The sequence below is a fragment of the Lacibacter cauensis genome, from assembly GCF_007830055.1.
GTDB classification, from domain to species: Bacteria; Bacteroidota; Bacteroidia; order Chitinophagales; family Chitinophagaceae; genus Lacibacter; species Lacibacter cauensis.
In genome coordinates, this window is sequence record NZ_VLLE01000004.1 from 692,055 (window position 1) to 749,725 (window position 57,671).

General features: G+C 41.7%; 54 protein-coding genes (1 of these 54 only partly in view). 33 read left to right on the forward strand and 21 right to left on the reverse strand.

Annotated features, from left to right (window positions below; translation table 11 throughout):
* The first annotated feature begins 24 nt into the window (after nt 1-24).
* Both IQ13_RS13195 and IQ13_RS13200 read left to right on the forward strand, forming a co-directional pair.
* Nucleotides 25-234 (forward strand): hypothetical protein, encoded by a 210-nt coding sequence (locus IQ13_RS13195; RefSeq protein ID WP_158637392.1) that lies wholly within the window; start codon nt 25-27, stop codon nt 232-234.
* A gap of 15 nt (nt 235-249) precedes the next feature.
* On the forward strand, nt 250-582 hold the full coding sequence (locus IQ13_RS13200; RefSeq protein WP_144886847.1) for a hypothetical protein: 333 nt from the start codon (nt 250-252) through the stop codon (nt 580-582).
* A gap of 101 nt (nt 583-683) precedes the next feature.
* Here the strand turns inward: IQ13_RS13200 and IQ13_RS13205 are convergent, their stop codons facing one another.
* Nucleotides 684-1,247, reverse strand: coding sequence for a hypothetical protein (locus IQ13_RS13205; protein ID WP_199758254.1), 564 nt, complete (start codon nt 1,245-1,247; stop codon nt 684-686).
* 171 nt (nt 1,248-1,418) lie between these two features.
* On the opposite strand from IQ13_RS13205, the gene IQ13_RS13210 reads away from it, so the two are divergent.
* Nucleotides 1,419-2,996 (forward strand): Na+/H+ antiporter, encoded by a 1,578-nt coding sequence (locus IQ13_RS13210; RefSeq protein ID WP_144886848.1) that lies wholly within the window; start codon nt 1,419-1,421, stop codon nt 2,994-2,996.
* Between the two features lie 22 nt (nt 2,997-3,018).
* Here the strand turns inward: IQ13_RS13210 and IQ13_RS13215 are convergent, their stop codons facing one another.
* The 6 genes from IQ13_RS13215 to IQ13_RS13240 all read right to left on the reverse strand — a co-directional run bounded on the left by IQ13_RS13215 (nt 3,019) and on the right by IQ13_RS13240 (nt 5,983).
* Nucleotides 3,019-3,588: a uracil-DNA glycosylase family protein gene (locus tag IQ13_RS13215; RefSeq protein WP_144886849.1), complete on the reverse strand. Its 570-nt coding sequence runs from the start codon at nt 3,586-3,588 to the stop codon at nt 3,019-3,021.
* Between the two features lie 138 nt (nt 3,589-3,726).
* On the reverse strand, nt 3,727-4,227 hold the full coding sequence (locus IQ13_RS13220) for an SRPBCC family protein (protein ID WP_144886850.1): 501 nt from the start codon (nt 4,225-4,227) through the stop codon (nt 3,727-3,729).
* 11 nt (nt 4,228-4,238) lie between these two features.
* A complete protein-coding gene (locus IQ13_RS13225; protein WP_144886851.1) occupies nt 4,239-4,679 on the reverse strand; it encodes an SRPBCC family protein in 441 nt (146 codons plus the stop codon).
* A 17-nt stretch (nt 4,680-4,696) separates the two neighbouring features.
* The gene (locus IQ13_RS13230; protein ID WP_144886852.1) at nt 4,697-5,167 is read right to left on the reverse strand and encodes an SRPBCC family protein; all 471 of its coding nucleotides are present in this window, start codon (nt 5,165-5,167) and stop codon (nt 4,697-4,699) included.
* A 20-nt stretch (nt 5,168-5,187) separates the two neighbouring features.
* Nucleotides 5,188-5,643 carry an SRPBCC family protein gene (locus IQ13_RS13235; RefSeq protein WP_144886853.1) on the reverse strand — a complete coding sequence of 152 codons (456 nt, stop codon included), beginning with the start codon at nt 5,641-5,643 and terminating at the stop codon, nt 5,188-5,190.
* Nucleotides 5,627-5,983 carry an ArsR/SmtB family transcription factor gene (locus tag IQ13_RS13240; protein ID WP_144886854.1) on the reverse strand — a complete coding sequence of 119 codons (357 nt, stop codon included), beginning with the start codon at nt 5,981-5,983 and terminating at the stop codon, nt 5,627-5,629. The genes IQ13_RS13235 and IQ13_RS13240 overlap by 17 nt, the downstream gene beginning before the upstream one ends.
* A 115-nt stretch (nt 5,984-6,098) precedes the next feature.
* On the opposite strand from IQ13_RS13240, the gene IQ13_RS13245 reads away from it, so the two are divergent.
* The 6 genes from IQ13_RS13245 (at nt 6,099) to IQ13_RS13270 (ending at nt 11,798) form a co-directional block, all read left to right on the forward strand.
* The gene (locus IQ13_RS13245; protein ID WP_199758256.1) at nt 6,099-7,784 is read left to right on the forward strand and encodes a B12-binding domain-containing radical SAM protein; all 1,686 of its coding nucleotides are present in this window, start codon (nt 6,099-6,101) and stop codon (nt 7,782-7,784) included.
* A gap of 92 nt (nt 7,785-7,876) precedes the next feature.
* Nucleotides 7,877-8,632 carry a hypothetical protein gene (locus IQ13_RS13250; RefSeq protein ID WP_144886855.1) on the forward strand — a complete coding sequence of 252 codons (756 nt, stop codon included), beginning with the start codon at nt 7,877-7,879 and terminating at the stop codon, nt 8,630-8,632.
* Nucleotides 8,619-9,566: a helix-turn-helix domain-containing protein gene (locus IQ13_RS13255; protein ID WP_242009541.1), complete on the forward strand. Its 948-nt coding sequence runs from the start codon at nt 8,619-8,621 to the stop codon at nt 9,564-9,566. The genes IQ13_RS13250 and IQ13_RS13255 overlap by 14 nt, the downstream gene beginning before the upstream one ends.
* A 95-nt stretch (nt 9,567-9,661) precedes the next feature.
* Nucleotides 9,662-10,402 (forward strand): c-type cytochrome, encoded by a 741-nt coding sequence (locus tag IQ13_RS13260; protein WP_144886856.1) that lies wholly within the window; start codon nt 9,662-9,664, stop codon nt 10,400-10,402.
* Nucleotides 10,403-10,539: 137 nt separating this feature from the next.
* On the forward strand, nt 10,540-11,022 hold the full coding sequence (locus tag IQ13_RS13265) for a response regulator transcription factor (RefSeq protein ID WP_144886857.1): 483 nt from the start codon (nt 10,540-10,542) through the stop codon (nt 11,020-11,022).
* Between the two features lie 242 nt (nt 11,023-11,264).
* Entirely contained in the window at nt 11,265-11,798 is a 534-nt protein-coding gene (locus IQ13_RS13270; protein ID WP_144886858.1) for a DUF4199 domain-containing protein, read from the forward strand.
* A gap of 110 nt (nt 11,799-11,908) precedes the next feature.
* Here the strand turns inward: IQ13_RS13270 and IQ13_RS13275 are convergent, their stop codons facing one another.
* The 3 genes from IQ13_RS13275 to IQ13_RS13285 all read right to left on the reverse strand — a co-directional run bounded on the left by IQ13_RS13275 (nt 11,909) and on the right by IQ13_RS13285 (nt 16,012).
* Nucleotides 11,909-15,043, reverse strand: coding sequence for a VPS10 domain-containing protein (locus IQ13_RS13275; protein ID WP_199758257.1), 3,135 nt, complete (start codon nt 15,041-15,043; stop codon nt 11,909-11,911).
* Between the two features lie 77 nt (nt 15,044-15,120).
* Entirely contained in the window at nt 15,121-15,786 is a 666-nt protein-coding gene (locus IQ13_RS13280) for a CPBP family intramembrane glutamic endopeptidase (RefSeq protein ID WP_144886859.1), read from the reverse strand.
* A gap of 25 nt (nt 15,787-15,811) precedes the next feature.
* Entirely contained in the window at nt 15,812-16,012 is a 201-nt protein-coding gene (locus tag IQ13_RS13285) for a hypothetical protein (RefSeq protein WP_144886860.1), read from the reverse strand.
* 226 nt (nt 16,013-16,238) lie between these two features.
* Here IQ13_RS13285 and IQ13_RS13290 point away from each other — a divergent pair, with 226 nt between their 5' ends.
* The 13 genes from IQ13_RS13290 (at nt 16,239) to IQ13_RS13350 (ending at nt 31,829) form a co-directional block, all read left to right on the forward strand.
* Nucleotides 16,239-17,183, forward strand: coding sequence for a cytochrome c (locus IQ13_RS13290; protein ID WP_144886861.1), 945 nt, complete (start codon nt 16,239-16,241; stop codon nt 17,181-17,183).
* 21 nt (nt 17,184-17,204) lie between these two features.
* Nucleotides 17,205-17,669, forward strand: a complete 465-nt coding sequence (locus IQ13_RS13295; RefSeq protein ID WP_144886862.1) for a hypothetical protein — start codon at nt 17,205-17,207, stop codon at nt 17,667-17,669.
* A 126-nt stretch (nt 17,670-17,795) separates the two neighbouring features.
* Complete coding sequence (locus tag IQ13_RS13300; protein ID WP_144886863.1) at nt 17,796-18,383, forward strand: c-type cytochrome; 588 nt, start codon at nt 17,796-17,798, stop codon at nt 18,381-18,383.
* A 110-nt stretch (nt 18,384-18,493) separates the two neighbouring features.
* On the forward strand, nt 18,494-19,762 hold the full coding sequence (locus IQ13_RS13305; protein ID WP_144886864.1) for an OmpA family protein: 1,269 nt from the start codon (nt 18,494-18,496) through the stop codon (nt 19,760-19,762).
* Nucleotides 19,763-19,764: 2 nt separating this feature from the next.
* The gene (locus IQ13_RS13310) at nt 19,765-21,789 is read left to right on the forward strand and encodes a tetratricopeptide repeat protein (RefSeq protein WP_144886865.1); all 2,025 of its coding nucleotides are present in this window, start codon (nt 19,765-19,767) and stop codon (nt 21,787-21,789) included.
* A 205-nt stretch (nt 21,790-21,994) separates the two neighbouring features.
* Nucleotides 21,995-25,063, forward strand: coding sequence for a ligand-binding sensor domain-containing protein (locus IQ13_RS13315; RefSeq protein WP_144886866.1), 3,069 nt, complete (start codon nt 21,995-21,997; stop codon nt 25,061-25,063).
* A 229-nt stretch (nt 25,064-25,292) separates the two neighbouring features.
* Nucleotides 25,293-26,348 carry a sensor histidine kinase gene (locus IQ13_RS13320; protein ID WP_144886867.1) on the forward strand — a complete coding sequence of 352 codons (1,056 nt, stop codon included), beginning with the start codon at nt 25,293-25,295 and terminating at the stop codon, nt 26,346-26,348.
* Nucleotides 26,345-27,439, forward strand: a complete 1,095-nt coding sequence (locus tag IQ13_RS13325; RefSeq protein WP_144886868.1) for a sensor histidine kinase — start codon at nt 26,345-26,347, stop codon at nt 27,437-27,439. Before IQ13_RS13320 ends, IQ13_RS13325 begins: the two co-directional genes overlap by 4 nt.
* 10 nt (nt 27,440-27,449) lie before the next feature.
* Nucleotides 27,450-28,214: a LytR/AlgR family response regulator transcription factor gene (locus IQ13_RS13330; protein WP_144886869.1), complete on the forward strand. Its 765-nt coding sequence runs from the start codon at nt 27,450-27,452 to the stop codon at nt 28,212-28,214.
* Nucleotides 28,215-28,365: 151 nt separating this feature from the next.
* Nucleotides 28,366-29,211, forward strand: coding sequence for a hypothetical protein (locus IQ13_RS13335; RefSeq protein WP_144886870.1), 846 nt, complete (start codon nt 28,366-28,368; stop codon nt 29,209-29,211).
* Nucleotides 29,212-29,419: 208 nt separating this feature from the next.
* Complete coding sequence (locus IQ13_RS13340; protein ID WP_144886871.1) at nt 29,420-30,184, forward strand: DUF5602 domain-containing protein; 765 nt, start codon at nt 29,420-29,422, stop codon at nt 30,182-30,184.
* 83 nt (nt 30,185-30,267) lie between these two features.
* A complete protein-coding gene (locus tag IQ13_RS13345) occupies nt 30,268-30,951 on the forward strand; it encodes a hemerythrin domain-containing protein (RefSeq protein ID WP_144886872.1) in 684 nt (227 codons plus the stop codon).
* A 245-nt stretch (nt 30,952-31,196) separates the two neighbouring features.
* The gene (locus IQ13_RS13350; protein ID WP_144886873.1) at nt 31,197-31,829 is read left to right on the forward strand and encodes a YceI family protein; all 633 of its coding nucleotides are present in this window, start codon (nt 31,197-31,199) and stop codon (nt 31,827-31,829) included.
* A 147-nt stretch (nt 31,830-31,976) separates the two neighbouring features.
* Here the strand turns inward: IQ13_RS13350 and IQ13_RS13355 are convergent, their stop codons facing one another.
* The gene (locus IQ13_RS13355) at nt 31,977-32,447 is read right to left on the reverse strand and encodes a DUF4920 domain-containing protein (RefSeq protein ID WP_199758258.1); all 471 of its coding nucleotides are present in this window, start codon (nt 32,445-32,447) and stop codon (nt 31,977-31,979) included.
* A 277-nt stretch (nt 32,448-32,724) separates the two neighbouring features.
* Between IQ13_RS13355 and IQ13_RS13360 the strand changes: the two genes are divergently transcribed.
* On the forward strand, nt 32,725-33,531 hold the full coding sequence (locus tag IQ13_RS13360) for a CE1 family esterase (RefSeq protein ID WP_158637393.1): 807 nt from the start codon (nt 32,725-32,727) through the stop codon (nt 33,529-33,531).
* Nucleotides 33,532-34,116: 585 nt separating this feature from the next.
* Here the strand turns inward: IQ13_RS13360 and IQ13_RS13365 are convergent.
* From IQ13_RS13365 to IQ13_RS13385, 5 genes are all read right to left on the reverse strand, one after another.
* Nucleotides 34,117-35,355 carry a T9SS type A sorting domain-containing protein gene (locus tag IQ13_RS13365; RefSeq protein WP_144886875.1) on the reverse strand — a complete coding sequence of 413 codons (1,239 nt, stop codon included), beginning with the start codon at nt 35,353-35,355 and terminating at the stop codon, nt 34,117-34,119.
* Nucleotides 35,356-36,100: 745 nt separating this feature from the next.
* Nucleotides 36,101-36,676, reverse strand: coding sequence for a hypothetical protein (locus IQ13_RS13370; protein WP_144886876.1), 576 nt, complete (start codon nt 36,674-36,676; stop codon nt 36,101-36,103).
* Nucleotides 36,677-37,667: 991 nt separating this feature from the next.
* A complete protein-coding gene (locus IQ13_RS13375; RefSeq protein ID WP_144886877.1) occupies nt 37,668-39,794 on the reverse strand; it encodes a DEAD/DEAH box helicase in 2,127 nt (708 codons plus the stop codon).
* On the reverse strand, nt 39,779-40,624 hold the full coding sequence (locus IQ13_RS13380; protein ID WP_144886878.1) for a HamA C-terminal domain-containing protein: 846 nt from the start codon (nt 40,622-40,624) through the stop codon (nt 39,779-39,781). Before IQ13_RS13380 ends, IQ13_RS13375 begins: the two co-directional genes overlap by 16 nt.
* 230 nt (nt 40,625-40,854) lie before the next feature.
* On the reverse strand, nt 40,855-41,718 hold the full coding sequence (locus IQ13_RS13385; RefSeq protein WP_144886879.1) for a hypothetical protein: 864 nt from the start codon (nt 41,716-41,718) through the stop codon (nt 40,855-40,857).
* A gap of 701 nt (nt 41,719-42,419) precedes the next feature.
* Here IQ13_RS13385 and recA point away from each other — a divergent pair.
* Both recA and IQ13_RS13395 read left to right on the forward strand, forming a co-directional pair.
* The gene (recA, locus tag IQ13_RS13390; protein ID WP_445352034.1) at nt 42,420-43,490 is read left to right on the forward strand and encodes a recombinase RecA; all 1,071 of its coding nucleotides are present in this window, start codon (nt 42,420-42,422) and stop codon (nt 43,488-43,490) included.
* 239 nt (nt 43,491-43,729) lie between these two features.
* Nucleotides 43,730-45,388 carry an amidase gene (locus IQ13_RS13395; RefSeq protein ID WP_144886880.1) on the forward strand — a complete coding sequence of 553 codons (1,659 nt, stop codon included), beginning with the start codon at nt 43,730-43,732 and terminating at the stop codon, nt 45,386-45,388.
* Between the two features lie 94 nt (nt 45,389-45,482).
* Here the strand turns inward: IQ13_RS13395 and IQ13_RS13400 are convergent, their stop codons facing one another.
* Nucleotides 45,483-45,791 (reverse strand): DUF3817 domain-containing protein, encoded by a 309-nt coding sequence (locus IQ13_RS13400; RefSeq protein ID WP_144886881.1) that lies wholly within the window; start codon nt 45,789-45,791, stop codon nt 45,483-45,485.
* A gap of 21 nt (nt 45,792-45,812) precedes the next feature.
* Complete coding sequence (locus IQ13_RS13405; protein WP_144886882.1) at nt 45,813-46,211, reverse strand: MerC domain-containing protein; 399 nt, start codon at nt 46,209-46,211, stop codon at nt 45,813-45,815.
* Nucleotides 46,212-46,312: 101 nt separating this feature from the next.
* Between IQ13_RS13405 and IQ13_RS13410 the strand changes: the two genes are divergently transcribed.
* Together IQ13_RS13410 and IQ13_RS13415 are read left to right on the forward strand one after the other, a co-directional pair.
* Complete coding sequence (locus IQ13_RS13410; protein ID WP_144886883.1) at nt 46,313-46,969, forward strand: SCO family protein; 657 nt, start codon at nt 46,313-46,315, stop codon at nt 46,967-46,969.
* Between the two features lie 13 nt (nt 46,970-46,982).
* A complete protein-coding gene (locus IQ13_RS13415; protein WP_144886884.1) occupies nt 46,983-47,402 on the forward strand; it encodes a Fur family transcriptional regulator in 420 nt (139 codons plus the stop codon).
* Between the two features lie 274 nt (nt 47,403-47,676).
* On the opposite strand, the gene IQ13_RS13420 is transcribed toward IQ13_RS13415, so the two are convergent.
* Nucleotides 47,677-49,395, reverse strand: coding sequence for a M3 family oligoendopeptidase (locus IQ13_RS13420; RefSeq protein WP_144886885.1), 1,719 nt, complete (start codon nt 49,393-49,395; stop codon nt 47,677-47,679).
* Nucleotides 49,396-49,531: 136 nt separating this feature from the next.
* Nucleotides 49,532-50,080: a DUF5606 family protein gene (locus IQ13_RS13425; RefSeq protein ID WP_144886886.1), complete on the reverse strand. Its 549-nt coding sequence runs from the start codon at nt 50,078-50,080 to the stop codon at nt 49,532-49,534.
* 239 nt (nt 50,081-50,319) lie between these two features.
* On the opposite strand from IQ13_RS13425, the gene IQ13_RS13430 reads away from it, so the two are divergent.
* From IQ13_RS13430 to tatC, 6 genes are all read left to right on the forward strand, one after another.
* On the forward strand, nt 50,320-50,949 hold the full coding sequence (locus tag IQ13_RS13430; protein WP_144886887.1) for a hypothetical protein: 630 nt from the start codon (nt 50,320-50,322) through the stop codon (nt 50,947-50,949).
* 62 nt (nt 50,950-51,011) lie between these two features.
* Nucleotides 51,012-51,758, forward strand: coding sequence for an SDR family NAD(P)-dependent oxidoreductase (locus IQ13_RS13435; RefSeq protein WP_144886888.1), 747 nt, complete (start codon nt 51,012-51,014; stop codon nt 51,756-51,758).
* A 56-nt stretch (nt 51,759-51,814) separates the two neighbouring features.
* A complete protein-coding gene (gmk, locus tag IQ13_RS13440; protein ID WP_144886889.1) occupies nt 51,815-52,393 on the forward strand; it encodes a guanylate kinase in 579 nt (192 codons plus the stop codon).
* Between the two features lie 42 nt (nt 52,394-52,435).
* Nucleotides 52,436-53,698, forward strand: a complete 1,263-nt coding sequence (locus tag IQ13_RS13445; RefSeq protein ID WP_144886890.1) for a hemolysin family protein — start codon at nt 52,436-52,438, stop codon at nt 53,696-53,698.
* 113 nt (nt 53,699-53,811) lie between these two features.
* A complete protein-coding gene (locus IQ13_RS13450) occupies nt 53,812-56,409 on the forward strand; it encodes a zinc-dependent metalloprotease (RefSeq protein ID WP_144886891.1) in 2,598 nt (865 codons plus the stop codon).
* Between the two features lie 10 nt (nt 56,410-56,419).
* On the forward strand, nt 56,420-57,397 hold the full coding sequence (tatC, locus tag IQ13_RS13455) for a twin-arginine translocase subunit TatC (RefSeq protein ID WP_242009542.1): 978 nt from the start codon (nt 56,420-56,422) through the stop codon (nt 57,395-57,397).
* Nucleotides 57,398-57,439: 42 nt separating this feature from the next.
* On the opposite strand, the gene IQ13_RS13460 is transcribed toward tatC, so the two are convergent.
* A protein-coding gene (locus tag IQ13_RS13460) for a four helix bundle protein (RefSeq protein WP_199758259.1) crosses the window boundary here: on the reverse strand, nt 57,440-57,671 show its 3' portion. Its footprint extends 191 nt past the window's final position; the window shows 232 of its 423 coding nt (coding positions 192-423); the start codon falls outside the window, past its right edge; its stop codon occupies nt 57,440-57,442.

Consider the following 57,671-nt stretch of genomic DNA (forward strand, 5'->3'; position numbering starts at 1 on the left):
TCGTTGTTTGCTTTTTCTGATAACTTGATTTATGATGTAAAACAGGAAAGCAACAGCGATCCTAAATTCATCATCCATGGCTTATTCTTTTTAGCATGGTTTGTTTTATTGGTTATCCAAACAGGTTATATCCGAAAAGGAAATTACAAGGCCCATCGAAAGCTGGGTATTACAGGTATGCTTGTAGGGCTGGGCGTGGTGCTCAGTACATTTTATGTGTTTGTAGCAGTTTAGAAAGGCTGGTCGCAAATGCCCGATTATGTAAAAGCCAACCGCTTCTTCACGGTGAGCTTTTCAGCATTACTGTTATTTGCTTATCTCCATCGAAAAAACGGTACCCGGCATAAACGGCTTTTATTCGTTGGAACATTTTATGTACTGGGGCCTGTTGTTGACAGAGTCGCTACCAAGCTGGGCATTAACACCGATACCAGCTTTATGCTTTTTGAAGCGGCCATCTGGAATACACTTTTTCTTTCGCTGTTTATTTACGATTGGCTTGTGCTGAAGAAAATTCACCCCATCAGCTGGATAGGTTTTATCTGGTTTTATGCAGTGTGGGTATTGGCTGCATTACTGTAATACATCTTATTGGTGCTGCCTTTTTTAGCCACATACTTTCACTATAATACAAACGCCTCCTTTCGGAGGCGTTTGTATTATAGTAACTATTTTTTATTGAATTAAAATACACCTGAAATAGTAAGTCCGATTGCATTGGCTCTGTACGATGCATTGTTGGCATCTTTATACGTCATGGCTGTATACGATAATGCAAACACACCATAGCCTGCTTCAAACTGCAAACCGGGTACCGATGTAAACTTTGCATCCTGTCCTACTCCATCAAATTTTAAGTTGATTGCCTGGTGAGTGACAATACCTGTTGCTAATCGCAACTTTTTCACCGGCAGGTAATTCACCGATAGTGCCAAAGGAATACGTGTAAGACGGATGTGAGCATTATCTGCCTTTGTAGTAAGATATTTAATACCGATGCTTCCTCTTAAAAACAGTTTTTCGTTTTTTGTTAAACGGAACTGTCCGCCTGCAAACAATGTACCGCCTTGCCCGGCATTCATTGTTTGTGTACTTCCGTCGGTAAAATAGATTTCGGCCAGGTTGTCGCCGCCAAATTCCAACGCTGCACCCAATAGAAAACGAACGGGCTTCTGGCTGTTTGATTTTGTTTGTGCATGCAGTAATACTGCAGGACTCAGCAGCATGATAAGGATAAAACGTTTCATTTCTTAGATTTTGGTTGGCTGCGAAATTAACGGATAGACTTGTTTCCTTTTCTTTCAGCATGCTGTTTTTCTGTGGCTGTCTCGTTTTGCTTTACAACAAGTGTCGTTGTTTAGTAGCCTGTGTAATAAATCAACCTAAAGGTTTGTATATTGATTGAACAAACTTTACAGATGACCGAGTATTTCCTTTTTCTTCTTGCATTAATCATGTCCATTGTGATGTTGATTATGCTGGCCAATAAACTCAAAGTTGCCTATCCGGTTTTACTGGTTGTTGCAGGTTTGCTGGCGAGTTTTATACCGGGCATGCCTGTACTGCGTATCGATCCCGAACTCATCTTTATCATTTTCTTACCTCCGCTTTTATACGAAGCTGCATGGGCTATTTCGTGGAAAGAACTGTGGCGTTGGCGCCGCATCATCAGCAGCTTTGCGTTTATTGTTGTGTTTTTAACCGCTATGTCGGTTGCATTTTTTGCCAACAAGATCATACCCGGTTTTAGCCTGGCATTGGGCTTTCTGCTGGGCGGCATTGTATCTCCACCCGATGCTGTAAGCGCAAGTGCTATTTTGAAGTTTGTATCCGTACCGAAACGTATGTCTTCAATCCTCGAAGGCGAAAGTTTGCTAAACGATGCATCATCGCTCATCATTTTTCGTTTTGCATTGATTGCTGTTGCTACCGGACAGTTTATCTGGTACGAAGCCGCATTGTCATTCAGCTGGATGTTATTTGGCGGTATTGCTGTTGGTTTATTGGTAGGATTTCTTTTTATGAAAGCACACAAGTACCTGCCTACCGATGTTAACATGGATATTATCCTCACCATTGTCACGCCTTACATCATGTACATAGCGGCTGAAGAAGTGCACAGCTCCGGCGTATTGGCCGTTGTAAGCGGCGGTTTGTTGCTGTCGAACAAACGCCATCATTTCTTAAGCAGCAGTGCAAGACTGCGTGGTTACAATGTTTGGGAAAGCCTCGTGTTTGTATTAAACGGGCTGGTATTTTTATTAATCGGACTAGATCTGCCGGAGATTACCGAAGGATTAAAAAAGGAGGCTGTCTCTTTTTCTTCCGCTATTGGTTATGGTTTACTTGTTACACTGGTGTTGATTATTGTACGTTTCTTATCGGCTTTTGGCGCTGTGGTAGTTACATTAATTATGCGCAACTTTATTAATGTTGCCGAACGTAATCCTGGCATAAGAGGACCAATTTTAATGGGCTGGACGGGTATGCGTGGTGTAGTATCGCTGGCCGCAGCGTTATCTATTCCTGTGCAATTAAGCGATGGAACTGCATTCCCGCATCGCAACCTTATTCTCTTCATCACCTTTATTGTAATCTTGACAACCCTCTTGCTGCAAGGTTTAACATTGCCTGTGTTGATTCGTAAACTGAAACTTGGAGGTAACGATCATTACCTGAGCGAAGAAGAAACCGATCAGTTGATTCGTAAAGAAATGGCAGCGCATGCACTGCAACATCTTACCAATAAGTACAGCGCACAAATAAGCGAACATGCATTACTGCAGCAACTGGTAAGCAAATGGGAAGGCAAAACAAAAGACGAAAGCGAACTGAAGCTTCCTGTTGAAAGCAAAAAAATTTATAAAGAGCTGCTGAACAAACAACGCCAATGGCTACTGCAAAAAAATAAAGAAGAAAAACATTTAGATGAAGACATCATCCGCAGGCATCTGCATATACTGGATATTGAAGAAGAAAAACTAAAGCATTTGTAACATGTTGCCTCTTCTGCCAGGTTTAAAGCAAGTTCTGCTGTACCTGATGTTTTAAAACCGGTAGTAGTTCTTTTTCGAACCAGCTATTTTTCTTTAACCAGATATTGTTGCGTGGCGAAGGGTGCGGCAACACAATTGTTTCGGGTAAATATTCTTCGAAAGCTTTTACTGTTTCCGTAAGCGTAGGTTTTTGTTTGTTACCGAGATAGTACGCCTGCGCATAATTACCAATGAGGATTTTAAGTTGTGCCGATTTTGATTTTGCAAGCAATTGAGGATGCCAAAGTGGTGCACATTCGGGCCGTGGCGGATTATCACCACTCCTTCCTTTACCCGGATAACAAAAACCCATTGGTATCAATGCAAACTTATCGGTATCGTAAAACGTTGAAGCATCAACACCCAACCAGCTGCGTAAACGTTCACCACTTGCATCGTTCCAGGGTATACCGCTGTTATGTGCTTTAATACCCGGCGCCTGTCCGATAATAATGATCCTGCTTTTTGCAGAAAACCGGAGAACAGGTTTGGCACCCAATGGGAGCTGTTTGCTGCAAACAGTACAGTTGTGAATATTGCTGAGGAGTTGCATGTTTCCGGTTAAGCGTACTGCAAAGTTACCGGAGTATGGCAGATTAATGCTGGGTAGAAGAGAACAACCTCTGCGTTCTCCAATCCTGTGCGTGAGATTTTGTTCACGCTAAGAAACAGAGAACGCAGAGACTATCTCTTACTTCACCCTGTTCAAATACTCTTCCAGCTGATTGAGTGTGCCGGTGAAGCCAGCATTCATACTTGCAAACATGGAGTAGTAGGTTTTCGCCTCTTCTTCGTTTGCATTGATGGGATAGCCGGTTAAATGCAAAGTGGTGATTCCGTTCTCTTCGGTAAGTGTAAGAATGTTCATTACTTCTTTGGGAAAAACCAAACCCGGAAAAGGTGCTTGTATAATTTCACCCTTTTCATCAGCAAATGAATTGATCCATTCAATTTTGCTTGGCTCTTCAATGGCTACATAATGAAACACGCCGTAACGCACAGTATCGCCCATTTGCATACTGTAATGGAAAATACCTTGCGGACGAAAATCAAGCTTCAGCACATCGATGGCCATGTTTGCTGGTCCCCACCATTGAGCCAATGCCTCTGCATTGCTGAATGCATTAAACACTAATTGCTTTGGTGCATTGAATGATCTTGTTATTGAAAACTGTTCTTTAACTGTTGACATGATGATGAAGTTTATTGTTTATTGAGGTATTGTTCAAGACTGTTAAGGATAAGTTCGTTCCATCCGTTTACAAAATTGCCACGTACCAATGCAGGTTCATTTGCATCGAATGGTTCTGCAAATTCAAAACGGAACTTGAGTTTTGTGGTTTGTGCATCTGCTTCACTTAATTCCCAATAAGCAATGGCTTTGCCGCTGTATCCGGGATAGGTCCAAGTATGCACTAATTTTTTGTTGGGGATGATCTCTAACATTTCACCCCGGTGCAGCCATTGTTTATCTTTAAGATCACCGGCATGCCAATCGAACGTTTGTCCAACATTTAACTGAAACTGGCCTTTAAAATCGAAATACCAGTTGCGCATGTGCTGCTCGTCGGTAATAGCAGCCCATACCAATGCAATTGGTGCGTTGTAAATTTTTTCAAGTACAATATCGTTTGCTGTTTGCATGATGATGTGTTTAATAGTTAAGGTTGTTGATTCAATAATTGCTGGCTGAGATAGTTTTCGAGCCTGTCAATATTTTGGGTAAGACCTTCGTCGGCTTTAAATGTTTTCACTACTTGTATAAACTGTTCCCTGCTTTCGAACAACATGTGCCATTTGATCTGTGTTTGTTTGCCTTTCTCTTCAAACTCAATCGTAGTTAAAAAAGCTGGTACACTCACATGCTCGTACACAATCCTTTTATGCTTCACCACTTCTATAAAAACACTTTTGTTTTTATAGTCTGTGCCATCAGGTCCATGCATCACAAGATCCCATTCACCTTCAGGCACCACATCCATTTTTGTAATGGTATTGGTGAACCCGTTCGGTCCCCACCAATGTTTGATATGATCAGGATTTGTAAAGACTTCCCATACCAGCTCAACAGGTGCGTTCAGTAATCGAGTTAAACGGAGTTCCCGATCGGAGGTATTAGGTGTTACAGACATGTTTTTCTTTTTAAGTATGATTAATTTGATCGTTCGAGGTATTGTGCCAAGCGTTCAATATTCTGTTGCAGGCTTTCACCTACTTTGTATACTTCAACAAACTGATAATATTCTTCCTTCGTTGGAAATAACATTTCCCAATGCATCAAAGTGTTTTTTTCTTGCGCTTCAAACTCAATTGTTGCAATAAAATGATGACCACTGAGATGTTCGTATGCGATCTTGTTATTCACAACCACTTCGGTAAACACACTTCTGTTATCATAATCCGTACCATCCGGGCCGTGCATCACCAATAACCATTCGCCACCGGGCTCCAGATCCATTTTTGTAATGGTGTTGGTAAAACCGTTTGGTCCCCACCAATGCTTGATATGATCGGGATTGCTCCACACTTCCCATATCTTTTCAACAGGTGCATGAAGCAATTTTGTTAAGCGGATAAAACGACCTTCCTTATTATTTTCTGCCGGCATTCTTTTTTGTTTTTGGTTGCTGTTGTATTTTTTCGAGATAGGTTTCCAGTGCATCCAGTTTCTGTTCCCAGAATTGTTTGTACTGTTCGATCCATGCTGATACTTCGTTGAGTGCATCCAGTTTGGCTTCGCAATAACGCTCTCTGCCTTTTTGCTTAATGATGATGAGTCCGCACTCGGTCAATATTTTTACATGTTGCGAAATAGCCGGCCTGCTCATATTAAAATTGCCCGCCAGCGCATTCAGGTTCTGCGGTTCTTTCACAACTAGCCCAATGATTTCTCTCCGTGTGGGATCGGCAATTGCCTGGAACACATCTCTTCTTGCTTCGTATGCCATATGTAAGCGTTTACTTACACGAAAGTATGTGTAAGTATTTGCTTACGCAAATTTTTAGAGAAGTTTTTTATCTGGGCGATATAGGAATGGCATACCTATCGATCACTTGCCCCGGATGAACTATTTTTGCCGGATGCGTTTGTTACTCACCACCCTTAATGCAAAATATATTCACCTCAACCTGGCAATCCGCATTTTGTATGAGTTGAATAAGCACCACCAGGGTTTATCGTGGAAGGAATTTACCATACGCATGAATGTGGACGAGATTGCCAAAGAATGTGCAGATCATGATGTGGTAGCTTTCAGTTGCTATATCTGGAATATTACACAAACACTGAAGGTGGCGAAAGCGATCAAGGCCATTAACCCCAACTGCAAAATTTTATTGGGCGGACCGGAAGTAAGTTATGAATGGGAAGAAATCATTGCTCAAGATTGTATTGACTATATTATTACAGGTGAAGGTGAAATTCCGTTCCATGAATTTTTAACGCATTACCCGAACGTAGAAGCCGTTCCGAATCTTGTATATAAAGTAGATGGAGAAGTTCGGTACGAAGAAAAAGGCGTTACCTATGATGTAAGCAATTTCATTGGCGTGAATCCTTACATCAACGACCCAACAGAAGATCTCTACAACAAGGTTTGTTATATTGAAACAAGTCGTGGTTGTCCGTACAAATGTGGTTTCTGTCTGGCAAGTTTGGACAACAATGTACGTTACCTGCCAATGGCAGATATTAAAAGCAATCTGCTGTATTTAATGACGCATGGCCGGGTGATCAAATTCCTTGATCGTACATTTAACATGAAGCGTGATTTTACACTGGATGTATTTCAATTCATTCTCGATAACCATAAGCCGGGCAATGTGTTCCAGTTTGAAATAACGGCCGATATTCTGCACCCCGATATCATCAAGTTCATCAACGAAAAAGTGCCGAAAGGTTTATTCCGTTTTGAAATTGGTATTCAAACGGTAAATCAAAAAGCAAACCTCGAAGTAAGCCGCAAACAGAATTTCGAAAAAACAAAAGGCATCATCAGGCAAGTACAGGATGTGGTTGATCTCCATCTCGATCTCATCGTTGGTTTGCCGCTCGATTATTTTGAAGATATCAAATACAGTTTCGAAGAAGTATTTAAACTCTTTGCACCGGAACTGCAATTGGGCTTTTTGAAATTTTTAAGAGGAACACCGGTGCGTAAAACCGCAGCTGCACATGGTTATGTATACGATCCGGTAGCGCCTTACCAGATCATTAAAAGTAATTACCTCAGCAAAGAAGAATTGCGACAGGTTACCTTGGCAGAGGAAGCATTGGAAATTTACTGGAACAAGCCACGTGCCATCCACACACTCAAATATGTTACGGCGTATTACAGTGTGTTCGATTTCTTACAAGGATTAGGTAATTACTTTACCCAACATTCCGATTTACACAAACATGATCTGAAAGATGTGTACACGATCTTGTTTGCATATGCGAAACAAACTTATCCTGAAGATGTGGTGTTGCAGCAACTCATCAGCATCGATTATTATCTGCAGCATAAAATAAAACCGGTGTCGTTGTTATTGCCGGAGCTTGACGCATCCATCAAACAACAACTTATTGAACAACACAAACTCAATCATCATAAACTGCGTTTTGCGATGTTGCCTGTAAGCTTCAACTGGCAGGAGTTTGTACAGCACAACCATATTATTGCAGCTGATGTTGTTTTGGCTATTTCATTTGATGGCAAGAATAAGCCGGAGGTGCTGGAAAATATCATAGCGAAACACAGCAGATAACCCCTTGTTTGAATTTCGTAATCCTCCGTTTCATTTTCGTTAGAGCAGCACAGCCATATATTCTTCTTTTGCACCTGTAATTATACAGGTTTATGAAAAAGAAATATGGCGTTCAACTTCTGTGCTTACTCTTTACAACTGTGCAATCATTTTCGCAGGTTACCGACAGCACTAAACCTGTACAGCATGTTGGCGGTACTGTTACTGCCACACAAAACGGTGTTTCGCTGATACCTTCTTTTTCCCTGAACAAGCCAGCGGTGATGTTTGACTTTAACATTGGCGGAAAGAAGTTAACCTTTGAACCTTTCCTCCGCTTTGGTATGGATGGGAAGCCCTGGAGTTTTATTTTCTGGTGGCGCTATAAACTTGCCACTGCTGATAAGTTTAAAATGAGTGTGGGCGCCCACCCCTCTTTTGTTTTCAGAACCATCAGTAATCCGCAGGTGCCAGATGCGTTGCAGGTAAGCCGTTTTGCCGCCTTCGACCTTACACCTTCGTACAGAGTTACAAAAAACACAACCGTGGGCGTGTACTACCTGTTTTCCAAAGGTCTCGATGCATCGAGCGTACGCTATACGCATTTTGTAACACTCAATGCCAACTTTTCGCATATTGGTTTAGGTAAAACCTTGTATGCGAAATACGTTCCGCAGGTTTACTATCTAAATATGGCCGGACGTGATGGCTTATATGTTACCCACTCACTTACACTGGCAGCAAATAAATTTCCGTTGAGTGTACAAACCATTATGAACAAAGCATTGCATACCGAACTGGCAGGCAAAAACTTTGTGTGGAACGCCAGTGTTATTTACAACTTCAACAAAAATTATGTGCGCCGTTAAGCAAACAGAAACAGTAAGTTTGTGGGCGATGCGCAAGCTGGAAACCATAGAGGAATTCTACAAGCGGAAATTTAATTGGGTGCCGGATAATCTGAAAAATGAGATCGGCCATTTCAATGTATTCCGTTTAGATCCCTATGTGGGCAGTGCTGCCAAACCTGTTCCTTACAGCCGGCGTGATTTTTATAAGATCACCATCACACTCGGTAGCGGCAAAGTATTTTATGCAGATAAAGGGTACGAAGTAAAACAGCAGGCCTTAACTTTTTCCAGTCCGCAGATACCGTACAAGTGGGAGCGGCTCGATGCAATTACCGGCGGGGTATTCTGCATTTTCGATCAGCATTTTTTTCACCAGTTTGGAAATCTCAATCAATACGCTGTTTATCAGCCGGGCGGCAACCGTGTGTTTGAGCTGAGTGATGAACAACTGGCAAAAGCATCGGCTATCTTTCAACGCATGTTTGAAGAAATGAGCTCAGATTATCTGCATAAATATGATGTATTGCGTACACTGGTACTGGAGTTAATTCACTTTGCATTAAAAATGCAACCCAACCACGACATCAGTCAACAACAACCGCAAAATGCATCGCAACGGATTGCTACTTTGTTTGCAGAATTACTGGAGCGCCAGTTCCCGGTTGATGAGCAGCATACACAATTAACGCTTCGCAGTGCGGCCGACTTTGCTCAACAGCTGAATGTACATGTGAATCATTTAAACAGAGCGGTAAAAGCCATTACCGATAAAACCACCTCACAAATTATAGCAGAACGTGTATTACAGGAAGCAAAAATTTTATTGAAGCACAGTCCATGGAATGTTTCTGAAATTGCACAAGCCTTGGGCTTTACAGAAACAACCCACTTCAATAACTTCTTTAAGAAACATGTACAATTGAGCCCGTTACAATTTCGGAACGTACAATAGATAGATTCCGTGGGTCTTTATCGCTATGATGTCCTCAGAGTTCTTATTGCAATTCTTAGCTAATCGAAGTGTACTTTTATGAATCAATACAATCTATGAAATTTCGTTTTGTTGTCCTTTTATGCATCTTTTCCATTTCTTGTAGCACAAACAGAACTGCAGAATGGCATACACTCGATTACGGTGTGTTTCAATTAAAAGCTCCATCCGATTGGAAAAAATTTAAACGTCAAGGCATTGACAGTTATGTTGGCGGTTTAACAAATGAAATAGATAGTCTTTGGTTCGATTATGGCTGGTACAGTTATGACCTCGGCGATGAAGATCCATTAAAACACAAGTCTGGAGTTGATACTGTTAATGGGTTACCCGCAAACATTGTAGTACCAATTACTCCGGGCGAAGGAACCATTGGCATGTACATTCGTGTAAACAGAAAAGACAAATTCAGTATCAGAGGTTATGATATAAAACAAACTGACACCATACTCAACATATTTAATTCAATTGTTTTTAAAGAAAGTGATACGTCTAAAAAACGAATATTGAATACTGCTAATTTGAAGGAGCAGCCAACCGGCTCCGGCAAAACCTTGTATCTAACAAATTGCGCAAGCTGCCATGCTGTAATTAAAACACTTACCGGACCTGCACTAATTGAACGAGTAGAAATTAGAGATAACGAATGGATCTACCGATTTCTTACAAACCGTAAATCAATTGGTATTGATACCGCAAATATTGCTTTAAGAAAAAAATTTGGTCTTGCGTGTTACGAATTCCCTAATCTAACAAAAGATCAGGTTAGCAGAATTGTTGATTATATCAGAAATTAATTGCAGCATTTCTATAAAGATTATATATGGACAGATAGTCTTAAGTTCCAGAAAAACTATTCTTTTCAGAAAAGAATTTCAGTACACGATCTCCTATGAATTGCTAACATCCATCATCATTAGTACATTCGTAACGGATGCGCCGCTTCTTGCAAACATATAAACAGATTCTTCTTTATGCCGCTTCAATGGTTGGGCTGCTTATACTGTTACAGGTATTGCAATACCGGTTTGTACTGGTCAGTCATTCCTTTGAAATTTATATGTTCTGTATTGCAGTTGTGTTTACAGGCTTGGGCATCTGGCTGGCCTTAAAACTGGTGAAACCGAAAAAAGAAATTGAAACCATTGTTGTAGAGAAGAATGTGTATGTAACTACACCCACAGAAGAAGATCTTCAACAGATGGAAGCACAACGCCAGAAACTCGGTTTAAGCAGCAGGGAAAGCGAAGTGCTGCAACTGATGGCCGAAGGACTGAGCAACCAGGAAATTGCCGATCGGTTGTTTCTTTCGCTGGCAACAGTGAAAACACATTCCTCCAATTTATTCCTGAAGCTGGATGTAAAACGCAGAACTCAGGCGGTGGAGAAAGCTCGGCAGCTGGGGTTGATTGTGTAGAGATTGGGCTTGACCTGACAGGTTGAGCTTTCACTTCAATCATCATACCTGTTGTAAAGACAGCTTTATAGTTATTAACCTGTCAGGTCGGTCCGGAGTTTGGTCTGACGGTTTGCAACCTTACCCATCAATGTTTCCTCCCTCTTTCGTATGATTTTGCAACTCCAAACCGTATTTCATACTTTAGTATGAGCACTTTTTACAGCCCAATGCCCATCTTTATTTCCTAAAACAATCACTGTATGAAAAAGAATGTTCTTGTCTTCGGTCTTATTGCCGGTTTAGTTGTTTCGCTTTTTATGGGTATTAGCATGACGGTGATGTACAACTCACCCAAAGCCGATCATGGTGTGTCGTCGATGGTCATTGGCTACCTCAGTATGCTGGTGGCCTTCTCGTTTATTTTTGTTGCCGTAAAAAATTATCGTGATAAACAAAATGGCGGAGTTGTAAGCTTCGGCAAAGCATTTACAATGGGCTTATTAATTGCATTGATCGGTTCTACCATGTATGTGATTACCTGGGCTTTCCTGTATAATTTTTATATGCCCGATTTTATGGACCGCTATTGTGCGCAGATGATTGAAAATGCAAAGCCCACCTCCTCTCCTGCAAAAATTAAAGAGTTAACCGAGCAGTTGAATACGCAAAAGGAAATGTATAAGAATCCGCTTTATTTTATCATGTTTACCTATTTCGAAATATTACCCGTTGGTATTTTAGTTGCGCTTATTACAGCGTTGATATTAAAACGTAAAACAGCAAAAGCTGCATAAATTAAAAGCGGGCTGCTCCAAAATTGAAGCAGCCCGCTTTTCAATCTAATCAGAATCTATAACTATGGTGAGGTAACCCACTCACCATTCACTACTCACCACTCACTATCTTAATCCTTAAACAACTTCACCGGTGTGCTTTCTGCCAACTTTCTGTAAGCAGCCCATTTGCCGGTTACAAATTCGTTGATCTTGTTTACACTCTCCGTTACTGCTGTTTCAGCCTCAACCACCAAACGTTCTGTTTGCGCAGTGGGTGCTGCAATTTTTCCGCTAATTTCCTGGCGTGCCACACCTAAGATACTTTGTGTGGTAATATCAGCATAACGGGTAATCCCTTGTCTGTCGCTGGCATTACGGCCAAAGATGGTTTCACGGATCTTCTTAATTTCATCACGCATTTTCGTGGTTTCTTTGCGCAGGCTGTCTACATCTTTTCCTTCTGCACCACGCAACTGTCCTTCTAGTTTGGTAAGCGTTTCTTCTGCATCAAGAATTTTATCGATTGCTGCAGTTAATTTATCGGCACTCACTTGTAAACGATCGAACATTTTTTTCTTCGCATCATATACTGCACGTGGTTGCGGTATACGTGGATCGTCTTTTACCGTAACCATAGTGCTATCGCTGAACTTACCAAGTGTTACCACCATTTTATACGTACCGGGATAAACAGGCCATCCACCACCTTGCTCATTTGCACCGGGACGTGGTTTTGGACTGCCGGGGAAACGACTTCCTTTTGTATCGAAATTCCAGTAGAAACGGTTTAAGCCACTATCTGCTTTTACTTTCAACATGCGCAACTGTGCACCCGCTTCATCATAAAACTTAACCACAGCACTGTCTGCTTTTGCTTTACTGGTATCGGCTGCATGGTTAACAAAGAACGAAAGCATCGCTCCTCTTCTTCTGTTTTCACCTTCAAACAAACCCCAGGTGCTCCATTCGTAACCGGGAGCATTACGGAAGTTAGCTTGGTAAGCCGTTGGTGCTTCTATCACTTTTAACTTCGTAGCTTGCGCTGCGCCATTTGCTTTCGCTGCTGCACGCAACGGACGAATATCATCCAACACCCATACTGCACGACCAAAAGTTGCAATCACCAAATCTGCTTCACGCTCCTGGATGGTTAAATCGTAGGTTGATACACTGGGGTAACCATTCTTCCATTGCTGGAATGTTTTGGCATTATCCAGGCTCACCCACAAACCATGTTCTGTTCCCACAAAAATCAGGTTGGGTTCTGTTGGATCCTGGATCATACACAAAGCATAACCTTTCAATCCTTTATTGGCCAACATATTTTCCCATGTTTTACCAAAGTCTTTGGTACGGAAAATAGTAATGGAAAAATCGCCACGGCGATAATCGTTACTCACCACAAACGCTTCACCTTCGTTGTAACGGCTGGCTTGTACTTGTGTAATCCATGCACCTACATTCATTCCAGGAATTTTTCCACGGAAGTTGGTCCATGTTTTACCGCCATCTCTTGTTAACTGCACATTACCATCATCGGTACCTACCCAAATAACATCTTTGTTTTTGGCAGATGGTGCAATGGCCATGATGGTGTTGAAATTTTCGGCACCGGTAATATCCAATGTTAAACCGCCTGTTTCTTCTTTCTGCTGTTCGGGATTGTTGGTTGTAAGATCGGGAGAGATGATGCTCCAGGTTGTTCCTTTATCGGTACTCTTGTGCAAAAACTGGCTGCCGAAATAAACCGTGTTCGCATCGAACGGATCGAGTGCAATACCACTGTTCCAGTTGAAACGCATTTTCTTTCTTGCTTCAGGAGCAGGCGGACGAACAAATTCTGTTTGACCTGTTGTTACATTGTAACGGCCAACAGCACCACCTTGGCTCATAGCATACACCCATTTGCTGTCGGTTGGGTCGGGCACTACATCAAAACCATCGCCACCCCACAAACTTTCCCAATAGTAGTTGCGGATGCCGCCATCAATCCAGGTGTACGCAGGTCCACGCCAGCTGCCGTTATCCTGCAAACCACCCATTACGTTGTACGGAATTTCATTATCGACATTGATGTGGTAGAACTGACCGAAAGGCAACTGCTCATCGAAGCGCCATGTTTTACCACGGTCTTTACTGATGCCGATACCACCATCGTTTCCTTCAATGATTAAGTTTTCGTTTGTTGGATGAATCCACCATGCATGGTGATCGGGGTGAATGCCGTTGTAAGGAATCAATGTGCTGAAACTCTTACCGCCATCTTCACTTATCGTAACAGTTGAATGAATATCGTAAATCCGGTTTTCATTTTTCGGATCAACATAAATTTCCTGGTAATAGAACGGACGATCGGTGATCTGTGCAGGATCGCTGTTAACCAGCTTCCAGGTAAAGCCACCATCTTCACTTTTATAAAAACCATTTTTGGTTGCTTCCACTTTTGCATACACAATGTTGGGGTGCGAAGGCGCAAATGCTAAACCGCAACGGCCCAACGGATCGGCAGGTAAACCATCTGCTTTACCCAGCTTCTTCCAGTTTTTACCACCATCAACTGTAATGTAAATACCGCTGCCTGCACCACCGCTGTTAAAGTTCCATGCTTTACGCTGGTGCTGCCACATGTTGGCAATGATCTTATTGGGGTTCGATGGATCCATCACCAACTCTGCACAACCACTGGTATCATTGGTGTACAAAATACGTTGCCAGGTTTCGCCACCATCAGTTGTTTTGTACACACCACGTTCGCTGTGGATGCCATACGGGTTACCAATGGCTGCAGCGTAAACTGTATTGGGATTGGTGGGATCAATCAAAATACGATGGATGTTTCTTGTCTTTTCCAAACCCATGCGCTTCCAGGTTTTACCACCATCGAGTGTTTTGTAAATACCTTCTCCCAAATTGAGCGAGTTACGTGGATTACCCTCACCTGTACCAACCCAAATAACAGCAGGGTTGCTTTGCTGTACTTTAATGGAACCGATGTTGAGCAAAGGCTGCTCATCGAACAAAGGCCACCAGGTAGCACCGCCGTTATCGGTTTTCCAAACACCGGCACTGGCGCCGCCTACAAAAATTGTTTCAGGATTGCTGTGCAGTGCATCAATGGCTGTAACACGGCCACTCATACCTGCGGGGCCAATGTTACGGGGTTTCATGTTCTTAAACTCTTCCAGCTTAACCTGTGCCATGCTTTGCATACCAAATGCAAGCAAGCCCACTACGGGCAGGCACTTCAGAAAAATTTTTCTCATTACAGATTGGTTTTAAGAAAATGAAGTTGAGAAAAGAACAGCAAGCATCAAAATGTTTTTGATGAGAGGTAGAGCTGTTAAGCACCGTAGAAATGTGTAAGCCCGAAATAGCTGAGTGTTAAGAACACCGTATCAACCAATCCGTGTACAATGATGTTGATCCAGCTGTTTTTCCAGCGCACATAGATGAACCCGAAAGCCATACCAAAAGCAAAAGTGGTTACAGCACCCGAAACACCCTGGTAAATATGTGGTACTGCAAACAAAACAGCACTGATGATTACATGCAACACAGGCTTGTTACCCATCATACGTTGCAGTTGTGCAAATACATACGAGCGAAAAAACAATTCCTCACCAAAGGCTGCACTCAGCCACATTAAACACAGCCATTTTACATACAATGTTGTATTTCCTTTCAGCATGGCAAAAGCAGAATAGTCTGCAGGCTCGTTGAAGAGTTGGGTTATGGCAGGCTGTACGATAAAATCCATGCTCATCTCCAGTACAACGTAAACTAGCAAAACAATCAGCAACTCTTTTGCTGCTAACCGTTTCAACTGTAAGGCCTGTATACTCCTGTCTTGCAACCAGGTAAACAAAAACACCAGTGCACTGATGGTACAAAAGGTATACGGAAATGTAAACAACGGTATATACATCACCGAAAACGGTAACAGTAAAAATAAAACCGCTGTCCATTTGTTTTGTTTTTGCGTTGTGTGCAGTACAGGTTTGTTCATGTGTACAGATTAGTTGCATGTTTAATTACGCTGCACGGTGGTGCATTTGTGTTTCGGCTTGTGTGCTTTGCTGTTGAAGAACAACTGCTGTATCAGCCGTATGCTCCGGAATTAACGGATACGATATGTGAATACAGCCCCTGTGCTGAAAACAATTGAGGCATTTGTGCTCACTGCAGTCGTGTGCTGCAGCAGCTTGTTTGTCGGCAAAGTGTTTTTCGTTCATTGTGATGTAAGGTTTGGTTAACAGTAACTATACGCAAACATATTGCTGCATGTTACAGACCGCAATACAACAAGGCATGAGTTGCAAAAACAATTGCATGAATTGCTGTACTGCTGTTTCATATAAACCAGCAGTACAGTTCATGCGGCAAGCACAACAGTTCATACAGTAAACGGTTTTATTTAAAACTGCAGCAACCAAATTTTGCAGCATAAACCTTATTATCATGAAACGCTTCCGCAAAATTTTAAAGTGGACGGGTATTATCCTCTTGTTCATTATCATATCGGTAACTGCTTTAACAGCTACACGACAAAATCAAACATTCGACGCACCTTATCCTGCTATTAAAGCCACAACAGACAGTGCTGTTATTGCAAGAGGCAAACACCTCGTGTTTAGTATTGCACACTGTGCCGATTGCCATAGTAATCAAAATGCAGACTCATTATTGCAGCTGGGTATTGAGCCCAGCTTAAGCGGCGGGCATAAATTTGAATTACCGATTGGTAACATCTATGCCAAAAACATTACGTCTGATAAAGAAACCGGCATCGGTAATCTTACAGATGAAGAAATAGCAAGAACACTTTATTATGGTGTTGGCTCAGATGGGCGTGCTATGTTCGACTTTATGCCGTTTCACAATGTGAGCGAAAGCGATATGCAGGCCATCATCTCCTACATCCGCACACAAAAGCCGGTAAAGCACGAGGTGCCTGCACACGAGTTCAATGCATTGGGTAAAGTAATTAAAGCATTTATGCTGAAACCAACAGGACCCAATGGTGCAATTCCGAAAACCATTACACCCGATACTTCGGCTGCATATGGCAGTTACATTATCAACTATGTGGCCAATTGCGCAGGTTGCCACACCCAGCGTGATGCAATGACGGGTGCTTACATTGGTCCGCACATGGCTGGTGGCAATGTGTTTGCAGAACCGGGTAAAGACACACTCATTTCTCCAAACCTTACTCCTGATGAAAGCGGCAGACTCAACGGCTGGAATTTTGAATTATTCAAAAACCGTTTCAGAAAAGGTAAACTTATTAAGCACACACACATGCCATGGGATAGTTATAAACATATGACAGATGATGAGCTGAAAGCAATTTATAATTACCTGCAAACTATTGAGCCTGCAAAAATGCCGGCGGTTAAATAATCACGCTTCAAACGAACACTTATGTTTCTTCAACTTGTATTTTTTATAAACCTGCTGCTGTACAGCGTTATCGTCAGTCAGTCGTTTATGTACATGATTGCGTTGCGTAATGTACAGGAACAACTCGATGCTGCAGCTTATATCCAATTACGCAAACTCATCGATCAGAATTTTCTGCGCAAGTTTAAACCGGTAATGTATGCCGCATTGGTAAGTGGTTTGGTACTGATTGTTCTTTGCTTTATGGATGGATCGGAGTTTTTACGCATCGCTTCTGTCATTGCTTACCTGGCTTTATTAACTGATGTTGTATTAACCGTTAAAGGCGATTTGCCAATCAACGCCATCATCAACAGCTGGAGCGAAGAAAGCTATCCTGCAGACTGGAGCAATTACCGCAGCAAGTGGTTACAGTATTTCAGTGGCAGACAGGTGGCGAATATTTCCGGCTTTTTGGTTTTAACAGCCACCGCAGTGTTTGCATAACAGCGAAAACAGTTGAGGAAAAAATATGTTTTACAATTCATACCGGTTTTTCCTCAATTCATACCGCATTTTTGCATACGCCCACAGGGCTTTACTAATTTGCGGCCTATTAAAAACCTTATCATTATGCGTACATCTGTATTGTATACAGCATTTGCTGTATCAGCTATTACTCTTTTTGCAATAGCCTGTAACAACAGCAGCAAAGAAACCGCTGCCGAAACACCCAAAGCCGACTCTGCTTCACTTGTAAAACGTGGCGAATACCTGGTTGGTATTTCCGGTTGCGACGATTGTCATTCACCCAAAGCAATGGGCCCTAACGGACCGGAGCTTGTGCAGGAATTACGTTTGTCGGGTTATCCATCTACACGTCCCGTTCAGGAAGTAGACAAAGAAAATTTAAAGAAAGGCTGGGCGTTGTTCGGACCTGATTTAACCAATGCTGTTGGTCCATGGGGTATGTCGTTTGCAGCAAATATTACCAGCGATGCCAGCGGTATCGGCAACTGGACAGAAGCACAGTTTTTCACTGCACTGCGTAAAGGAAAATACAAAGGCCAGGAAACAGGCCGTCCGTTATTACCACCCATGCCATGGATGAATTATAAAAACATGAGCGATGAAGATCTGCGTGCCATATTCTACTATTTAAAAACAACCAAGCCGGTAGAAAATATAGTGCCTGCACCAAAAGCACCAACAGAATTATAAGTTTGAGCAGGTACAATTCAAACAGTAAATAACTCACTTCACACAAAAGCCGCTTCAGCAGCGGCTTTTTCATTTTCATCTTTACAGTCTTATCATCAAACAAAGCACTTATGAAATACAGGAACCTGTTGCTGGCACTGGTATTCGTACCGGCCATATCAAATGCGCAATTAAACGGTTTAATCAACAAAGCAAAAAACAAAGTAACCCAACGTGTAAATAACAAAACAGATAAAGCCATTGACGATGCGTTGGATGAAATAGAAGGTAAACCAAAAAAGCAAACACCAAACAGCAGCAATACAAACACCGAAACAACCAAACAACCGGCCGTTGCTTCCTATACCAAATACGATTTTATTGCAGGCGAAAAAATTTTGTATGCCGAAGATTTTGCTGCTGAAGCCATTGGCGAATTACCGCTTGGCTGGAACACCAATGGAACCGGCGAAGTAGTTACCATACCCAATCAAACCGGCAAATGGTTGCGTTTACACAAATCGTTTATTTACCTCAGCAACAACACAAAAGAATTTGGCGACAACTATACCATTGAGTTCGATATGCTGCTGCAGCTAAAAAACAACGGCTGGGGTTTTCCCGAATTATCGTTTGGCGTATTGGCATCGGGTACATTGAGTACAACCGATAACAGTTTTCTGAAAGACTACGATGTGAATGCTTCTGTTTTAACAAGCATTTATCCGGGTGCTTCATCGCCAAGCCGGTTAAAAATAGTATCGCAACTGAATAACGGCACCTACTTCAGCAGCAGCGAAAAAGAATACGGTGAACTTGAAAAATATTATGGCAAACCGGTGCATGTAGCTGTACATGTGCAAAAAGAACGCTTGCGTATCTGGGTTAACGAAACAAAAGCATTTGATGTACCCAAAGCCGTTCCGCTGGAACATAAAATGAACCAACTGTTTTTTAAGATCAGCCATACCAATTATGCAGAAAACGATTATGGATTATTCATCAGCAATTTAAAAATTGCAACAGGCTTACCCGATACAAGACATAAACTGCTGGAAGAAGGCAAATTTTCAACCACAGGAATTTTATTTGATGTAAACGCTGCGGTCATCAAACCCGAATCCTTCGGCATGATAAAAGAAATCGCAACGGTATTAAAAGAAAACCCAACCGTTAAGATCAGGATCGTTGGCCACACCAGCAGCGATGGTGATGATGCCGCTAATCTCGAGCTGTCGAAAAAACGTGCAGCAGCGGTAAAAGAATTACTCATAAAAGAATATGGCATTGATGCAGCGGTAATAGAAACCGATGGCAAAGGCGAAACACAACCTGTTGCCGATAATAAAACAAAAGAAGGTAAAGCGGCTAACCGCAGAGTGGAGTTTATAAAACTGTAACCATGAACACAACCACCATGAAATACATCCTGTTTGCTGTTCTGCTGCTGGTACACGCTTCCTCGTTTGCACAAACACAGGCCGACGTCAACAAAATGATGAAGATGACGCCTGCTGAACTGGAAGCGTACAAGAAAAAGATGATTCAGCAGCAAACAGCCAAGGCACAGCAAATGGCTGAGCAATACAATCTCAACATCAACACATCTATACTGCCAAACGTAGAAATAAAACCACCGGTTAAAGATGTAAAGCGCCTGGCACTCATTCCCGTAAAACCACCTACACGAACCGAACTGGTTACAAGTTTACAGCAATCGGTTCAGCAAGTGCAAAAAGGAATTCCTGCACCAACAGTAAAAGAAGTGGAGCAGTTTGTAGCATCGAAAAATATTGCACAAATACACGATGCAGCCATCTCTACTTTCTACAACAACAACTCTACACAGGGAGTTTTGATGATGATGAAGGCGGTTGCTGCCAACCCCGATTCGTTGCAGATGATGAACAACCTTGCGGCCATGTACAACATGATTGGTGTGCAGCAAAAAGCAGTGCCCCTTTTGCAATATTGTTTACAGCAATTACCCAACAGCAGTATTGTCTTAAATAATCTCGGGCAGAGTTATTATGGGTTGGGAGATCTGTTTACGGCTGCTGCTTATTTGCGTAAATGTCTCGATATCGATTCGCTCAACATCGAAGCCAACCACAGCATGGGCATGCTGCATTACTTCAAAAAAGAATACGATGCAGCCATGAAGTATTTCGAGCGGGAAATGAGTGTGGCTTATCGCCGCAGCACCATGGCCATGGCCTACAAAATGGGTAAGAAATTTAACCTGCGTGCATTGGCCCAACGCCGCAACCAGCGAAAAGGAGCAAAGCAGAAAGATGCGTTTGAAGAAATTACACTCGGCAAATTTTCGTTACCGCAGTATCCGGGTTCAGCAAAAGAAATTACCGAAAACAAAAACGAATACCTGGCTTTTACACAAAGTGTACAAACAGAAATGCTATTCTGGCAACAGAACGCAAGCACTGTTTTAGCCAAAGCACCAAAGGGTGATGTGTATCCCGGTGTTTATCACGATTTGGTTGAAGCCATGCTGGAAGAGCTGGATGAAGAATTTACACCTGAATATCTCAACCCGTATAGCAACGATGAAGCAGCCGTTGCGCAGGAAATTCTGCAGCGCAATGCCACAGCAATCATCTCCGTTAAATGTCCTGAAGCTCCGCCGGGCAGCAGCATACAGGTACAACAGGAGTTTATTATTGCCTGTTGCGAAAATCAAAAACGTCCGCTGGCCGATAAATTATTAACGGAGTTAGGTAACCATATCAAACCGTTGTTCGATCTGGGCTTGTTGCGCTGTAAAGCATACATCAACCAAATGGTAGCTATTGTACAATTAGATCCAAGCCCTGCCAACCAGGCCATGGTCTATAATGCAGTGTCGGGCTATTTTACGTATCTCAGCACAGCGTTGCTTTTTTATACGGGTGGTGAAGTAAATAATCTGCTGCCTGATTGTGTGCCGGATTACAAACAGGTTAACCTTGACAGTCTTGTACAATCAGAACGTGATTGGAAGATGGCTTGTCCATCGTGGATGAATATTGAAGTAGATCTCGGTGGCGCTGCTGTAAAAGCCGATTGTAACAAATACGCTATTGAAGCAGGCGAAGGTATTATGGCGGGTTTTGAACACGAATTTAAAAGCGGCAATTCAACACTGCTGATTGGTGTTGGTGCAAAAGCAGAATTTTTGGGTATGGCAAAAGCCGAAGCTAAAAGCCAGTTCTATTTCACATTCGATAAGAACAAAACGTTTTCTGATTGGGGTGTAAAGAACACAGGTGAGTTGGGTATTTCCGGCACACCACTTCCCATAGGCGGCGTTGATGTAGGCGGTACTATTGCCGGTATCGAAATAAGCAATACGCACAGTTTAATGAGTGGTGCGTACGAAGAAAGCTTTGAAACAAAAGGTGTCATTGCAGCCATCTTCAATAAAAATTAAACGGCAGCCAATCCCTTTTATATGAAACATACACACAGCCGTATTTTGCGTGTTGCCTGTTACCTGCTTGCCTATATTTTGTTTACAGCAAAGCAGCAACGCAACCGAATTGTATAAATAGCTGTATCAACTGCGGTTTACACTGTACAAACGGGTTGTCCCCAACAAACGAATCGTTTACATTTGAGAAGCTAAAACTTCGCACTTGTACAAACTCATCGTCACCTGCTTTCTTTGTTTTCTGCTGTTTACGGTAAAGGCACAAAAGCCCCTGCAGTTTTCGTTTACACATTACACAACAGAAACAGGTTTAATTTCAAACCAGGTAAATACTGTTGTACAGGACGAGCAGGGTTATTTATGGATTGGTACAATGGAAGGGCTGCAGCGGTACGATGGTGTACGTTACAAAGTGTTTAAACATACCGAAGGCGACAGCAACAGTATTCCTTCCAGCCATGTACAGCAACTCATCATCGATTCAAAAAAAAGAATCTGGTTACTTGCGGGCGATGGTACGGTGGGTATCTGGGATCATAAAAAACTGCGGTTTAAACAGGCAGCGGTACGTTACAAACATCCCAACATTCAATACGTACAGAAAAGCCTTCGTGTTGACGAATACGGGCATGTGTTCTATCATATGCCCTCCATTGTAACCCTCACCTTTCACGAGCGTCGCAACGAATTTTCAGAGAAACATAATTTCTTCAAAACAAAACCGGGCACGCTGATAGCCGAGTTTGTACAACAACCGGGTACCAAGCGTTACTGGATCTCGATTCATGGTGGTGGCTTTGCTGTGTATAACGATGTGACTAAAACCATCAGCTATGCCGGGCGCAACGTAGAAAAAATTAAAGCCATCGATTTTTATGAAGGATCGATTCGCCCGTTCAATATTTTCTTCGACAAACACAACCGCATGTGGTTTCAAAGCTGGGGACCCGGCTTTCCTGAATTGTTTGCTTACGATCTGCAACAGGAAAAACCGTTGGTTGAAAAAATTAATTTTCACAGCAAAGAGCGTGGTTACTACGAAACAAGAGCGTTTTTCAACCAAAGCAACGGCAGCATTTGGGTAAGCGGTTTAAAAATACTTGCCCGCTATAACGAAACGCTCCGGCAATTTGAATTTGTACCACTCGGAAGTAATGCCATTCACGGTATTGATGCTATTGGTATAACCGGCATGTACGAAGACCGTGAACACAACACCTGGGTTGCCACAGGTAATAACGGACTTTATCGTTTTAATCCCGAAGAAGAATATTTCACCAACATCAAACACATCAACCACGTTTCCGGTAAAGAAGGTGTTGGTTCTGCCATGTCGTTTACCGAACTGAACGATGGCACGGTGTTAATCGGTACCTGGGGCGATGGGTTGTACCGCTACGATAAACAGTGGAACGAAATACCGTTGAATATTGCAGGTATCGACAATAAAAATTATTACTCTGCCTGGAGTATGTGTCGCTCAAAAGACAGCAATACCATCTGGCTTGGGATGCAGCCATCAGTAGCAAAAATCGATCAGAAAAATAATCGCTTCACCATATACAATCCTGCTTCGCTGCCACAGAAAACCATCCGCTCTATTTCGGAAGATGTATATGGTAACGTATGGATGGGACTAAACGGAAGCGGCCTTTACAAATGGAATGCACAAAAAGGAAAAAATGATTTTAATGCAGGTATTGAGAAAATTACTTTCATCCCCGACCGAAATGTGAACCACATCATTAACGACAGCAAGGGCAATGTATGGGTTGCCACTGCTACAGATGGTGTTTTTGTAATCGATCCCGCATCGAACAAGCAACTGCTTTTCTTTAATGCTACTGCACAAGGTGCTTACAAGTTACCCGAAGAAGCAGCTTCCTGCATATTGCAATACAACGACACAGCGATGCTTATTTCGATGGGCAAACGTATTGTGTTATACAACACGGCAACCAAAACCTCACGGATTATTCTTAATCCTGCAAACATATCGGGCTATATCGCTTCTATGGAAAAAGACAGCGATGGCTATTTATGGGTTACAACCACCAATGGATTGTACAGGGTTGATATGCAGACCAGAGTGGTTATCCGCTTCAATCGTTATGATGGTATGGATAACGATAATTTTGTACTGGCCTCGTCGTACAAGTTTAAAGACGGGCGTTTGTTATTTGGCTCACCCGGTAATGCCATTGTTTTTCAGCCTTCTGCCATGCGTTTATCGGAACCCACCTTACCAGCTGTAGTCATCAATGAGTTTAATGTATTAAACCGTCCGCTGCTGGTAGATTCATTATTGCAGCAACCGCAAATTGTATTACAGTATCAGCAAAACTCTATCGAAATAGCGTTTGCCACTATGAATGTTACCAATCCTTATCTCATACGCTATAAAATGGAAAAGCTGGATAAGGAATGGCGTGTGGCCGAACATGATTATACAGCGGTCTATTCTTACCTGCCGCCCGGCACCTACAGGTTTTTAATAAAGGCAGAAGATGCAAACATGAAAGCAGGTCCCGTAACAACGCTTACGATTGTAATAAAACCTCCTTTCTGGAAAAGCTGGTGGTTTTATGGCCTGTTAATACTACTGGGCGCTGGACTGTTGTATTGGATTGATAAGGAGCGTATGAAACGAAAAGAAGTGATGCTGCAAATGCGCACCTCTATTGCAAACAACCTGCACGAAGAAGTAAATATTGCGTTGAACAATATCAACATGCTCAGCGAAATGGCCCGTATTAAAGCCGATAAGGATGCAGAAAAATCGAAAGAGTTTATTGAGCAGATCCACAGCAAAAGCCATAACATGATTATTGCTATGGACGATATGCTGTGGAGCATCGACCCGGAAAACGACAGCATGGAAAAAACCGTACTGCGGTTAAACGAATACATTGCTGCGCAGAACAACCGTAACAACAGCTTATACGAGTTGCAGGTAGATGAGCGGATTCTTAAACTGAAGCTGAACATGCAACTGCGGCACGAAACATTTTTACTGTTTAAAGAAACCATCAGCGCACTCATCAAAGCAAACGTGCAGCAATGCCGCATTTTTATTGGCCTGGAAAAAGGAAACATTATGTACACCGCCGAGTTTAGTAACGAAGGGGGCGACATGCAGCAACTTACCAATGTGCTGCACAGCAATGAAATGACCAGGCGACACCACTCCCTTAAAGCTGCACTTGATACTAATTTTAATAAGAGCCATTCAATAGTAACCCTAAAAATTCCGATAGACAGACCGGAGCAATAGCAGCAATTCATGCAGGTATTCGGTCAATTCATAACGGATTACCCCCTGCCGACAGCAAGAATGATGGATTTTTGTACAGGTGTGAAAGCAAAAAAGAGCAAAAGCAAACTGTTTGCGGTCTATACAATGCAATTCATAACAACGTTGTACCGTTTAATGCTGCTGTTACTGCAGCTTGTTCGGTACACCCTGTAAAAAAACCGGAAAACGTATTAATTTGTAAAGGAACATGCAGTTTCGCTTACCGAAATATACCAGTAAAGATTATATGGTACTCGCCATTGTGATTGTGCCATTCAGCCTGTTCTATAACATAATGGCATTTCAATACAACCTGCTCAGCAGTCTTCCGTTTTTCCTGGTTACATTGGTTTGCACCATGTTGGCCTTTTCAGTTTACTTTACCATTTGCGGGGCAGTAGCTGTGTTAATGAAAAAACGTTTTCCCAAAGAAGAGCAGTTGAACGTAAGGCTTTCGCTTATGATTTCCACCTTTCTTATCATGTCGGGGCTGTTTCTTTTCCTGCTGTTCAATATTTATGCAGCAATCCCCTACTTTGGCTACAGCTTTAACGAAACCAGTTTCGTGTGGGCCTATTTCTCCATGGGCATCAGTAATATTTTCCTCACCTTTCTGCACGAAGGCATCGACCGTTACGAAAACTGGACGAAGAGTATTGATGAAACCAACAAGCTGCGGGCCACGTATCAACGCAGCCGTTTACAAGGTTTACGCAGCCAGGTAAATCCGCATTTTCTGTTCAACAGTCTTAATTCGCTTTCCAGTTTAATAAGCGAAGAAGGCGATGATGCAGAAAAGTTTTTAGATGAAATGAGCAAGGTGTACCGCTACATGCTGCGCAGCGAATCGGATACCATGGTTACGCTCAACGAAGAATTAAAATTTTTAGACTCGTATTATTTTTTATTATCGGCCCGCTATGGAAATGGTTTGCAAATGACCACGCACATACCCGACGAGCATCGTTACCTCTTGTTGCCGCCACTTTCGTTACAGGTAATTATTGAAAACATTATTACACAAAACAGCATCAGTAAAACAAGTCCGTTACGCATCAGTATTACAGCAATGGATGGCAGCCTGTTTATTTTAAACAATGTGCAGTTGAAAACCATTAAAGATGATTTTGAATCGGATGCAGCCCTCGATAACCTGTTAAGCAAATACCGTTTGCTCAATCACCAGGCACTTGTTACTGAAAAAGAAAACGAACGCATCATCCGTTTACCATTGCTGCAACAACAAGAGGAGGTAGCGGTATGAAGCTGATAAAACCTCCAAAGCTTGAGCTGTACTCCTTTTTGTTTTCGATGCCACTGATTGATGTGGCTTTGAATGTTATTTTGTACAAGCAACGGCTGTGGAGCGAAAGCGCAATCTGGCTCATCTCTTTTCCGCTGATGTTTGTATTTGGCACCATCAGCTGGTTTTTGCATATCCAATATGAAAACTGGGTAGAAACAAAATATCCGGAGCTGAACCAGACAAAACAGCGCATTGCATTAAAGGCCGCTGCGTTCCTGTTGATTATGCAGCCATCGGTATTGCTCATTTTTTATTTTTATGATCACTTTCATGTGTTGGGCTACAGTATGGAGAAAAGCGATCTGCTGCAAGGGATGATCATTGGCTTTTCGGTGAACCTTGTTTTTGAAACTTTATACGAAGGTGATTATGCCCTAACCAAATACAAAGAAACCTATGCCGAGAAAGAAACCTTGCAGGAACTGTCGCTGCAAACAGAATTTGATGCGCTGAAAAACCAGGTAAACCCGCATTTCCTGTTCAACTGTTTCAATACACTTTCATCGTTGATTGCTGTAGACCGGCAACGGGCTGAAGAATTTTTAAACGAGCTGAGCATTGTATACCGTTACCTGTTACGCAACAACGAAGAAGGACTTAGTACGTTAGCGAACGAAATCAATTTCATAAAATCGTACTACCGTTTACTGCAAACAAGACACGGCGAAGCCGTCGAAATTCATATTGAAATTGATAAACGTTACGAGCCCTATCTGTTACCATCGCTTACCTTACAATTATTGGTTGAAAACGTGGTAAAACACAATGCGCTTTCGAAAAACAAACCGTTGGTGATCGATATTTTTACCATGGCAGGCAATAAGCTTGTAGTGAATAACAACCTGCAGCGGAGAACGGTAAAAGCACCCAGTAATAACGTTGGGCTTGAAAACATCAAAACCAAATACACGCTGTTGAAGCAACCCGGTTTCCAGGTAATGGAAAACGAAAAAAACTTTACGGTGGTGTTGCCGTTGATCTGGAAACCTGTTGAGAGCGAAAGCGATCGTTTAAAAAAAGAAAAGCTGTTTATTAACCATAACCATTAAACACTGTTGTATGAATATTTTAATTGTTGAAGACGAAGATCTGGCCGTAAAAAAATTACAGAAAACATTAGCGGCTGTAGACGATACAGCTGTAGTGCTCGCATCAACCGATAGTATTAAAAGTACAGTTGAGTGGTTGAACGATAACCCGCAGCCCGATCTGATACTGATGGATATTGAACTGGCCGACGGCCAGAGCTTTGAAATATTTAACCTGGTTGATGTAAAAAGTCCGGTGATATTCACCACTTCGTACGACGAGTATGCATTAAAAGCGTTTAAAGTAAACAGTGTTGATTACTTGCTGAAGCCGATTCAGAAAGAAGAGTTGGCTGCTGCGTTAACCAAGTACAAAAAATTACAGAGCAATGCCAAGCCCGATATCAGCCTCGATAACCTCGTAAAAGAATTACAACAAAAACTGCAGCCGAAAGAATACCGCAAACGATTTTTGGTAAAGCATGGACAAAAGCTGGTAAGCGTGGAAGTGGAAGACATTGCCTACTTCTACAGCGATGGCCGGTTGAACTTCTTTAAAACAAAAGACAATAAAAAGTTTGTAGTGGACTATACCATGGACGAGCTGGAAGAGATGCTCGATCCGGAACGGTATTTCCGCATCAGCCGTTCATTTTATGTATCGGTAACCAGCATCGACAAAATTGATGATTACTTTGGTAACCGTCTTGTGCTGGGTCTTATTCCGGAAGTAGACAAGGAAGCATTGGTAAGCCGGGAAAAAGTAACCGAGTTTAAAAAGTGGATGGGTAAATAACAGCTTCATCCCATTGCAAAAGCTCCGCCATGGCGGAGCTTTTTTTGTACAGTTCATCCCCTCTTTCTTACAACTCATTCATAATACTGGCAGTTTATTGTAAACACAGATTCATTTTTGCAGCTATTAATGATATTAAAACCTTTTCATCATGTTAAAACATCTTTTCCGCAAACGTAACTGGCATTTTTCAGCGGCTTCGGGTATGGTAGCCTGCTGCCTCGCCGTATTTTTTCTTTATTCTTTTACCAGCAAACAACTTGCTGCCGATTTTCTGCAGCAACTGGGTATAACCAAAACAACCGCCAACGAAAAAATCGGCAATGGATTTTTAGGTGGCTCTTTTGATGCCTATGGTATTAAAAATCTCAAAAACATTCCCGCTGCTGCAAGAGTTCCGCTTGCAAAAGAAATTGCTGCCTACAGTAAGCAGTATGTACAATCAGCTGCCTACCTGAAACAATACAACGAGCTGCGCAACCAGCACAAGCCCGAGTTCAAAGCAATTCAAACGCCGGAAGAAATGCAGAAAGAGTCTGTTGCACAATACAAAAAAAGTGTAGCAGAAATGGAGCAATCGGTTAAAACAGCCGATGCAACCATGAAGCCGATATTTGAAAAAGTACTGGCCGATGCAAAAAAACAATTGAAAGAAGCAGAAGATCCCAACAACAAATACGTAGCCAACTACCGTAAAAATTATGAAGCAGCTGTACCGCAAAACAAAGCCGGTTACGATCAGCAGGTTGCACGTTGGGAACAGGAATATCCTGCCAATCATATGCTGTATGTAAAAAAGCGCTTGCAAAATTTTCTGGCCGAAACTGCCGATATTGATTTTGATGCACAAACAGTAGAGAAAAACGGAAAGAAATATTTTGTAAACCGTGCATACGAAAGCAAAGGTTCGCATTGGAAAATGGCCTACCGTGCAGGGAAAGAGGTGGTAACAACTGCAAGAGAATTTGTGGAGAGCTGGTTAAAAGAAATCAACTGATGTACATCAAAATTACATGCACAAAAACCTGTTTGTACAAACAGGTTTTTTTATGCCCTGTAACGGCTTCCTACATTTCATACATACAAATTGTCAATTGAAACAACAGGAGGTTTTTCTGCGCCTGTAAGTGTAACATCTTTGCGCTGTTAACTTATAACACTGTAAAAAAAGAACAGTGTATTCTTCATCATTAAACCTTTCATCAATGAAAAAGTTATTGTTCGTTTTCACCGCAGCAGCACTTGTGCTCACATCATGTACAAAAGACAAAGACCAATCGAAGGCAGGTATTTTTAAAGGACCCGAAACCACGATGCACGAAGGCAAAGCCTGGACATGGGTACAGTTAGATAAAGATGGTAATCCGGTAAAAGTTGCCATTACAGTTAATGAAGAAGCCTTGAACAGTATGCCTGCAGACGATGGCAGCGGTGGTGGACACGATCACAGCAACAACGTTGTGCTTTCTTTACCATCACAAGCTGCAAACATTGCATTTAAACATGCATGGGTTAACTGGAATCCTGCAGGTCATCCACCGGCAAACATTTACACCAAGCCGCATTTCGATTTTCATTTTTACACCGTATCCTCTGCTGAAAGAGAAACCTTTGTTGATCCTGCAAAACTTGCTGCAAGTGTACCGGCCGAATATTTACCTGCTAACTATATAGGTATTGATCCTGTTCCAACAATGGGTAAACATTATGTGGATGTTACTTCTCCCGAACTAAACGGCCAGCCATTTACAGAAACATTCATTTTAGGTTCGTACGATGCGAAGATTAATTTTTACGAGCCAATGATTACGCTGGAGTTTTTAAAAGCAACAACAAATTACGAACGCACTATTCCGCAACCTGCTAAATACCAGCAAAGCGGTTATTACCCTACAAAAATGCGTATTCAGAAAGCAGGCCAGGCAACCAACATCATCCTCGAAGGTTTTGTGTATCGCACGGCTTCTTAAGCAACAGCCCTTTTTCAACCGCTGATAAAACACCGGCGATCCCGTAAGAGCGCCGGTTTCTTTCAATCAAAAAAAAAGAAACCATGCAACGTTATAATATTTTTTACCAGGTGCACAAAGGACTGCGTGCACTGTTGTACGATACCATGATGAAACTGCAGCAAACCGATTTTACAAACGAAAGCGATGCCGCTGCTGTAACTGCGCAGGTGGCCACTGTGCTGGAGTTGTTTGATGCACATGCACATACCGAAGACAACTATATTTTACCCGAAATAACTGCTTACGAACCTTCTATTGTGGCTTTGTTTGAAAACGAGCATGTACTTGATCTGAAGTTGAGTACAGGTTTGGCAGACATGTTAAAAGCCTTTTCACTGTGCGAATCGGATGAAGCAAAAAAAGACATCGGTCGTAAACTGGAACATGCAGTGGCAGCCTTTATGAACTTTAACCTGGCACATATGGCCAAGGAAGAAGAGGTGCTCAACAAAATTTTGTGGCGCTATTATACCGATGAACAGCTGCACGAAGTAACCATGCGCATACTTGCACATGTAGATCCGAAGCTCATGCCCAGCTACAATAAATGGATGATGCACGGACTATCGAACAGCGAAATAAAGCAATGGCTGCTCCAGGTTAAAAACAATGCGCCCGATTTTGTCTTTCAAGGCATGATGGATTTGGCTGCCGCCGAGTTACCAATCGCAAGACTTTCGGCTATCCAAACAGAATTATCCGAAGGGGCTATGATCGCAGCCTGATATCAGGACAATTCTCCTCAAAAACGCTCACCAACAGGTTCCGTTCAGCTTCAAAAGTTGAACAGAACCTGTTTTCGTTGCCGGTAGTTTTGCCTAAAAACCCATCGTTTCTCCCTTTTTTTCTTCTGTTTTGCCTGTTCAGACATCGATTTTTCCCGTTTAAACACGAATCCGGTGTTTTAACATTTAAATTACATGTATGTACATACACTTTTCCCATCTTTGCAGTCTAAATCAATTGAACAATGAAGAAATTACTATTTGTGCTTGTTGCAGGTATTGGCGTGGTTAGCCTCTCTGCCTTTTTAAAGAAAGATGATGCTGCTGCGCAGTTGGCTCCTGCAGTACAAACGCCAACCAAATGGACACTCGACAAATCGCATTCAAATGTTAAGTTCTCTGTTACGCACATGGTGGTAGCAGAAACCGAAGGTGCATTCAAAATTTTTGACGGAACAGTGGAGCACAGCAAGGCCGACTGGAGCGATGCGAAAATCAATTTTTCGGTTGATATCAATTCAATCAACACCGACAACGAAAACCGTGACAAGCATTTAAAGAGCGATGATTTCTTTAATGCGGAGAAATTTCCAAAAGCAACTTTCGTAGGCAAAACCTTCAAACCACTTGGCAACAACAAATACGAACTGGTGGGCGATTTAACCATTCGTGATGTGACCAAGCCCGTAAAGTTTGATGTGAAGTTCGGCGGTATTGCAACAAGCACCCGTGGCGATAAAGCCGGTTTTAAAGCTACAACAACCATCAACCGTTTCGATTACAACCTTAAGTGGGATCGTGCTACAGAAGCAGGTGGCCTGGTTGTAGGTAAAGATGTTGAATTGACCGTATTGGTAGAGTTGAATAAAGCAAAATAAGCAGTGGTTAGTTTTGGGTTAATAAGTAACGCCTCACAATTGTGAGGCGTTTTACGTTTAAAACAGTACACGAATTTGAAACACATCAACCGTCAACAATAAAAAAAGCCATCTCTTTCGGGATGGCTTTGCTGTATAACAAGCTGTTTAAATTACCAATACACCGGCGGCTACAAACTGCACTTCTTTCTTTGCTTCCTTAATTTGTTTAATTTCTTCTTTGCTTTTGCCTGCATCGCCTGCATAATGCTTTTGTTGTTTTACACTTACTTCCTTCACTTTTGCTTCACCTTCCAGCACTACTGTTTGGCCCACAATATTCTTTGGCATAAAGAAACCGTAATCTTTAAACTTTACCATTACTGTTTCGCCGTTTGCTTTTTCTACTTTCATCCAGCAGCCTTTTTCCTGGCATACTTCGGTAACCTTCCCGGTAATTCTTCCATTAAAACTTCCGCTTTTTTGTACCTGCTCGTCCATAGCAGCAACGGTAACCGCATCTTTGTTTTCGGTACCTGCACCATACGTAACGCCTTTCGCAGCAGGCTTCGGATCGTTTTGTGCCATAGCAGCAACGCTTATAAAAGCTGCCATCATCAGTAAAGACAGTTTTTTCATACTTTTTAATTTAGGGAGTAAAGTTAACATCCTTGCGAAAGCAAACAAACTACTGCTGTTAAAATCAATTGACCACAGCAAGATTCCTGCAGGCTGCTGTAAAATAATGTACAGGTTAAACCGTTTAAGCAATCGATCGTCCTATACGTAAAACCAACCTGGAACCTCTATGCATATCCGTTCAGCTTTCATGTACTGCTTCATGCTTGTTGCGCCTTTGTTGTTTTCCTGCAGGAAAGGAAAACCGTCAACGAAAACCTACCGTTTTACGGAAACAATGCAAGTCGATGGCTTAAGCAGAAAATATGTATTGAACCTGCCGCCCAACTATTACGAACAGTCTGGCTTTTCGCTGGTCATTGCCATGCATGGCGGCGGTGGAAGTGCTGCACAGTTCGAAAGCACCTCCTTGCTCACCCAAAAAGCAAACAGTGCAGGTTTTATTGTGGTTTATCCGGAAGGTACCGGTGTCATCAATACCTGGAATGCCGGCACCTGCTGCGGTCCGGCAGTTACCAATAACATCAACGATGTAAAATTCATCAGTATGCTTATTGATAAACTGATTGCGTCGTACAAGATCAATCCAAAGAAAGTATACGCTACCGGCCATTCCAACGGTGGCATGATGAGTTACCGCTTAGCCTGCGAACTGAGTACGAAGATTGCAGCCATTGCACCCAACGGTTCTACCATGGTGGTGACCCAGCCTTGCAATCCGGCGAGAGCAGTTCCGGTGTTGCACATGCATTCCAAACTCGATCAGCATGTAGTGTACACCGGTGGATATGGTAACGGGGTAAGTGGTGTGTACTGTCCGCCACTCGATTCGGTGTTCAATGTATGGTCGCTGAAGAATAATTGCACAACGACTAAACAAACCATTTTCAGCAACAGCAATTACACGTTAACCCGCTGGCTTAACTGTACCAACAATGTGACCATCGATTATTATTTAACCAACGATGGCGGACATGGATGGCCCGGCGGCTTGCCCGGTGGACCAAACTCCGATATTCCCTCCACTTCCATCAACGCCAACGATCTGTTGTGGAGCTTTTTTCAGCAATACCAGTTGCCGTAGTTGCAAAGCTGTTTGATTGGGGGACAGGAAGAAGGAAAAAGACTGTTGTTGGCATCCTCGCCAACAAAGAATACGACCAGCATACACATAATTTTTGCACGTTGGCGAGGATGACAACAGGAGCAAAAGGCCGCTTTTTTCTCAGGCGAGTCTCCTGCAAGGGACTCGCCGCTTTCTTCGTAACACATCGCCCCAACCGGAGCGTCATTGCGAGGCACGAAGCAATCTGCTCTGCAACATGCATTCCTTCTTTTATGATTGCGATCTTCACCAACCAACAACAGCGGTTGGATGCATAAACAGATGAAGAGGTTATTAACAATTTTATTCTCAGGCGAGTCTCCTGTATGGGACTCGCCGTTCTTCTCAGCAATTCCTCTCCCTGTACATAGTTACTGTTTCGCACAAAGCCTGTGGAGGACGTTGCGTACAAGAAAATTACTTTTATAAAACAAGCAACGTCCCCCGTTAAGCTCAGTACAAATAGTATACTTCAATTATTGGGAGACGTTGCTGGGAAAAAAGCTTTCAACTGCTATCTTCTCCGGTTCGCTTACACTAGAAACAGTGCTTACGAATACTGTGCTATTTTTTAATTACAACTGTGCGTGAAACCTTGCCCGTTGTATGCCATTGCACAAAATAAACTGCACTCGGCAACTTTTCAGTAGCCAGCACAAAACCATTATGCAAATAGGTTACCGGTACAGCATACAATCTTCCCGCAACATCCATTACCTGTATACCCTCTGCCCTGTTACCATTATTGCTTTTGGTTTCCACAAACAACCTGTTCACAAACGGGTTAGGGTATGCAACCGAATTATCTTGCCCTGTACGCTGCACAAGTACTACGGCCGAATAACTGAAATACCCGTTTACATCAACCTGTTTCAATCGGTAATATGCACTTACAGGTAGTAAACCCTGTGCATCAACATAACTATATTCTTGCGGGCTGTTACTGTTTCCTTTACTGTTTACCACGCCGATTTTTTCAAAACGTATACCATCGGTACTACGCTCAACTTCAAAATGACTGTTATTGAATTCATCTGTACAAATCCAGTTAAGCCTGTTTAACCCCCCTTCTGCTTTTGCGTAAAAACCACCAAGCGTTACGGGCAACGTAGGTAAATTACCAAGCAGTCTGAAATTATCTGCGGCCATTTCTTCCGTACCACTACCGTTGGCAAAAACATTCAATCGTAAATCCAATAGGCTGCCCGTACCAGGAATATTTGCAGAAAACTCGGTAAAAGCATAAGTCAAATCGGCTCCGTCTCCAACCAAATCACCTGTAGTTTCTAATTTCAACGTTTGCGTTTGCCCGGTTGTGCCTGCATAAAAGGCAATAGCCTTGGTCCATGAGCCTCCATCAATGCGGTATTCCACTGCCATATAATCCTGGTTTGCGCCAAAGGAAGCTCCCTCCCAGTTAGAAGCGAATGAACCGTTTGCTGCAAACAAACCTCTGAACACTAAATTGGTACGGCCTGTAATGTTAATTCCGGACCAGGTTACTTGTTGATTGGCACTTGCTGATCCATTAACACATATTGGGCTGGCATCAACATCTTCGAAAGCCCAGAACTTACTTCCTTCCATACCGCTGTAGGTTCCGCTTATTAAATTGATGCCTGCTGTATTGGTTCTGAAAAAATAGCTGGTGGCTGGTGGCCCTCCACACGAAAAGTTCGTACTGGGTGTTCTGCTTCCGCTTGAAGGTGCACCGCTGTCTTCAAACGTATCGTTCCAGAAAAGTGTTTGACTGTAAGTACTGCAGTAAAGAAAGAAAAAAGATGCTGCTAAAATAAAACGCATAACAGAGATGATTTTGGGTTTGTAAAATGAGAATAATGTGCTGCAACAATTCACCTCATCCAGCCACACGATCCCGTGTAGTTGACAATAGTTAAAAAAGATGGTGTAAAATTTAAAATGAAACAACCGGATGGTTCATTTTACAGAACACAGGTAACAGGAAAAGAATAGGTACAAAGGAGGGTAAAGATCGATGCATGCAAAAGGATTTTATAGATTTTAAAACTCCCGCAAATATATTATAATTTTTTTACACTTAAGTAGTAGTTGCTACGAAACCAAATAAGAGTTTTTGCTTATTTATTCCTGTGTTTAATTGAAGTCTTAGGCATTGGTCTCTGAATATAAAAGCTATACTTTTTTAAACTTTCAATGGATGAGATCACGAAGCTGGTTAAACAAAACTCACTTTTCTTCGTACGAATTAGTGGCATTTGTGGCTTTCATCATATCTGTGTGCATCTGTGTTTATCCGTGGCCAATGCCCACCGGATGCTTTCGTAGTAAACTTGGGAATATATTTTCTTCTCAGGCGAGTCTCCTGTAAGGGACTCGCCGTTCTTAATTTATTCGTTCCAATACGACAAGTCAGTTTTACCAGACTCGCCTCCGAAACAAAACCCCAACCGGAGCGTCATTGCGAGGCACGAAGCAATCTGCTCTGCAACATACATTCCTTCTTTAACGGTTGCGATCTTCACCAACCAACAAAAGCGGTTGGATGCATAAACAGATGAAGAGGTTACTAACAATATTCGTGTAACGCAAGCTTCTCCCGCAGTTCAACAATACCGGTACCAAGGTATCGTTTGGCAACTGCATTGGTTGCCCGGCATATTTTTTCGGCTTGTACAAGTGCAGCAAAACCTTCAGGGCCTTCTTCTTCCAGTATTTCTTCTTTTTCTTCAGGATCAAACAAACTGTCTTCATCAATCGCAAGCTCTTCCGCTACCGGCTCACCTTCGTTGCATTCAATTTCGCCATCAACAACAAGTACTTTACGTACGGCCATCCCCTTGCGTATAATACTGAAGCCAAATACAGCAGATGTTTCATCCCAGATGATGGCAGCAGCTTCAACGTCTTCTATATCCAAAAGAGGATTTTCCTCATCCAATGCACCATAGGCCAGGTTGCCATTGCAACAGATCATATAATCAGCTATGCGGCCTATAAACACACGATCGTATTGTTTACTGGTTGCATAAAAATCAAATGCCTCGCCTTTTTTTAAATCAGACTTATCCATTAACTGCAACAATGCTTCAGGAGTATTGATTGTTTCACTTTTGATAAATACAGGATGTAAACGAAATGCCATAACAATTGTTTTTAATGGTTGCTGTGTTCACCAGCCACCTTTTATGAACCTATTTCGGTTGATGGCGCCACCAACCGATAAGAAAGCTGTTATTCTTGCTTAACCCATTTTTATATAACCTAATAACCAACTAAAGCTTAGCCCAACAAAAAACAGTCCTGCCAATATGAAAATTACGAAAACCACATAATTAAACCCCTTTTCATTTTTCAGAACAAATTTTTTTGGGGTTCTCTGGGTCATATAAAATGGGAACAGGTTGATTGATGAAATTAGTATACGACCTTAGTTTACTTAGGTCTGTCGAAGCATAAATAATTGGCTTCGCTTTAATAATGTCTCCTGTAATAGTAGTAAACTCAATTAGTGGTGTTTTATGTCCGTCACTATCGGATTCATATGCTACGATGTTGCCTGTCCTAGCAATTCCTGTCTTAGAAATTTTCTTTAGAAATAGTACTGCTGCAAAACCGATATAAGATATAAGTATCCCGAGAATTAAAAAGCATAATGCTGGTTTGATAAATAGACATAGCCCAAACGTCACAACAAGAGCGATCCGATATTTTTTTATTAACTCCATCATTTTAAGTCTGAGTATATAAGTTAGCAGGAAGTGTCTGTTTACAATAGCCGTTTACGGACAGGGCTTTCTGCTGTACTGATACTCTGTGATTCGTTAGCCTGGAACCGAAGCTGAGTAAAGTTAATGTGGTTGATCTTATATTCTATAGCTCGGCTTTAGTTGTTCGGCCCGAACCACAGCTCTTCTTCTCAGCAATGTCTCTCCCTGTACCTGGTTGCTGTTTCGCACAAAGCCTGTGGAGCACGTTGTGTATAAGAAAATTACTTTTCCATAACACGCAACGTCCCCGTTAAGCTTAGTACAAATAGTCTATTGCAATTATTGGGAGACGTTGCTTGGGAAAAAAGTCTTTGTTGAGTTTCCCTTCCCTAGTTTGTGTCGTGTCGGACTGTACGTTGGCTGTCTTTATACTTGATTTTGTGCATCATTTAAAAGTTCTTTCTCGAATTGCGTTACTTCTAAACTTTCAATTGGAAGTTCTCGAATCTGTTCAAGTAAATCGTCAAAATTACCATTAGTGTACAATTTGTCTTTGATTTTATTACTTGTCTGAATTGGAATACCATATTCATCTAAGGCAACAAATAATGGGTCTGTAAATAAACATTCGATTTGTGAGGAGAAATAAGAATAGTCACCAGTTTGAAAATCTATATCTTCATAAAGTTCTTTCTGAATTCTATTCAATGCCATCATGTATTTCGGAAAGTTGTATTGAGCCCAAAAACGAATAAATTCTAAAATATTCTCTATAGCTTCATTTACCTTTTCGGGTTCTCCATCTTCATCAATCTCATTTGCAATTAGGTCTTTGATATTACCAACAGTCCTCAAATTATTTATTTTGAAAGCTAATTGGCTACCTGAACTAATGCCGCCAACTCTACCACCATCAACCAAAAATTTCCAAATTAACTCGCATGCAAACTTTAATTGGTCATAAGTGGGGAATCTGTTCCACTTCAATAGGTAGTGATAGCCTCTCAGATTACCTTTTAGAAAAGTTGCAAGGTCAATTTGGCTTTGTGGTTCAATATTCGAATTAGCTTTAATTGTCTTAATGCTTAAAATTCCATTGTTAGAAAGTGTTTGAATTCTATCTTTTGATTTTTGTGATAAATCATCATTGTCCATTTGCATCAATAGTTTCTCAGGTACTTCATCTGTTTGGCTGAATAAGGGAAAATCTACCAATGGCAGTTCTTCGGTTGGTGGTTCATGAAAAAGAAATACTCTGCCGATAAAATGCTGAAACATTCTGCCACTTCTACCACAAATATTGTTGAAGGTAAAGAAGTCAAATTTCTCATTGGCAACCTTGTTATCGTATATGATTACATTCTTAGCTTTTGTATTTACGCCTTCAATGAGGGTGCTTGTGCAAACTAAAAACTGAAGTTTATCTTCATTAAAAGCTTTTACGGCAAACTGTGAAATAGCCCGTGGAATTTTACCGTGGTGAATTCCTATTCCGAATTTCAATGCCTTAGGAAGAAACCAAAGCGGATGATATTCTTCTTCTAACCATTCAATTGCATTTGCGTTGTTTTGATTTTTTTTGAATTTTCCCGAATCAAAAAGCAGTTTTGCAACCTTGTTTGCACTTTTTGGTGACTTGCAATAAATTAAAGTTGGTTCTGTCAATTCAGCACATAAGTTCAAAAGGGCATCTTCATCATTTGTTGGAACAGCAACTTTAATCTTCTCTGTGATTACTGTTTTGTAGTCTGTCTTGATGAAGTTTATTTCAACATTTTCAGGAAATACTTTTGAGTTTATGTTTTCAATGTTTGGGCCTAACAAATAAAATTGACCGCCTTTTTTGAGTAGTTTGTAAAATGCCTGGTTTAATATAATGCTTCTTTCTTGGTCTTGAGGCGTGGGTTGAATTTTGTAGAATTCATCAATCACAAAAAAGTCAACATCAACTTCGTTTATAATTTCCATAACTCGTTCTTGAGTTAGAACGAAAATATTTCTATCACTTACAGACTGAGTGGAATGAGTTATGATTTTGTAAAGGTCTCTAAAGCGTGAAAGTCGCTTTCTTGTTTCATCAATCAAAGCAATGGTAGGTAATACAATTGCAATGTTTTTGAAGCGTTCAGTGGCAATTATTGTATCAATCACCAAACTTTTTCCAAAACTCGTTGGTGCACTAAGAATTACATTTTTCCCATCAAGTAATTCAAAATAAACTCTTGCTTGTGCCCTGTGAAAAACGATATTGTCTTGTTCAACACCGTCTGGACGGTGAAACTCATATGCAATTTTATCAGCAAGATTTAATTCTTTTGGGTCAAGGTATGGGAATAGGCCAATTTCTCTAGCAAAATCGTTAATTATTGATTGGTAGTTACCAAACATGTCACGCTGTTCAATAACCCGAAGAATTACTTCCTGTAAATAGACTTCATTCTTTTGATTAAGATTATTGGCAATTGATTTTATCACAGAAAATGCATTCTGGGGATTGATAGCATTTTGCCTCAATAAATTGTTGATTTCAAGTAAGCTTAGATTTTCTGCCATGCTGCCAATTTATCTAAAAGTGTTTGAGATAATTTTGCCTTGTTTTCCAAAGGACATAAGAACAAATGAATTTTGACTGGGCATTTTACTTTTGCTAAAAATGCTTTGTGATTAACTTCAATTTCAGGTAATATTTCATTTAAATAAGCCTCATTAAATTCCCTGTGCTTTGCCACCAATGGTGAATCATATGTAAGCAAAACAGGAACACAAATTGCCTTGAACACATCATCTAATGAAGTATTTGGGTCAAGCAGTCTTACCAGTTTATCGTAATGCGGAAAGGACTTGTCAATTTTGTTGGTGATTGCTGCGAACTCATTTCTTAAGTAAACTTTATCAAAATGGGCTTCAATTTCGGGAACAACATCATAAACAGCATTGTAGAAAGTATTGTAAAACTTTACTTCTCCAAGCCAAAGTTCTAAACCATCTTCATCAGCTATAACATGAACAGCATCAAATCCTTTAACGGTTTCATTTGGGCCATCCTTAAAATAAATTTTGCTAATGGCAGGAATGGTATCATAGGCTTCTTTCAAAATACCGTGAAGCAATAATTCACCAAACTCACCCCTCTTGATATTATCAGTCTGAAAAATATTTTTTGCTGCTTCTCTTAATTTTTTGGGTGCAGATTTGCCGTCAACTATTTTAAACTCTGAATACTTTAAGGCAAAGTCGAGTAAATGCTCATCAAATAACCAATCGGCAAACTGATTATATCTCCATTCTTTCAGCTCGTAACCACCGCATAAACCTGTTATGCCACACTCAGGAGGAGTTTCAGAATGAACAAGAAGTTTTAAAAATTTCAGTTTGTCTTTCATTAACTCTGCTTTAGCGAATTATTTATAACTGGGTTCGTATGTCGAAAAGGTTTACTTTTTCTCATTTCGATACTTTGTTGTCTACCGTATCGTAACGGTTCGTGTATTGCCGAAGGCGGGGTGTTTTAGCACAAAAGTTCAATAGAAGAACGAATATTGAACCTTACACAAATGCCCAATCGAAGCCATTCAGCCCCGCTTTTGGCAATACCTTGTTAGCGGTAGTTTTTTTAGAGTTCATTATATTTTTTTAGTGTCATTGTCGGTTTTGCAATTTCTCTTAATGTCATTTTAAAGTCGTAGTGTCTGCCTGTCAAATCTATTGAATAGTATTTGCCTTTATATTCAAATTCTATAAAAGGTTCTTCTGTAATATCCATGCTAAAGAAGTTTTTCTCTTTGGTTATTTCAAGTGGTTCACTTGACGCCGTTCTTGCATTGATTTGAATGCTGTCAACATTTACACCACCAAAAACAAGATTATTGTAGTAGTATTTTACATATAAACCTTTGTCAATTATGGGATAATTCTCTAAGTATGGTAGCTGTTTTACAATTGCTGTTGTGTCAATTGAGAGTATTGTTGATGTAGTGTCGTCAACTTGGTTTTGTTTTTCAGATGGTTTTGTTAGCCTGTCGTATAAGTTGTTGCCAAAAATTAGAACAACAATTGCAACAACCAAGGAAGCTAAAGCAATTTTATGAGAACGTTCCCATTTATTTTTGTTTGTAGATTGTGAATTGGTTTGTGAGCTGTATAAATCGTTTGTTACATCTTTGATTATTGTTTTTAGTTTTTCTATGTCGCTATAAGTGCTTTGACTAAAAGCAGATACTTTGTCCTGAAAACTTTCATTAGGGTCAAATGAAATAAAGCCAACGTCCAAAAAATCCTTTGAAATTTCATCGTCACTAAACAATTGTTTTAAAAGATTTCCCGATGACTTCCACCAAATTTCGTGTTCATCAAGTAACTTTTCGTATTCGTTTTGATTACGTAGGTTGTGACATTTTGATAAAATTATCTGTCCGTCACGAACTTTGTCCTCTAAGTGTTTTATGGTATCATTTTTTGTCTTAATCAGCGTTGCCATGTTCGTCTCTTGATGTTACAATTGTTGTCTGGGGTTGGTCGTCCTAAAATTACCGCTGACGCATAAATATGCGCAAGTCTTTCAGCCTCTCCACTTTCGCTTTTTTTACGAGTCGCTTCATTAATAATTGGTTCTAAAAATTGTTTATTCTTGTAACAGTTGCGCAAATACTATTCTGTTTATACCTGTGCAAACGTTGCTAAACGTTTGTACACAACTATAAAGCACATCCTCCTGCTTCAACTTTACAAAACAAATCACTATTGTAACGGTTACCTGCGCAGCAATCAAAACAAATTATCCGGGAGTAAGCGTGGAGTTTGGGTTAGCTCTGGCTGTTCCGGTGGATCACGGTAGCGGCTGTCACATGCTGGCGCAATGGAAAAATAAAACAAAATAAGCATATAGAAATAAGTTCATATCAAAACACTTCCGGCTTCTCTCTGCCTTCCGCATTAAGCATTCCGCATTCAGCCTTCAGCTCTCCCCGTACATACCCCGTAGATGCACCGTAGATAGTTCGACGAAACGATCCCTTTTGATCCTTTTTGATCCCTTCCGTTCCCTTTTGTGCCCAAACGGGAAGTTTCAGCCTTAAAACCCGCTTGCAAAAAACAATTTTGCTAAAACATTTGGTTTCCAAAAAATTTAGTTTTAGTATTGCTAAATAAATTAGTGTGTACAAACAAAACAAACCCGTTATGGAAGAGACTTTAATTTTGGAGAAACCAAAAAAGGAAAAAATGAGTAAAGAGAGCAACATCAACAATGAAAAGCTCAAGGCATTAAAGCTCACCATCGACAAAATTGATAAGGACTTTGGCAAGGGCAGTGTAATGATGATGAATGAAAAAGGCGTACATGAAATGGAAGTGGTATCAACCGGTTCTATCGGTTTAGATACAGCTTTAGGCGTTGGCGGTGTACCCAAAGGTCGTATTGTAGAAATTTATGGTCCTGAAAGCTCCGGTAAAACAACCATTGCAACCCATATTATTGCAGAAGCACAAAAGAAAGGCGGTATCTGTGCCATCATTGATGCGGAACATGCATTCGACAGTTTATATGCGCAAAAGCTCGGTGTAGATGTAGACAACCTGCTCATCTCCCAACCCGATTATGGCGAACAGGCATTGGAAATTGCCGATCGCTTAATTCTTTCCGGAGCATTGGATGTAGTGGTAATCGACTCGGTGGCAGCGTTGGTACCAAAAGGTGAACTGGAAGGCGAAATGGGCGACAGCAAAATGGGTTTACAAGCCCGTTTAATGAGCCAGGCCTTGCGTAAACTCACAGCTACCATCAATAAAACAAATACCATCTGCATTTTCATTAACCAGCTGCGTGAAAAGATCGGTGTCATGTTCGGTAACCCCGAAACAACAACCGGTGGTAATGCCTTAAAATTCTATGCATCGGTTCGTTTAGATATTCGTCGTATGAGCCAGATCAAAGATGGCGATGAAGCAATTGGTAACCGTGTAAAAGTAAAAGTGGTAAAAAACAAAGTAGCACCTCCGTTCAAAGCAGCGGAATTCGATATCATCTTCGGAGAAGGTATCAGCAAAACAGGCGAAATCATTGACATGGGTGTTGATTTAGCGATCATCCAGAAAAGCGGTAGCTGGTACAGCTACAATGGCGATAAGTTAGGACAAGGTCGTGATGCAGTAAAACAACTCATCATGGACAACCCCGAAATGTCGGCAGAAATTGAAGCAAAAATTCGTGAAAAGATAAAAGAAATTCAAAGCGGCGCAGCTGCTTCGTAAACTTCGGGTTTGTTTGTAAGTACAGGTCTTTCGTTAGCAGCAATGCAAAGCGAAGGACCTTTTTCTTTTTCAGCACTTCGGTAATACGCTTGTCTGTTATTTGTTCGCCCACTTTCTTCTTTCAACACAGCATCAGCAATACATGCTTATGACCGCTTATCGTTTAACCGGTGCAAACGTATAAGCAGCTGTTGTTTCTGCCGGTTCTTTTAGTAGCTTTCCTTTCTAAACCAACACAAATGCTTACCAAAATAAAGTGGCTGCTTGTAGCTGCCTTCCCGTTTTGTGCAAAGGCACAGCAAACAGATACCATTTCAAAACAGGATATTCAAACAGCTGCACGTGTAATCGCACTCGATTTTACCGAACCCGAACTCGATAGCATGTTGCGGGATGTAAGAGACAACCGCAGGGAGTACAGCAAAATGCAGAGCCTTCCGCTCAACAACAGTGTACCCATGAGCCTTTGGCAAAGTCCCGTGTTGCCGGGCATGCAATTTAACAGCAAACAATTACCGGTACAGTGGAACATTCCGGCTAATGTAACAATGCCAAAGAACAAAGCTGATCTGGCTTTTTATAGTTTGCTGCAACTGGCATCTCTCATCAAAAACAAAAAAATATCATCGGTAGAACTCACAACGTTTTTTATTGAACGTATTCGCAAGTATGGCGATACACTGCAATGTGTAATCACAGTAACGGAAGAAATTGCTATGCAGCAGGCAAAAGCTGCCGATGCCGAACTTGCAAAAGGAAAATACAGAGGGCCGCTGCATGGTATTCCTTATGGACTAAAAGATTTGTTTGCGGTAAAAGGTACTAAAACAACCTGGGGTGCAACGCCCTACAAGGAGCAGACAATTGACGAAGACAGTTATGTATATCTGAAACTGAAAGAAGCCGGTGCAGTATTAGCTGCCAAGTTTACGCTGGGCGCATTAGCCATGGGCGATTGGTGGTATGGCGGTCGTACTAAAAACCCCTGGAACCTCAACTTCGGTTCTTCCGGATCTTCTGCCGGCTCAGCATCGGCTACAGTTGCAGGCTTGGTACCCTTTGCTATCGGTACCGAAACATTGGGCTCTATTGTGTCGCCTTCTACTGCCTGTGGCGCCACGGGCTTACGCCCAACATTTGGCAGCATCAGCCGCAGCGGTGGCATGACGCTTTCCTGGAGCCTCGATAAAGTTGGACCCATTTGTCGCAGCGCAGAAGATGCTGCCGTTGTGTTCAATTACATCCACGGTACCGATGGAAAAGATGCAAGTGCAGTCAACATGCCTTTCAACTACAGCATCAAAAAAGACATCAAAAAATTGCGCATCGGCTATGCCAAAAACTATTTCGATCGTATAAAAGATACCAGTGCCAACGAATGGAAAGCACTCAAGGCATTTGAAAAAATGGGCATCCAGCTGATACCGGTTATCTTCCCCGATAGTGCTGTATACAACTTCGATATGGTGGGTATCATCATTGGTGCCGAAAGTGCTGCAGCATTTGATCAGCTTACCGTTACCGGTCTTGATGATCAATTGACCCGTCAAAATAAAAACGACTGGCCTAATTCATTCCGCACATCCCGCCTCATTCCTGCTGTTGAATACATCAATGCCAACCGGCATCGTTATCTACTCATGCAGAAAATGCAAACCTTTTTTGAAACAGTAGATGTGGTTATTACACCAACCTTTGGCGGCAGTCAGCTGGCAGTTACAAACCTTACTGGCCATCCTGCACTTTGCATGCCTACCGGTTTTAACCAGCGTAAGCTGCCAACCAGCATCAGCTTTATTGGTAAACTGTACGATGAAGCTACTTTGTTACAGGTGGGTGCGTTGTTTCAACAGGCTACACAATGGCATGAAGTACATCCGCCAATGTTCATGCAGTAAAAATGCCAACAAGCATGCGCTGATCTGTCTTTTTCGAAAAGGAAAAGGACTTGTAACTGCAGTACAGAAAGAATGAATAGAGAACTGTTCAGCCTTATTTAGCAGAGAGCAGTTCTTCTTCTTTCTTCAACTGCCTGTCGTACACAAATGTTCCGAGCGGCAACCATGCAGCAACAAAAGCATAGATGAATTTTTTAAACGGCCAGTTGTACACTTCTTTTACATAATAAGCTTGTGCCACATACAGCACAAACAATAAGCCATGCGCCCAACCGGTATACTTCACTGCCAATGGCAAATCGAAGATGTACTTCAACGGCATGGCAATAAGCAACAGTACCAAAAACGAAATACCTTCTGCAATACCTGTTTTGCGTAAGAGCTGTAATGGCTTTTTATTCATGATGGGAATAACGTGGAGAAATCAATGATTACAATCGGTGCTGTGGCAATGATTTGCTTGGCGGCAAAACCGGTGATTGAGCATGTGTGCTGTAATAATCAACGCAACCGCAGGCACTACAAATACAAAAGAAGAATAAGGGAATTTTACAAACTGGTTGGCCGTAAACAAGCCCATGGCAACGGTAAACGGCACTAATGTTCCCCAATGATGATGGTGCTTTTTATAGCCATGCCAAAGAGTACTGAAGCCAATAACAAATGCTGCACCTAAGAGCAATATTTCCACAAATACATTGTGGATGATGTTGACTCCGAATAGAGGAAGGCTGGTAATAAACAAGGGCACCACAGCACAGTGGATGGCACAGGCTACAGATGCGGCGATTCCTAAGGCTTCCCAGTTAATGCGAAAATTCATAAAGGACAGCAAAAATACATATTTGCAATTGTGTTGCAAATTTTATTTTCAAAGAACAATGCCTCTCTCCCGTTCGTACCTTTGCACTTTATTTTAAGCGTATGTCGAAAAAATTGTGGTTCTACCTTGGCTTCTTTGTTTTGCTGTTAGGCGTTTTTTATCTGGCTATTTTCTGGGGTACCGACTTATGGCGAAAGAAATTACCGGTTATGAACGAGGTGAAAGAGTTTGCATTTGTGAATCAGCTGGGCGATACGGTCACCAATCAACAGGTTACGGGTAAAGTACAGGTGGTTGAATTTTTCTTTACAACCTGCACCGGTATTTGTCCAAAGATGAATACCAACATGAAAGACATTGTAAAAAACTTTGCTGAAGAGGAAGACTTTATTGTGTTGAGTCATACAGTTGATCCCGATAAAGATTCTGTTGCCCGGTTGAAGCATTATGCCGACTCCATGAAAATTGATCCGGCCAAATGGATGCTGCTCACCGGTACAAAAGAAAAACTGTACGAAGCTGCCCGCAAGAGTTATTTGTTAGATGATCAAAAAAACGGGCTCGACCCGATTGCCGATCAGTTTATTCATACACAGTTGTTTGCATTGGTAGATAAAAGTGGTCGTGTGCGTGGCATTTACGACGGACTGGATAAAAAGGAGCTGGCGAAACTAAACGACGATATCAGCCTTATTTTAAAAGAGCGTTACGATGGGCCACGTTTTGTAAACGGTATTTTTCAGAATAATCCTAATTAATTAATTTTCGGGTATGAGCGAAGCAATTAAAGATCTCCTGAAAAAAAATCATATGAGTGTAACCGACAGCAGGTTACAGATACTGGACATGTTCTACCATGCACCAGGTGCTCTTGCTCATGCTGATATTGAGAAAAAAGCAAGTGATAAAATTGATCGTGTTACCATTTACCGCACGCTTCAAACATTCGAAGAAAAAGGAATCATCCACACGATACCTACGGCGGACAACTCGGTGAAATATGCGTTGTGTAAAGATCAATGTGCCGAGGGTCACCACCACGATAACCATGTGCATTTTGTTTGCGACAAATGCAGTAAAACAATCTGCTTAGATGATGTGCATGTACCGGAAGTAAAACTGCCCAAAGGTTTTCAGCCACACCAAAGCAATATGGTGGTGAACGGTTTTTGCAGCGATTGCAGAAGTTAACGCTAAGACCTGCCTGGCTGCAGACAGGGTTAAAAAAGAAAAAGAGTTGAAAGAGAAGCGTTGATGCGCTTCTCTTTTTTATTGATAGCGCCAGATCTTAGTCCTGTTTCCAAACAACTTCCTCATTTCCTCCTTCCACTCTTTCATCCTCCTGGCAAATTGTTGCTTCCTCTTTTACTTCTTCTCTCTTTTAATCTCTTAGAAACAAAAATGCCCTGCCGTAGAAACGGCAGAGCATGATTAATGTTCTGATTTAGCAGTGCAAATATCGGTATTAATTAAGATTATCCATTTCTGTTTTTACAAAATCCATCAGGGTTTTAATATGACCGGGCGAAAAATCGAATTTCAGCCCCGCAGTTTCGTAGAGCTGGGGCAGTGTTTTGGTGCCGCCAAGACTCAACGCATTCATGTAATGCTGTAACGCCTGCTGCTGGTTTTGCTTAAACTGCATCCACAAACCAATTGCACCTAACTGCGCAATGCCGTATTCGATGTAGTAAAAGGGCACTTCAAACAAATGCAATTGGCGCTGCCATTCGTACGGACGGAACTGCTCCAATCCGGTGTAATCAATCAGCCCTGTGCTGTATTCATTCGCCAACTCCATCCACTTTGCACCACGCTCTTCGGCAGTATGGGTTGGGTTTTCGTAAATCCAGTGCTGGAACGCATCAATGCGGGCAATCCAAGGCAAAATTGTCAATACACGTTCCAGTTGTTTGAATTTTGCACGGCGTAACTCTTCTTTGTCTTTAAAGAAAATGGTCCAATGCTCCATGCTGAACAGCTCCATGGCCATACTGGCCACCTCTGCAATTTCAGCTCCGTATTCTTTAAAACCGGTAAGCTCAAGATTGTGTGTAAGGAACGAATGAATAGCATGACCGCCTTCGTGTACCATGGTGGTAACATCATCCAACGTACCTGCTGCATTCATAAAAATAAACGGAGCGCCTGTTTCTGCTAACGGCATATTGTAACCACCGGGAGCCTTGCCTTTACGGCTGTCGAGATCAAAACGCTTCAGCTCATTCATTTTGCGTAAGCAATCGGCGAAGAACGGGTTGAGTTGCTCAAAGCATTCAATCGTTTTTTCCGTCAACTCTGTTCCGTTAACGAAGGGTTGCAATGGCTCAATACCTGCAGGTTCAGCATCCATATCCCACGGACGCAACTGCTCAACACCAATTGCTTTGCGTTGTTCTTCGTAAATAATTTTCACCAGCGGTACTACGTGTTGTTTAACAGCTTCATGAAAGTTGAAACAATCCTGCGGCGTATAATCGAAACGGCCGAGTTCTTTAAACTTATAATCACGGTAATTCTTAAAATCTGCATTCAGTGCAAGCTGATGACGTTTGGCAACCAGTTGATCAAACAGCTTATTCAGGGTTTCACGATCCTGGTAGCGACGGTTCTGCACTTTCATGTACACTTCTTCACGCAGCTTACGATCGGAACTTTCTAAAAATTTCGCTGCCTGTTGCAGTGTATATTCTTTGCCATTTACTTCTACGGTCATCTTACCTGCAATCTGGCCAAACTGTTGCTGCATTACACTCAGCTCAGACATGATGGGAATATTTGCCTCCCGAAACAGCTCAATGCTTTTTTTAATGGAGCGGATATAGGTGAAATATTTTTCCGCATCCAGCTCTTTTGTAAAGGCACAATCAATCAGTTTACGGTTCAGCTTATCTGCATAAGGCTGCATCTTAGGCGCAATCTCTACATAGAAATAGTTGAAGGCTTCTTCGAGCGCTTTATTTTCGGTATCGCAGGTCATGCGTACCTGGCGCCAGCAGGCATCTTCACTAATCACAGCTTCCAGTTCGCTGCTGTCTTTTAACCATTGCTCCAGATCGGCTTTGCTGTTAATTGCACGGTCGAGCAATTGTGTAAAGTAGGGCTCCAGCGCATCCCAGGTGGTAATGGTAAAATCAGCGGGTAAAAACTTCCTTTCAATCGGTTTAATATCGGCACTATACATAACAGGAATTTAAAATGATACAATAAAAAACGTCATTCCGGTTAAACGAGATAACTCAACTGCTTTTTGGAAAAAGATGAGCACGCTCAAAAGCCCGGCATGACGTTCTAAATTAAGACAGGATTTATAAGAAGTATTAATCTTCTTTCTTCTTCTTGGCAGCCTTTTTCTTTGGCGCTTCTTCACCTGCTTCTTCTGCAGGAGCTTCTGCTTTTTTCTTCGCTGCTTTTTTTGCCGGCTTTGGTTCTTCTGCTTCAGCAACTACCTCTTCTTCAACGGGAGCTTCTTCTTCCAGCAGCTGCTCGCTTAACTTCAACTCAATACCTTTTGCGGTAATAACGCCAAACCACTTCACCATCTTCTTCATATCGCTGGCATACACACGCTCAAAATCAAGATCGGGATATACTTTTTCAAAATAAGCTTTTACGGCCTTTGCATCTTTCTCATCCGGTAATTTTCCACCATCGGCGTGCATTGCTTTAAAAATATCAATGAGGTTTACGTTTTCACGAATGGTATATACTTCAATACTTTCCAGGTGCGAAAACTGGTGTTGACGGGTTGAAGCAAACTTGGTTGAATTATCTTCGAGTGAACGTACGATAGCACCATCGTTTTTGCTGCTAACAAGTTCAAACAAGCCGGGTAAGCCGGTAACTGCAATTAATTTTCCGTATTCCATAATTTTAAATTCAAGGGGTGCAAGTTAACGGATTTCGCTTAACCCGTTTTTAATTTTAGCTGTTAAAGCTTTATCAACAAATAAGTACCTATTTAGCTGTAAACCAGCTGTTCTTACAATATTGGCCTCATTTTACCGTTAATTATCTGTCGTACAAACTATGAAAGCGGCTGCTACCTGTTTAGAATATTCCGAAACTCTTTATATTCGTTAAAATCAAGTAACCCAAACTCCAGCGCTTGCAACAGACAATATCCGAAGTAAATTTCAACCGCATCAGTAACGAACAGGTTGTTTCTTTCATTCACGATAATGAATTATATAAGCTGAACGATTTTGCAGCATTGGAATCGTTTTGTCCGAAAACAAATTGCACCAAGCAGTTTTACAAGCATCACAAAACATTTTTTATTGAAGAGCCGATTGAAAAAGTTTGGGATGCTTACAAAAATATTCATCCTAAAAAAGCCTGGTGTGGATCGATGCTGCAGTTTGGTTTACAATACTGCCGCAACAATAACCAGCTTTCGTACATTGATGATGAATATACCGGGGCAAAAGCCGGGCAAATTGTGTTGATTCGTGTAAAGGCATTAGGTGGTTTGGCTAAAGTTGCTGTTGGGCACGAAATAACTTCCATTAACGACGAGCAACATACATTAGAAACAAGTTACCTCGTAAAAGGAAAATCGCTGGGCAGCCAACGCATACAACTCAGCACCTGTAACAAAGGATTCACCAAAATTTCGCATCACACTATTTACAAAAGTGGCTCCTGGCTGCGGGATAAACTTATTTATCCGTTCTTTCATACCAAAGCCATTCGTGAGTTTCACGATAATATCCGCAAATCACTTTCTAACCAGTAAGTCACATAGGGATTGTTTGATGTTTATTTCTGGTTTCGTTTATCTTTAAACAAACACTTAAAATGAACTGGAACAAGCGCATTGCAATTATCACGGGTGCCGGAAGTGGAATTGGTAAAGCCACCAAAAATTTACTACGTTCTAAAGGCTGTGTTGTGTACAACCTGGATGTGAATGATCTGGATGAAACAGACGGCAGTTATTTTATCGCCTGCAATGTGCGCAACCGACACGAAGTAAACGATGCTGTAGATAAAGTAGTAGCTGCCGAACAAAAAATCGATTTCCTGTTTTCCAATGCAGGCGTTCATTTGTTTGCCACATTGGAGCAAACAAGCGACGAGGAGTTGCAGCATGTGCTTGGTGTAAATGTGCTTGGCACCTATTACCTGTTACAAAAAGTAATTCCGGTCATGAAAGCACAAAACAAAGGCAGCATTGTGTTAATGGGTTCCGATCAGTCATTTGTAGGAAAAGCAGCCAGCTCGGTATATGGCATGACCAAAGGAGCAATTGCACAATTAACCAAAAGCACGGCTATTGATTACGCCGCATTTAATATTCGAGTTAACTGCATTTGCCCCGGCACCATTAATACACCGTTGCTGCACAAAGCGGTAGAGCATTACTCCAACATCAGCCATACTGCTAAAGATGAAATATATAAAAGCTTAGATACGGTACAACCCATGGGCCGCATTGGTAAGCCCGAAGAAATTGCTGCAACCGTTGCTTTTTTATTGTCTGATGAAAGCAGTTTTACCACCGGTAGTCTTATTGCTGTAGATGGCGGTTATGTTTGCCAATAAAGCTTAACAGTTGTGTTACAGTTAACATTGCTGCTATTCATTTAATTTTGGGGCTTATGGAACAGGCGCACCAGAAGATTATTATCATAACCGCACCATCCGGTGCAGGTAAAACTTCTATTACCAAAGAGCTGATGAAACGTTTTCCGCAGCTTTCATTTTCTATTTCAGCTGCAACACGTAAACCAAGAGCACACGAAACAGATGGTAAGGATTATTATTTTTTGAGTGTTGAAGGTTTTCAGCAAAAAATACAGGAAGAAGCGTTTGTTGAATGGGAAATGGTGTATGAAGGAAATTACTACGGTACCTTAAAAAGCGAAATGCAGCGCATCTGGAACAACAAGCAGGTGCCTGTGCTCGATATTGATGTGAAAGGTGCCATTCACGTGCAGGATTTATATCCCAAACAAACATTATCGATTTTTATTGAACCGCCTTCTGTTGAAGAGCTTCGCCGCAGGCTGGAAAGCCGTGGCACCGAAACTGCCGACTCACTGGAAGCAAGGGTAAATAAAGCCGCTTACGAAATTTCATTCAAGCATTCATTTCAACATGTGATTTTAAACGATAACCTTGAAAGGGCTATTGCAGAAGCCATCAGCATTGTAGGTAATTTCATCGGCGCTGCTTAATTCCATTGTATTCTTTTGTAAAAACATTATTTTTAAAGTACTATGAATTGGTACATGTTGATATGGATTGGAGTGAGTATGCTGCTGATGGGTTTCTTTGCAGGTGTACAATCGGCCTTTGGCTCCCTGAATCGCTTTTCGGTAGAACTGAAAAAGAAACAAGGTGCCGCAAGTGGACGTATTCTCAGTTTCTTTATCGACAACCAGAGTAAGTTTATTGGCGCAACACTGGTGTGCTCAACACTTACATTGGTCATATTTGCATTACTGGTCAACCGTTTTTTTCAACCGGTATGGCAGGAAATGCCTTCTTCTATTAAAAATTCGGCGCTGCTGCGTTTAGGGCTCGATTTTCTTACAGGCGGCATTATTGCCTTGTTGGTGTACACCGTGTTTAAAGCCTATTTCCGCAAAAAGAGCAATGCCGTCCTTTCGTTCTTTGCACGTGTTGTAAGCTTTTTCTACAGTGCTTTTTCCCCTGTTGCATCCATTTTTGTTGGCCTTGCCGAATGGATTTTAAAGTACCTGTTCGATGTTCGTGTAAACGATAAAAAAGAAACGTTTATTCGTGTAGATCTTGAACATTTTGTTCAGCAAAGCAAAGACAACGACGACGAAACACAGGATATCAATACCGAGTTATTTGAGAACGCATTATCGCTCCCCAGTGTAAAAGTGCGGGAGTGTTTAATTCCCCGTAAAGAAATTGTAGGTGTAGAAGCCAATGCAGATATTGATGAACTGAAACAAAAGTTCATTGAAACCAAACTGAGTAAGCTCATTGTGTACGAAGGCAATATTGATAACATTATGGGCTATGCACACCAGCTGGATATGTTCCGCAAACCGGCCGATATTAAATCGATTTTATTACCCATACCTGCCGTTCCTGAAAGCATGGGTATTACCGATTTAATTAATCAGTTTACACGTGAGCGTAAAAGTATTGCCTGGGTAGTAGATGAGTTTGGTGGTACCAGCGGCATTGTAACCATGGAAGATTTGCTGGAAGAAATTTTTGGCGAAATACAAGATGAGTACGATACCGAAGAGTTTGTTGAAAAACAACTGGCCGAAAACGAATTTATCTTCAGCGGAAGACTTGAGCTCGATTACATTAACGAAAAATACAACCTCGATTTTAAAGAAGAAAGCGATGCTGAAACCTTATCGGGTTACATTGTAGAACATCATGAAACAATACCTGTTGCAAAAGACCGCATTATTATTGACGATTACGAGTTTGATATTCTGTCAGTAAGCGAAACAAGAATTGAAACAGTTAAAATGAAAGTACTTCGCTAAAGTGTTTTCTGTAACCAGCTACAATTCACCGTATCCGTTTATATAATGCGTACGCACCCTCCGAAACTTTAGTTTATCTTTTCATCCATCAGTTAATCATTAAACCACGAATTATGAAGAAGCAATTTGCAGTGGCACTATCTGCATTGTGCCTGTTGCTCGGCAACGAAGCATCCTCGCAGGCAAAACCAGCAGCCACTCCTGCGCCGGCCGACACAACAAAAAAGGCGCCGCCCAAACCAAGCATCAACGACAAAGTAAAATCGAGTAAGAAACACGCAGGTCTGTTTACTGTGTACCAGGATACAGCTACCGGCAGTGTGCAAATGTTTATTCGAAAAGATCAATTGGAAAAAGAGTTCATCTACCAGAGCTTTTCATTGAGTGGACCAACCTCACTCTTTCTGAATCAAAGCATGCACCGCTCTACCCTGTTGTTTAAAATCCGCAAGTCGTTCGATAAGCTGGAGTTTTCATTGGTCAACACCAATTTTTACTACGATCCGAATAATGCTGTAAGCAAATCGGCAAACGTAGACGTTGCTGAGTCGGTTTTCTTTGCCGATAAAGTTTCGTTCGAAGATTCTACTGGTTACTTAATTACAGCCGATGCATTATTTGTAAGCGAAAAGCTCGATCCTGTAAAACCGTTACCCAACCCAACCGTTCCATCGTTCATGTTCTTTAACCTGGGCGGTTATAACCCAACCAAGAGTAAGGTGAGTGGTTTACGATCTTACCCCAACAATACCGATGTAATTGTTGATCTGGCGTATGATAATCCTGCTCCGTTTAACCAGGGCGGAAAAGACATTACAGATGCCCGTTACATCCGCATTAAACTGCAGCATTCATTTATTGAAGTGCCAAAGAACGATTACAAACCACGTAAAGACGATCCACGCATTGGTTATTTTAGCCAGGAAGTAGATGATCTTACAGCAAACACCTACACTCCCTACAAAGACGTTATCAACCGCTGGCATTTAAAGAAAAAAGATCCATCGGCTGCAGTAAGTGAACCTGTTGAACCGATTACCTACTGGGTTGAAAACACAACACCGGTTGAATATCGCCAAACCATTGTTGAAGCAGGTTTAAAATGGAATGAAGCATTTGAAAAAGCAGGTTACAAAAATGCTGTTCAAATGAAAATTATGCCTGATGATGCAACATGGGATCCGGCTGATATCCGTTACAATGTGATCCGTTGGGTATCGTCGATGTATCCTTCGTATGGTGCCATCGGACCCAGCTTTGTAAACCCCAAAACCGGACAAATTCTTGGTGCAGATATTACCATTGAGTGGAAACCTGCAGCCTTGTTCCCCGGTGATGCTGTATATACCGACCGTACAGCTCTTTCAATTACACCTGCAGAAGATGCAACTGCTGCATTTGAAAAAATGCTGCCTGCCAACCTGCACAATCATTGGAAAAACTGCAATATTGGTAAATATGTAATGCAACAATACGCTGCAGGTTTTGCCATGGCACAACTTGCAGGTGCAACCAGCGAAGAGGAAAAAGAATTCCACAAACAATTCCTGTATTACCTGGTAATGCACGAAATGGGACACACGCTTGGTCTTAACCACAACATGAAAGCCAGTTCCATTCTTTCGCCAAGTGAAGTACACAACAAAGCCATTACATCGAAAGTTGGTTTAATGGGCAGTGTTATGGACTATCCTTCTGTAAACGTTGCACTTGATAAAACAAAACAGGGCGATTATTACACGACCAAAGTTGGTCCTTACGATGTTTGGGCTATTGAATATGGTTACAGCGAATTTGCTGCAAATGAAGAAGACGCTAAACTCAGCGCTATTGCAAGCCGCAGCAACGAACCGTACTTAACATTTGGTAATGATGCAGATGATATGCGCAGCCCCGGTAACGGTATCGACCCTCGTGTAATGGTGAACGATATGAGCAGCGATATGGTTGCTTATGCCGAAGACCGTTTCAAATTTGTAAATGCAACCATGCCCAAACTCCTCAGCAAGTTTGGTAAAACAGGCGAATCGTATGCAGGCATCCGTGGCCGCTACAACTTACTCAACTTCGAACGCCGCAGTATGGCACAGGCGGTTGCCAATTATATTGGCGGTGTGTATGTAGACAGAAGTTTCATTGGCCAGAACGGCGATAGCAAACCTTACACCGTTGTACCGGCCGCTTACCAGAAAAAAGCAATGGACCTGTTGGTGAAATATGTTTTTGCACCGAATGCATTTGATGCTGATGCACAACTGTTCCGCTACCTGCAATTGCAGCGTCGTGGTTACAATTTCTTTGGCGCAACAGAAGATCCGAAGCTCCAAAACAACCTGTTCTCGAACCAGGTGGTGGCATTACAGACCATGCTGAACCCAGTTACGCTTAGCCGTATCAGCAACAGCAGCCTGTACGGTAATACCTACAGCGTTGCCGATGTAATGACCGATTTGGCAAATGGTATTTTTAAAGCAGATATTGCCGGTGCTGTAAACCTGTACCGCCAGAACCTGCAAACCGAATTTGTAAAAGGTGCTATTGGCATTATTGAATCGAAAACCGGTTACGACAATGCAGCACGCAGTGCGGCTTACAATACATTGCGTAAAATAAAAACTATGCTGGGTACAGCGGTTTCTCCAAACGAGCAAACCAAAGCCCACCGCAGCATGCTTGTTTTTCTTATTGATAAAGCTCTGGCTGTAAAATAAACTACGACCGATGATTTACAGAAAGCGGCCCTTGCGGGCCGCTTTTTCTTTGCCCATGTTTGGCTCATTGGTTTTCGGGTTACATTTGCAACTGAAATCATTAACCGTGGCCGAAGCAACTTCTGAACGCAGATCATTAATTCAACGCATACGTGGTAAAAAGGGTGAAGAAAAAGCCGAGATGAGCTTTATCGATCACCTGGAAGAATTACGCTGGCACGTAATCCGTGCTGTACTCGCTGTAATTTTTGCATCGATCCTCGTTTTTTTTAAGATCGACTTTGTGGTAGATAAAATCTTGATGGGCCCTGCACATAAAGATTTTATTACGTACCAATGGTTGTGCAAGCTGGGTGAGTTGCTGCATGTGAATGCGCTTTGCCTCGCCGATTTCAGCGTAAAGTTTCAGAGTAATGCCATGACGGAACAGTTTCTGACCACTTTTACCGTTGGTTTTACAGTTGGGTTCATTCTTGCATTTCCGTATGTATTCTGGGAAATCTGGAAATTCATTCGTCCTGCCTTGAGCGATAAAGAACGTAAAGGAACTACCGGTGCTATTTTCTGGATTTCTGCACTCTTTTTCATTGGTGTTGCATTTGGTTACCTGATTCTTACGCCCTTCATGGTTAACTTTTATTCAACTTACTCGCTCAGCCCGTTAATTGAATTTAAACCAACTATCAGCGATTATTTTGAAAACCTCATTTACTTAACAGTAGGTATTGGTTTGCTGTTTCAGCTGCCCGTAGTTATTATGCTGCTCACCAAAGTGGGTATGCTTACACCCATTACACTTCGCCGCATCCGCAAATATGCGTTTGTGGTTATTCTTATTTTGGCAGCCATCATTACGCCATCTACCGATCCGTTTAGTTTGGCCTTGGTAACTATTCCGCTTTATGGTTTATACGAATTAAGTATTGCCATGAGTATGCGTATTTACAAACGCCAGATCAAGCAGGAAGATATTGAAGAGTGGAGTTAAGTGTGAAGCCGGTAGCCAATAGTATTTAGTTATTAGCCTTCTTTACATGAATTTTTCGGGATGATTGATCATGTATTGCAGCAGTTTTGCTACTTCTTCGTTTACTGAATTTGCTTTTTGGTAGGTATCCTTATTTAGATAATTATATTCATAAGCAAAATCCAGCCATACTTCTGTTTCGGCATTTTCCATATCGGCATCTGTAAGCTTACTTACAAAATGAGCCGGGTATTTTCGCTTTCGATATGATTCAGCAATACAGGCGCAAACTGAT

Bases quoted from the DNA above. Each gene is read 5' to 3' on its own strand.
- IQ13_RS13405 (WP_144886882.1), bottom strand. From the start codon at position 46,211: ATGAATTTTCGCATTAACTGGGAAGCCTTAGGAATCGCCGCATCTGTA.
- IQ13_RS13320 (WP_144886867.1), top strand. From the start codon at position 25,293: ATGCAGTTTCGCTTACCGAAATATACCAGTAAAGATTATATGGTACTC.
- IQ13_RS13230 (WP_144886852.1), bottom strand. From the start codon at position 5,167: ATGTCTGTAACACCTAATACCTCCGATCGGGAACTCCGTTTAACTCGA.
- IQ13_RS13255 (WP_242009541.1), top strand. From the start codon at position 8,619: ATGTGCGCCGTTAAGCAAACAGAAACAGTAAGTTTGTGGGCGATGCGC.
- IQ13_RS13435 (WP_144886888.1), top strand. From the start codon at position 51,012: ATGAACTGGAACAAGCGCATTGCAATTATCACGGGTGCCGGAAGTGGA.
- IQ13_RS13220 (WP_144886850.1), bottom strand. From the start codon at position 4,227: ATGTCAACAGTTAAAGAACAGTTTTCAATAACAAGATCATTCAATGCA.
- IQ13_RS13340 (WP_144886871.1), top strand. From the start codon at position 29,420: ATGAAAAAGTTATTGTTCGTTTTCACCGCAGCAGCACTTGTGCTCACA.
- IQ13_RS13325 (WP_144886868.1), top strand. From the start codon at position 26,345: ATGAAGCTGATAAAACCTCCAAAGCTTGAGCTGTACTCCTTTTTGTTT.
- IQ13_RS13445 (WP_144886890.1), top strand. From the start codon at position 52,436: ATGAATTGGTACATGTTGATATGGATTGGAGTGAGTATGCTGCTGATG.
- IQ13_RS13235 (WP_144886853.1), bottom strand. From the start codon at position 5,643: ATGCCGGCAGAAAATAATAAGGAAGGTCGTTTTATCCGCTTAACAAAA.
- IQ13_RS13355 (WP_199758258.1), bottom strand. From the start codon at position 32,447: ATGAAAAAACTGTCTTTACTGATGATGGCAGCTTTTATAAGCGTTGCT.
- IQ13_RS13280 (WP_144886859.1), bottom strand. From the start codon at position 15,786: ATGAACAAACCTGTACTGCACACAACGCAAAAACAAAACAAATGGACA.
- IQ13_RS13370 (WP_144886876.1), bottom strand. From the start codon at position 36,676: ATGGCATTTCGTTTACATCCTGTATTTATCAAAAGTGAAACAATCAAT.
- IQ13_RS13240 (WP_144886854.1), bottom strand. From the start codon at position 5,983: ATGGCATACGAAGCAAGAAGAGATGTGTTCCAGGCAATTGCCGATCCC.
- IQ13_RS13415 (WP_144886884.1), top strand. From the start codon at position 46,983: ATGAGCGAAGCAATTAAAGATCTCCTGAAAAAAAATCATATGAGTGTA.
- IQ13_RS13285 (WP_144886860.1), bottom strand. From the start codon at position 16,012: ATGAACGAAAAACACTTTGCCGACAAACAAGCTGCTGCAGCACACGAC.
- IQ13_RS13350 (WP_144886873.1), top strand. From the start codon at position 31,197: ATGAAGAAATTACTATTTGTGCTTGTTGCAGGTATTGGCGTGGTTAGC.
- gmk (WP_144886889.1), top strand. From the start codon at position 51,815: ATGGAACAGGCGCACCAGAAGATTATTATCATAACCGCACCATCCGGT.
- IQ13_RS13395 (WP_144886880.1), top strand. From the start codon at position 43,730: ATGCTTACCAAAATAAAGTGGCTGCTTGTAGCTGCCTTCCCGTTTTGT.
- IQ13_RS13330 (WP_144886869.1), top strand. From the start codon at position 27,450: ATGAATATTTTAATTGTTGAAGACGAAGATCTGGCCGTAAAAAAATTA.
- IQ13_RS13400 (WP_144886881.1), bottom strand. From the start codon at position 45,791: ATGAATAAAAAGCCATTACAGCTCTTACGCAAAACAGGTATTGCAGAA.
- IQ13_RS13210 (WP_144886848.1), top strand. From the start codon at position 1,419: ATGACCGAGTATTTCCTTTTTCTTCTTGCATTAATCATGTCCATTGTG.
- IQ13_RS13200 (WP_144886847.1), top strand. From the start codon at position 250: ATGCCCGATTATGTAAAAGCCAACCGCTTCTTCACGGTGAGCTTTTCA.
- IQ13_RS13300 (WP_144886863.1), top strand. From the start codon at position 17,796: ATGCGTACATCTGTATTGTATACAGCATTTGCTGTATCAGCTATTACT.
- IQ13_RS13375 (WP_144886877.1), bottom strand. From the start codon at position 39,794: ATGGCAGAAAATCTAAGCTTACTTGAAATCAACAATTTATTGAGGCAA.
- IQ13_RS13275 (WP_199758257.1), bottom strand. From the start codon at position 15,043: ATGAGAAAAATTTTTCTGAAGTGCCTGCCCGTAGTGGGCTTGCTTGCA.
- IQ13_RS13260 (WP_144886856.1), top strand. From the start codon at position 9,662: ATGAAATTTCGTTTTGTTGTCCTTTTATGCATCTTTTCCATTTCTTGT.
- IQ13_RS13385 (WP_144886879.1), bottom strand. From the start codon at position 41,718: ATGGCAACGCTGATTAAGACAAAAAATGATACCATAAAACACTTAGAG.
- IQ13_RS13450 (WP_144886891.1), top strand. From the start codon at position 53,812: ATGAAGAAGCAATTTGCAGTGGCACTATCTGCATTGTGCCTGTTGCTC.
- recA (WP_445352034.1), top strand. From the start codon at position 42,420: ATGGAAGAGACTTTAATTTTGGAGAAACCAAAAAAGGAAAAAATGAGT.
- IQ13_RS13215 (WP_144886849.1), bottom strand. From the start codon at position 3,588: ATGCAACTCCTCAGCAATATTCACAACTGTACTGTTTGCAGCAAACAG.
- IQ13_RS13335 (WP_144886870.1), top strand. From the start codon at position 28,366: ATGTTAAAACATCTTTTCCGCAAACGTAACTGGCATTTTTCAGCGGCT.
- IQ13_RS13310 (WP_144886865.1), top strand. From the start codon at position 19,765: ATGAACACAACCACCATGAAATACATCCTGTTTGCTGTTCTGCTGCTG.
- IQ13_RS13205 (WP_199758254.1), bottom strand. From the start codon at position 1,247: ATGAAACGTTTTATCCTTATCATGCTGCTGAGTCCTGCAGTATTACTG.
- IQ13_RS13270 (WP_144886858.1), top strand. From the start codon at position 11,265: ATGAAAAAGAATGTTCTTGTCTTCGGTCTTATTGCCGGTTTAGTTGTT.
- IQ13_RS13225 (WP_144886851.1), bottom strand. From the start codon at position 4,679: ATGCAAACAGCAAACGATATTGTACTTGAAAAAATTTACAACGCACCA.
- IQ13_RS13245 (WP_199758256.1), top strand. From the start codon at position 6,099: ATGAACTATTTTTGCCGGATGCGTTTGTTACTCACCACCCTTAATGCA.
- IQ13_RS13420 (WP_144886885.1), bottom strand. From the start codon at position 49,395: ATGTATAGTGCCGATATTAAACCGATTGAAAGGAAGTTTTTACCCGCT.
- IQ13_RS13295 (WP_144886862.1), top strand. From the start codon at position 17,205: ATGTTTCTTCAACTTGTATTTTTTATAAACCTGCTGCTGTACAGCGTT.
- IQ13_RS13290 (WP_144886861.1), top strand. From the start codon at position 16,239: ATGAAACGCTTCCGCAAAATTTTAAAGTGGACGGGTATTATCCTCTTG.
- IQ13_RS13250 (WP_144886855.1), top strand. From the start codon at position 7,877: ATGAAAAAGAAATATGGCGTTCAACTTCTGTGCTTACTCTTTACAACT.
- IQ13_RS13410 (WP_144886883.1), top strand. From the start codon at position 46,313: ATGTCGAAAAAATTGTGGTTCTACCTTGGCTTCTTTGTTTTGCTGTTA.
- IQ13_RS13365 (WP_144886875.1), bottom strand. From the start codon at position 35,355: ATGCGTTTTATTTTAGCAGCATCTTTTTTCTTTCTTTACTGCAGTACT.
- IQ13_RS13425 (WP_144886886.1), bottom strand. From the start codon at position 50,080: ATGGAATACGGAAAATTAATTGCAGTTACCGGCTTACCCGGCTTGTTT.
- tatC (WP_242009542.1), top strand. From the start codon at position 56,420: ATGATTTACAGAAAGCGGCCCTTGCGGGCCGCTTTTTCTTTGCCCATG.
- IQ13_RS13265 (WP_144886857.1), top strand. From the start codon at position 10,540: ATGCGCCGCTTCTTGCAAACATATAAACAGATTCTTCTTTATGCCGCT.
- IQ13_RS13360 (WP_158637393.1), top strand. From the start codon at position 32,725: ATGCAAGTCGATGGCTTAAGCAGAAAATATGTATTGAACCTGCCGCCC.
- IQ13_RS13305 (WP_144886864.1), top strand. From the start codon at position 18,494: ATGAAATACAGGAACCTGTTGCTGGCACTGGTATTCGTACCGGCCATA.
- IQ13_RS13345 (WP_144886872.1), top strand. From the start codon at position 30,268: ATGCAACGTTATAATATTTTTTACCAGGTGCACAAAGGACTGCGTGCA.
- IQ13_RS13380 (WP_144886878.1), bottom strand. From the start codon at position 40,624: ATGAAAGACAAACTGAAATTTTTAAAACTTCTTGTTCATTCTGAAACT.